Raw genomic sequence first — 57,671 nt, forward strand, 5'->3', positions numbered from 1 at the left:
CATACCACCGAAATACAAACAGGCTTTAATAACGCAACCTTCTACTTTCAGCGTCAATTAAAAATGGGTGTATTACCGTTGGTATTCTGTGTGCAGAGTCGCTAAGGAATGCTGCAATTTTCGATTCTTCACTAAAGAAATTGGCGCGGGAAAACCCAGAGCTACTCGGAAAAATTAACGAGTCTGTAGTGGTGCAAGCATGGTCCGTTACAGAATATAGAAACAAACTTATTGCACATCACGATTTTTGTCGAAGCTATGGTTTCAAATCCAGCCAAGATGGTTGCCGAATGTGCCCAAGGGGACCTGGAGTTTTTCCACATCTGACAGCAGACCATGTGGCTGACACGGAACGCCTTTGGGGAATGTACGCGGCAAGTACCACCAATCCGAATGAAGTTAACATTCATGAAAAACGAAGCCTCCTTTTTCATACCATTCCCGTCATACGGCACGGCAGCTTTAATCAAGATCGCAGAGAGATAGATGCTTTGGTAGAAAAATATGGAATCGATTCTGCAACGTTGCCTGAAATAGGAAATGCCATACGCTCTTTTACGCTTGCAATGGCTTCTGTCCTATGAAAGCCGGAGTTTACTTACCTAAAATATCTTAAGGCCGCGTTAGCGGCCAGGTAGTTGGTATATCTGCAAGATAGACTGCTTTATCTGTCATCACGGTTGCCCGGCGATAGTTTGCAGCATTGGCCGCCGGATACGGCTTATTGCTCTGTCTTGTCTTTAAACTCGCATAAATCTTCAATAATACAGCTGCCACAGCGCGGTTTACGTGCAACGCAGGTATAGCGGCCGTGCAGTATCAGCCAGTGGTGTACGTCGAGTTTAAATTCGGCGGGCACCACTTTAAGGAGTTTGTGCTCGACCTCGTCGACATTTTTACCTGGCGCCAGCTTGGTGCGGTTAGATACGCGAAAGATATGCGTGTCTACCGCTATGGTAGGCCATTTAAATGCGGTATTCAGTACCACGTTAGCGGTTTTGCGGCCCACGCCGGGCAGGGCTTCGAGTGCTTCGCGGTTCTCCGGCACGATGCCACCGTGTTGCTCGACCAGAATACGGCAGGTTTTAATCACGTTTTCGGCTTTGGTATTAAACAGGCCGATGGTTTTAATGTAGTGCTTAACGCCGTCGACGCCTAAATCCAGCATGGCTTGCGGTGTGCGCGCTACCGGAAACAAATGTTTGGTGGCTTTATTAACACCAACATCAGTGGCCTGGGCCGATAACAGCACGGCAATTAATAACTCAAATGGTGAGCTGTATTCCAGCTCGGTGGTCGGCTCTGGGTTAGCCGCGCGCAAGCGGCTGAGCATTTCAATGCGTTTTTGTTTATTCATCTTTTATCCGGCGGTTTATTGCACTGTGCCGGTAACCCGGGCGCGGGCAATACTGCCTTTTTCTATTGCCTGATTCTGTTTAAGTTTGTTGTCGACGGTGTTTTTCAGCGCGATAAGCAGGCCCATGGCAAAAAAAGCACCTGGCGGCAGCATCGCCAGCAAAAAGTGGCTGTCTACATGGAACAGCTCAATTCTGAGCCCCTTAGCCCAATCGCCCAGCAGTAAGTCTGCGCCGTCAAATAGCGTACCCTGGCCGAGGATCTCCCGCATGGCGCCAAGCACCAGCAGCACCAGCATAAAGCCTAGGCCCATCATAATGGCGTCGATAGCCGAGGGCAGAACGGCATTTTTTGAGGCAAAGGCTTCAGCGCGGCCGATAATGGCGCAATTGGTAACGATAAGCGGAATAAAAATTCCCAGCGACTGATACAGGCCAAAGGTATAGGCGTTCATTAACAGCTGTACCATGGTGACCAGGCTGGCAATAATCAGGACAAACACCGGAATACGGATTTCGCTGGCGACATGGTTGCGCACCACTGATACCGCAATATTAGAGCCCAGCAGCACCATCAGGGTAGCAACGCCCAACCCCAATGCATTGGTAACCGTGGCGGTAACGGCCAGCAATGGACACAGGCCAAGCAATTGCACCAGACCCGGGTTGTTTTTCCACAATCCTTGGATGGATAACTCTTTAAATTGGCTCATTAGCGGGTTTTACCTTATTGATCCATGCAGTTAGCAGGCAATGTAGCCAGCTGCGGATGCTGCTGAACATAGAGTACGGCATTGCGTACAGCATTAACTACCGCCCGTGGTGTAATAGTAGCACCGGTAAATTGATCAAAGTCGCCGCCATCTTTACGTACTGCCCATTTAGCGGCATTGTCGGCGGTTACCACTTTACCGCTAAAGCTATAAATCCACTCAGAACGGCGGGTTTCAACTTTATCGCCCAGCCCCGGTGTTTCTTTATGCTCCAGCACCCGGCTACCTAACACCGTGCCATCGGTTGTCATGGCCACGATTAAATCAATATTGCCGCTGTAGCCGTCTGGTGCTGTGGTCTCGATAATATAGGCACTGAGCACACCCTGGTTACGCCAGCGATATAAGGTTTGTGGTGTGCTGCGGCCCAGCAGTTGTTCATCGGTTACCTGTAAACAATCATCAAGTAAGGCCTGGCTTGCTCCTACTTCAGGTAGTACTTCCGCTAACACGGCAAGCTTAGCCGCCAGACGCTGTTCGTTAATGCGCGGTGCGGTTTGCTGATTTACCAGGCCCAAGACAGCAACACAAATTGCGGCGGCCAGCCCCAGTGCCAGTGCGTTTTTACTGATGACGCGGATCATTTTAATTCGCTCCGGGTGCGGTGGCCATAAGTGCGTGGCCTCGTGTAATAGTCAATCAGTGGCACTGTCATATTGGCTAACAACACAGCAAAGGCAATGGCATCAGGATAACCACCAAAACTACGGATTAAAAATATCAGCACACCAATTAACGAACCGTACAGCAAGCGGCCTTTGTCAGTGGTAGAGGCCGATACCGGATCGGTAGCAATAAAAAATGCCGCCAGCATAGTGCCGCCACTAAACAAATGAAATAGCGGGCCGGCCAGGCTATCCGGGGCAACCAGGCTGGCTATGGCAAATAATACAAACATGCTGGCAATAACGGCCACAGGAATGCGCCAGCTAATGATGTTTTGTTGGATCAGCAATAAGCCACCGGCCAGATAAGCCAGATTGACCCATAACCAGCCGCTACCGGCAAAGGCATAAAACACCGGGCTGTGCATGTTTTCAGTCAACGTGAAGCCCCGGCTTAGGCCGGTACGCAGTGTATCCAGCGGGGTTGCCATCGTTGTGCCGTCGACGCCGCTTTGCAGTTGCGACAGGCTAAAACCACTGCAACTGTATTGGCTGAATATACTGCACAGTGCATCGAAAGGGGTCAGAGTAACCAGTTGTAACGACGCCGGCGGCAGCCACTGCGTCATTTGCAGTGGAAAAGACACCAACAGCAGCACATAGGCCGCCATTGCCGGGTTAAACAGATTATTACCCAGGCCACCATACAGCTGCTTCACCATGATAATGGCAAAAGCGGTGCCGATAACAATCAGCCACCAGGGCGCATAGGGTGGAATAGCCACAGCGAGCAATACCGCAGTCAGTAGGGCACTGTTGTCTTTTAGCCGCGGCAGCACGGGTCTGTTGCGCAACGTTAATATGGCCGCTTCGCTGAGCCAGGCGGTAACAATGGCCAGCAGCAGCTGAATAAGTACGCCGTAGCCAAACATGACCGCTTGCATAACGATGCCAGGCAGACAGGCCAGCGTGACCATACGCATGATTTGCGCTGTGCTGCGCTGGTTATGCTGGTGTGGTGAACTGGCTATTCTAAAACTCATGAGTTCTCACTATCGGCTTGTTTACGTGCTTTAGCGCGGGCAATGGCAGCGGCAATGGCGGCTTTACGCGGATCTTCTGCCGGCGCAGAAGGTGCACTTTGCATTAGGGTATCGTCCGGCGCTGAGGTATCAGCTGGCGCTGGCGTGTCAGCCGTGCTGCTGTCGTTGTCGGTTTCACCCGCTGCTTGCTGTTTGGCTTTGGCGCGGGCAATCGCAGCGGCAATGGCGGCTTTACGTGGATCTGCCGCTGGCGCTGGCGTGTCAGCAGCACTGCTATCGTTGTCGGTACCATCCGCCGCGTGATGTTTGGCTTTAGCGCGGGCAATGGCAGCGGCAATGGCGGCTTTACGTGGATCTGCCGCCGGCGCTGAAGCTGCTGTCGCTACTTGCGCGGGGTCTGTCGCTGGCGCTGTTTGCTCTGGTTCAGCAGCTGGCGCTGCTTCGCTGCTCTGTGCTGCTTTTTTAGCTTTAGCGCGGGCAATGGCTGCGGCGACAGCGCTGGCTTTGCTTTCGGCAGCCGTGCTGGTTGATGTTTCTGCTGCAGCGGCGGCGTCAGTGCCGGTTTGCTGGGCGGCTTTTTGCTGTTGATATTCACGCGCCTGTTGTTTTTTTAACTCGCGCTCAGCCTGAATAGCGGCTTTATCGCTGTCGGCTGTAACGGTAGCGGCTTGGTCTTGTTTAGCTTTAATTCGCGCCAGGGCGTCGGCTACGGCAGTGTTAGCGCCACTGGCCAGTTGCTGCTGTTGTCGTGCTGCCGCCAGTTCCTGGTTACGTTGTTGCCGTTGTTGTTTTTCGCGCTCCAGCCGCTCATTACGCGCTTCAAAACGGGCTTTGGCTTGCTCGGCTTTTAGCGCTTCACGCTGCTGGTCGCGGATATCGGCTTTAGCCACGCGGTAATATTGCACCAGCGGTATTTCGCTTGGGCAGACATAGGCGCAAGCGCCACATTCGATGCAGTCAGCCAGGTTGTATTCGGCCAGTTTTTCACTGTCTTTTGCCTTGCTGTACCATAGCAGTTGCTGCGGTAATAAACTGGCCGGGCAGGCATCTGCACAGGCACTACAGCGGATACAATCGGTCTCGTTTGCTGCTGCCGGCAGCTCTTCAGCCGTAGGTGCCAGGATGCAGTTGGTGGTTTTTACCACCGGTACCGCTAAATCGGGCAAGGTAAAGCCCATCATGGGGCCACCCATAATAATGCGCTGGCTCGGCTGTGGCTGAAAACCACAGTGATTCAGCAGATCTGATACCGGGGTGCCAAGCAGTGCCAACACATTTTGCGGTTGGCTTAGCGTATCGCCCGCTACGGTAACAATGCGCGAAATCAGTGGCTGGTCGTCCAGAACGGCCTGGGCAACTGCAAAGGCGGTACCGACATTATGCATCACTATGCCAATATCGATTGGCCGGCGGCCATTTGGTACTTCTTTATTGGTAAGAAGCTGGATCAGTTGTTTCTCGCCGCCTGACGGGTACTTAGTCGGTACAGTGCGGACATAGTATTGTTCACGTTGGCTGCAGGCTGCCATCATCGCCGAAGCGGCTATAGGCTTGTCATCTTCAATGCCGATCAGTACCGCTTTGGGATTTAACAGCTGACACAGAATATCAATACCCTTGACGATCGTCGTGGCGGCTTCCTGCATCAACAGATCATCGGCACTGATATAGGGCTCGCACTCAACAGCATTAATAATTAAGTAATCTACCGGTTGTGACACGCCACTTTTTAAATGTGTCGGAAAACCGGCGCCACCCATACCGGCGATGCCACTGTCCTGGATCCGGTTTAGCAGTGTCATTTTATCGCAATTGGCCAGATGCAGTGGCTCGCGCTCTCGCCAGGTATCAAGACCGTCGGGTGCAAGCACCAGTGTAAGCTCTGGCAAGGCTGACGGATGCGCGCTGGTATGCGGACCTATGCTTAGCACAGTGCCGGATGTAGGCGCATGCACCGGTACCGCCATAGAGTTATCGGCACTGGTTAAGGCCTGGCCCTTTAAGACATGTTCACCCTGGCGCACCAAGAGTTGTCCGGCAACGCCGATATGCTGACGCAACGGAATATATAAGCGGTCGGGTAGTGGCAGTACCGCGATCGGTTTTTGACTGGTTTGCTGTTTGCGGCCAGGCGGGTGTACACCGCCGTGAAAATCCCACAACTTACCTGCCTGAATTTGTTGAAATAAACCTGGCATGGCGTTACTCCACCATCCGAACCGGTATCGCTGCCAAATCCCATTTCCAACGGTCGGGAGTGGTGGCAATCGCTACCATATCAATACAATCAACCGGGCAGGGTTCGACACAGAGATCACAGCCGGTACATTCATCTGTTATAACGGTATGCATCAGCTTAGAGGCGCCAACGATAGCGTCTACCGGACAGGCCTGAATACATTTAGTGCAGCCGATACATTCATCTTCACGGATATAGGCGACGCGCTTGACCGTTTCGGTCTGGGCCGCGTTGAGGGGTTTGGCTTCCACGCCCATTAAATCTGCCAGTTTACGAATAGTCGCTTCACCGCCGGGGGGGCATTTATTAATCTCATCGCCGTTGGCTATCGCCTCAGCGTAAGGCCGACAACCCGGGTAGCCGCACTGGCCGCACTGGGTTTGCGGCAGAATATCGTCAATTTGCTCGACCAAAGGGTCGCTTTCGACTTTAAACCGCACGGCGGCATAGCCCAGTACGGCACCAAAGATCAGGGCCAGGCTGCCCAGTGCAACAAGCGCTGTAAATAATGTCATCAGATTTTCACCAGGCCGGTAAAGCCCATAAAGGCCAATGACATTAAGCCGGCGGTAATCATCGCAATAGCGGCACCTTTAAACGGCACCGGCACATCCGCGGCGGCTAAACGCTCACGCATGGCGGCAAACAGGATCAGCACCAGCGAAAAACCTACCGCAGCACCAAAACCATAGATGACAGAATTAACAAAGTTGTGGCGTTCATTGACGTTTAACAGGGCTACACCCAGCACTGCACAGTTAGTGGTAATAAGTGGCAAAAATATTCCCAGCAGGCGGTACAGCGTCGGGCTGGTTTTATGCACGACCATTTCAGTAAATTGCACCACTACGGCAATGACCAGAATAAAACTGAGTGTGCGCAGATATAATAAGTCCAGCGGAGCCAGCAGATAATGATCAACCAGATAGCTGCACAACGAGGCCAGTGTCAGCACAAAAGTGGTTGCCAGCGACATACCAATAGCGGTTTCCAGCTTGCCAGACACCCCCATAAAGGGGCATAAGCCGAGAAATTTAACCAATACAAAGTTATTCACCAGTACGGTACTGATTAACAACAGTAAAAATTCAGTCATCGTGTCGCTCAGGGAAAATTGAGGGCCATATTATGCTATTAAGCGCAGTGTGACACAACCAGACAAGTGGTAGGGTTTTTGCCGGCAACAAGCTTGTTGCCGGCAGGCGTACTACATAGGTGCTGGTTTACCGACGTAATAGCCCTGATTACCATCAATAAACAAAGATTCCAGCATATGTTTTTCTTCCTGGGTTTCGACGCTTTCAGCAAACACGCCGACACCAATGCGGTGTGCCAGATCGATCATCAGCCGCATAAAGTACTGATTATTTTTATCTTCGTTGATATGGCGGGTGTAGCTGCCGTCCATTTTGACGTAATCCGGTTTCATATCGCGGAAAAACTTGAACGAGGTAATGCCAACACCAAACTTCTCTACCGTAATGCGGGCGCCGGCGCGATGGATCATATCGATAAAACGTTTGCTGGTTTTCAGGTTTTGCTGCAGGCCAAACTCGGTTACTTCAAATATCAGCTTGGCAGCAATATGAGCATCTTTTAGCAAACGTCGTTCCAGCCAGATAATAAATTGGTCATCATGCACACAACGGGCGGATAAATTAATGCCAAAATACTGATCTTGCAGATTTTTATTTTTAATGGTGGTGAGGGCGGTTTCAATAATCAAGCGGTCAACGGCAATAATGCGGTCAAGCTTTTCGGCCATGGCCAAAAACGACGCTGTCGGCAGGATCTGGCCTTCCTGGGTTTTAAAACGCACCAGCACTTCGGAGTACGCTTTGGCCGAGCGGTTTGACGGTTGGATCAGCTGTATTAGCAGACTTAACCGGTGGTTATTCAGCACATCGTCAATCACATTGCGCCAGTTTTGATTGCCATAACTGCCGGCCGCCATTTCCAGCCCGGCCGATTCTTTTTGCAGGTGCCAGGCGTTGGGCTGCTTTGTTTGCGCCAAACTGATAGACGTGTCGGCAATGGCTAACAGCTCGCCCAAAGCCTTGCCAGATTCGTAAGCCACCAAACCGGTATAGGCAACAGAATCGAGCTCGGCGTTTTTTTGATACTCATTAAAGCGGCTTTGCAGTTGTAAGGCAAAATTCTCGGCTTCTTTTGGTGTTACCCGCGGCAGCATAATGCCAAAATCTGAACTGTTTAAGCGAAAAATCCGGTGCTCTTTGTAGGTACCAGATAGCTTTTTAACGATGTCAGCGACTTCGCGGATGTAATTATCACCTTCCTGATAGCCACGGGTTTGGTTGAGTGTTTGTAATTCTGTGCAGCGGGTTATGGCAAAAACACCAAAGTCGCTTTGTTCACTCTGGCGAATGTTGTCTTCATAAAATTGCACAAAGCGGTTGCGGTTGGGTAAATCGGTAACCGGATCTTTATACGCTTCTTCAGCAATCTGGTGCGCGTTGGCGGCCATCTCGCTATATTGTGAACGGGTATAATTCGCCAGTTTTTGCAATGCGGTATTAATAGCGGAAAATTCCGCCGGAATTTTTTGCCAGTCAGGTTCGGCTTTTTGCGGATCTTTAATAAAGCGGTCGATCAATTCATTAATAGCGTCAGTGGTGCGGCGATAACTGCGACTGATGCTGCTTTTGCTCAATAATATCGGCACCCAGCCTAATAAAAATGGCAGTAAAAACAATAGCAATAACACAGATTGAAATTGCAGCAACCGCTCGGTGAAGTCGAGCTGGTAGCTTATCTGCATATTTTGTTCTTCGTTGCGGATAGTGCGCGGTTTAAATTCGCTACCAAAGGTTTGCAGCAGGGCCGTGGCTAAGGCCGCTTTATTGCCGCTGAGGTTTTGCTCATGCAATATGGTGCCGTCTAACTGGCTAATACGCAGACTGCGTAAGCTAAAGCTGCGATCGAGCTGGCGGCTTAATACCTTACCATCACCGGTCAGGTGATAACTGAGGATTTGTTCGATAGCGACGTTGGCATGTTTTTCAGCCGCTGAGAGTTGTTGTTGAGTGTAGATAACTAAAGTTACCAGAGCAGCAACAGCCAGAATCACCGCTGACAGCAGCTGGCTTACAAGCAAAGTACGCAATATTCTCATAAGCAATGACCACCAGGTTAACCAGTTTCCTTGTCCTAACGCTTAATATAGTTTTAGGCTCAAACAATAGAAAGCTAATTAAATCAAAAAAATACTGATAAATACACTAATTAAGTCAGAACTACGGAAAAACATTGCGAGAAGGTGGCTCCCCAGACTGGACTCGAACCAGTGACCTACGGATTAACAGTCCGCCGCTCTAACCAACTGAGCTACTAGGGAATTGTACTACTGATATTACAAGATGTTAGTTGCTGTTGGCTCCCCAGACTGGACTCGAACCAGTGACCTACGGATTAACAGTCCGCCGCTCTAACCAACTGAGCTACTAGGGAACAGCATTCAACGGGGCGCAATACTAATGCCAGCTCCAGACACTGTCAACACTTTGGTACAGGGATTTTCATCAATAATGTTTACTTGCGTATTGTTTAAACAAAGCGTTGTTTTATACGCCAGTTTTTGCCGGATTTTTACCATATTGCCGACAACCTGAAAGACCCGGCCGCAAAGTACTGATTAGCGTGGCTTGTATAGAGTTATTCACAGTTTCTGTGGATAACTCTGTGAGTTAGCGGGGTGTTAGCTGGGGGAAGGCTTATGGCTGCTGCATTTGCTGGCGGTCAAGCTAGTTGCGACGAAATTTATTTCACAATAAAAACAATGAGTTATGCTTTTATGCTGTATTTGGCTTTTGCTGATAGGGCAGCAAAAACTAAATACAGACAGAGCGGCGCTAATGTGAACTGTTTTTGTAACAACAACAGGGTTTTTCGTAAAATTTGCCGCAAAGTTCTGGCTTTGCGTATTTTTGCATGGTCGTACGGCAGGCTTTTCTTTACAATAACCCAACGCCGTATCCAGCCTGAGATTATGACAACTTCAACCAGTAAACCCAGTTTTTCGCTTACCAGCGATGATATCCGTGCCACGTTGATCAGAATGACGCTACCTATGTTAGCCGGCATGCTGACGTTAATGACGTTTAATCTGGTGGATACCTTTTTTATCAGTATGCTCGGTACCGAGCAGTTGGCAGCCATCAGTTTTACCTTTCCGGTATCATTCTCTTTAATAAGTCTGGCCATAGGCTTAAGTATCGGTACCTCAGCTGTTATTGCCAAAGCACTGGGGGCGGGCGAGCTTACTGCTGCCCGTACAGATGGCCAAATCGCGTTATGGCTGTCGGCACTTTTGGTGGGCCTGCTGGCGATAGCGGGCTTTATATTGTCAGACCCGCTGTTTAAAGCATTAGGTGCCGCTGGCGAAGTGCTAAATTATATTCACCTTTATATGGATATCTGGTTTGCCGGCGCGGTGCTGCTGGTATTGCCGATGATTGGCAATGCTATTTTGCGGGCCGCGGGGGACACCCGCACGCCGAGTATTATTATGGCCGGCTCTGGTTTGGTAAATGCCGTGCTGGACCCCATTTTAATTTTCGGCTTTGGCCCCATTCCGGCGCTTGGCATGCAAGGTGCGGCTATCGCTACAGTGCTGTCCTGGGTTGTCGGTTCTGTATTGCTGATCCGCCTGCTGGTTAAACGCGATTTAATTTCTGTCGCACCGGTTAGCCGCAGCCAGTTTTTTACTATCAGCCGTAAAATTTTGCGCATTGGCGCACCGGCTGCCGGTGCCAATATGCTAACGCCGCTGGCGATGGCCGTGCTAACCGCTATTATGGCCAGCTATGGTCCGCAAGCTGTAGCGGCTTATGGTGTAGGCGCCCGGCTGGAAAGCATTGCCTGTCTGGTGGTGTTAGCGTTATCGATGACTTTGCCGCCGGTTGTCAGCCAAAACTTTGGTGCCGGCTTATTAAACCGGGTGCAACTGGCTTACCATTTATCAGCACGTTTTGTTATGTTATGGCAGTTTGCGGTGTACCTGCTGCTGGCCGTGTTTGCTATACCGCTGGCGGGAATGTTCAGCGATGAGCCGGAAGTGATACGGATTATCTGTCTGTTTATCTGGATAGTGCCGCTAAGTTATGGCTTGCAGGGCATCATTATTTTGACGAATTCGTCGTTTAACGCCTTACATCGTCCGGCTAATGCGTTATGGCTGAGTATAGTGCGCTTATTTGTGTTCTATGTGCCGCTGGCCTGGGCCGGAGGTAAGTTGTACGGCGTTGGCGGATTGTTTGCCGGCTGCGTACTGGCTAATATTTTTACTACCCTTATCGCCTGGCGCTGGTTTAACCGGGCGGTACAAAACAGCGGGCAGGAGGGCGCGTGAGCAGAGACTTTGCACTGGTATCGGCGTATCAACCGGCGGGTGATCAGCCGCAGGCGATTGATAAACTGGTAGACGGCCTGGAATCCGGCCTGGCGCACCAAACCTTACTTGGCGTTACCGGTTCAGGTAAAACCTTTACCATGGCTAATGTTATTGCCCGGGTGAACCGGCCCACGCTGATCATGGCGCACAATAAAACCCTGGCTGCCCAGTTGTACGGCGAGATGAAAGAGTTTTTTCCGCATAATTCGGTAGAGTACTTTGTCTCATATTATGATTACTACCAGCCTGAAGCCTATGTACCCTCTACGGATACTTTTATCGAGAAAGACGCCTCTATTAATGAGCACATTGAACAGATGCGTTTGTCGGCCACCAAGGCGCTGATGGAGCGGCGCGATGTGGTTATTATCGCATCGGTATCGGCAATTTACGGTCTGGGCGATCCGCAGTCGTATATGAAGATGCTGCTGCATCTGAAAGTGGGCGATATTATTGATCAGCGCGCCATTTTACGGCGGCTGGCCGAACTGCAATACAGCCGCAACGACATCGATTTTTCCCGTGCGACCTACAGGGTACGCGGTGATGTCATCGATATCTTTCCGGCCGAGTCAGATGATATTGCGCTGCGGGTTGAATTATTCGATGAAGAAATCGAACGCTTAAGCCTGTTTGATCCGCTGACCGGCGTGGTAGAAAAAGTGCTGACCCGTTACACTATCTACCCGAAAACGCACTACGTTACACCACGCGAGAAAATTCTTGCTGCCACCGAGCATATTAAGCAGGAACTTAAACAACGCCGTGAAGACTTGCTCAGTGCCAATAAACTGGTAGAAGAGCAGCGCTTAAGCCAACGCACCTTGTTTGATATTGAAATGATGGTAGAGCTTGGCTACTGCTCGGGCATTGAAAACTACTCGCGTTATTTATCCGGCCGGGCCAATGGCGAGCCGCCGCCAACTTTGCTGGATTATTTTCCTTCTGATGGCCTGATGTTTATTGATGAATCCCATGTCACGATTTCGCAAATTGGTGCCATGTATAAGGGCGACCGGTCGCGCAAAGAGAACCTGGTGAACTATGGCTTTCGTTTACCCTCGGCGCTGGATAACCGGCCGCTGAAGTTTGACGAGTTTGAAGCTATAGCACCGCAGCGCATTTATGTGTCGGCTACCCCGGCTGCCTATGAACTGGAGCATTCTGCCGGCGAAGTGGTGGAGCAGGTAGTGCGTCCGACAGGGTTGGTTGATCCGGTAATTGAGATCCGGCCGGTAGTCAGCCAGGTTGATGATCTGATGTCGGAGGCCATGCAAAAAGCGCGGCTGGGAGAGCGGGTGCTGGTGACCACGCTCACCAAGAAAATGGCAGAAGATTTAAGTGAATACCTGAACGAACATGGCGTAAAGGTGCGTTATCTGCACTCCGACATCGACACCGTTGAGCGGATGGAAATTATCCGCGACCTGCGTTTGGGCGTATTTGATGTGCTGGTGGGCATTAACCTGCTGCGAGAAGGCCTGGATATTCCGGAAGTGTCGCTGGTGGCGATACTGGATGCCGACAAAGAGGGCTTTTTACGCTCAGAGCGCTCGTTGATCCAAACCATAGGCCGTGCTGCCCGTAACCTGAATGGCAAAGCCATCTTATATGCCGACCAGATCACTGGCTCGATGCGCAAGGCAATTGACGAAACAGAGCGCCGGCGCACTAAGCAGCAAGCCTTTAATACCTTGCATGGCATCTCACCGCAGGCGATTAAGAAAAAAATTGCTGATGTGATGGATCTGGGGCAGGACGCCAGCCCGGCCTTACCGATGGTGGCTGAGCGGGTACGGTTAATAAAAGGCAAAACCAGCTATCAGGTTGAAGCGGAAATACAGCAACTGGAGCAAAAAATGCTGCAACATGCCCGTGATTTGGAGTTTGAGCAGGCCGCTAAATTGCGCGATCAGGTGCATGCTTTAAAACAGGCACTATTGGAAATTTAATAAAAATCCACCGCTTGCGGTGGATTTTTGTCAGATGTCAGCAAAACTGACTGTCAGTAAGTTGGTTTTTAAGGTTAAATAGTTGCACTGGTCAGATGTGGCGCTACAGCCAAAATGCGCCTGTCTTTTACTGTTTCAGGATGATAGCTATGTCAGGTTTCCCTTCACGTTTTTTTATCTTCGCCACGGTATTGTGGCTTGCTGCGTGCTCTAAAGCCGAGCCGGAGCAACAGGTTCAGCCCGAGCGGCCGGTTAAGCTGCATCTTGTCAACGATAACAGTAGCGGAGCTGTAAGGCAGTTTCCGGCCGTCGTTGAACCAACAGAGCGCGCCAGCTTAACCTTTCGTGTCAGCGGCAAGCTGGTAAAATTGCAGGCCCGCCCCGGCCAGATGGTCGAAAAAGGTGATTTGCTGGCGGCGCTGGATGACACCGATTTTCGCCTGAAGCTGGATCAGGCCGCTGCCCGTTATGAACTGGCCCAAACCCAGTTTGTCCGTGCCGAGCAACTTATCGCGCAAAAGCTGGTATCGCAAGCCGCTTTTGATGAAGCTAAAGCGCAGTTGCAAGTGGCGCAGGCTGATCTCTCTACCGCCGAAACCGCGCTTAGTTATACCCAATTGCGGGCACCTTTTGCCGGCAATATTTCCCGTCTGCTGGTCGAAAACCACGAAAATATTGCCGCTCAGCAAGCCATTATGGAGCTGCAGGTACGTGATCAGGTGGATGTGGTGATCCAGGTGCCGGAGGATGTCATTTCCAATGTGCGCAAAGATTTTGATTACCAGCCTGAAGTGGTGTTTGACTCGCACCCGCAGTATCGTTACCGCGCCCGTATCCGCGAGTGGGATACCCGCGCCGATCCGGCCACCAACAGCTTTAAAGTGGTATTTAGCATGGCCACGCCGCAAGAGTTTAATGTACTGGCCGGTATGACCGCTAACGTCATAGCGGAAGTGAGTAAAATCAGTATGGTGTATGCAGAGGCGCTGTATATTCCGGCTTCTGCACTGTTTATGCCTGGCGAACAACCACTGGCCAGCCAGCAAAGTTATGTCTGGGTATATAGCCCCGATAGCGGTACTGTCAGCAAAAGAGCAATCCGTGTCAGCAGTTTAACCAGTGCCGGTGCCGCGGTAACGGACGGCCTGCAACCTGGCGAGCAAATTGTCAGCGCCGGTGTTCAGCAACTGACAGAAGGGCAGAAGGTCAGGCCCTGGGTGCGTGAGCGGGGGCTGTAAGCATGGATTTTGCCCGCTACTTTATTCAGTACCGCACCTCATCCTGGCTGTTTGCTGCCATCTTACTACTTGGTGGCGTGGTGTCATACCTGGGCCTGGGCCGGCTGGAAGATCCTCAGTTTACCCTGAAGCAGGCTTTGGTAATTACCCAATATCCGGGCGCATCGCCAACCCAGGTCGAAGAAGAAGTGACCTATCCGCTGGAAAATGTGATCCAGCAACTGCCTTATGTTAAGCATGTTACCTCGGTGTCTACCGCCGGCTTGTCGCAGCTGATGGTTGAGATGCACGATACCTATAGGGCGAAAGAGTTAAAGCAAATCTGGGATGAACTGCGGCATAAAATAACCGATTTACAGCCGCAATTACCGCCCGGTGTAAAAACGCCCCAGGTAAAAGACGATTTTGGTGATGTGTATGGCATCTTGTATGCGGTAACCGGTGACGGCTTCAGCGATGATGAGTTGCGCGATTATGTCGACTTTTTGCGCCGTGAACTGGTATTGGTGCCCAGTGTCGGCAAGGTTGCCGTCGGCGGGGTGCAGCAAGAGCAGGTCATAGTTGAAATTTCACGGCCGCGCTTAACCGCGCTGGGTATAGCCCCGCAAACACTGGCAGCCTTGTTGCAAAGCCAGAATATGGTCGCCAATGCCGGCTCAATTAAAGTCGGGCCGGATCGGCTGCGAATTTACCCCACCGGCGAGTTTCAGTCGGTGTCTGAACTGGAAAGCCTGATCATATCCAGCCCGGACTCTAAAGAATTGATTTACCTCGGTGATGTGGCGCGGGTTTATCGCGAAAATGCCGAGACACCGGCGCAGTTATTGCGTTTTGGCGGCGAAAACGCACTGACTCTGGGCGTGTCTTTTAGCCGTGGCGTTAACGTGGTTGAAGCCGGCGAACAAATTCGCCAGCGCCTGACAGAGTTGGAATACAACCGGCCACTGGGTATTGAATTGCATACGATTTACAACCAGCCGGATGAAGTGGCACAGTCGGTAAGCGGTTTTATTATTAATCTGGCCGAGGCGGTGCTGATTGTTATCGTGGTGCTGCTGATTTTTATGGGCTTGCGCAGTGGCGTTTTAATTGGCCTGATCCTGCTACTGACCGTGCTGGGCACCTTTATTTTTATGCACGCGATGCAAATAGAGCTGCAACGCGTTTCGCTTGGTGCATTAATTATTGCCCTGGGTATGCTGGTTGATAATGCCATTGTTATTACCGAGGGCATTTTAATTGGCATGCAGCGCCGGTTAAAACTGACCGATGCCGCCAGTTTAATTGTCAAACAAACGCAATGGCCGCTGCTTGGTGCAACGGTGATCGCCATTGCCGCCTTTGCGCCTATCGGCCTGTCCAGTGATGCCACCGGCGAGTTTGCCGGCAGTTTGTTCTGGGTATTGCTGGTATCTTTGCTGTTGAGTTGGGTAACCGCCATTACGTTAACGCCGTTTTTTGCCAGCATGTTGTTTAAAGACAGCAAACAAGATAACTCAGCGTCAGAACAAAACGACACGGCTTTATACCAGGGCGTAATTTTTACGCTATACCGCAAGTTGCTAACGGCAGCACTGCGTTATCGTGCGCTAACCTATGGCCTGACAGTCGTGCTGCTTGTTAGCGCGGTACTGGGGTTTAGCAAAGTAAAACAGGTGTTTTTCCCGCCATCTAATACGCCAATCTTTCTGGTCGATTTATGGCAGCCAGAAGGTACGGATATTCGCCAGTCGGCAGAAGATGCGGTACAGCTGATGAATTATCTGCTGGCACAGCCAGGTGTCAGCCATGTTACCAGCACCAGTGGCCGCGGCGCCGAGCGTTTTATGCTGACCTATCAGCCAGAGAAGAACTTTAGTGCCTACAGCCAGTTGATTGTGCGTGCCGACAGCCTGGCGCAACTGCCCGGTATTATGCAACAAACGCGCGACTATATTAGCGGCCAATTGCCCCGGTTACAGTACAAGCTGTTGCGGCTGGAAGTCGGGCCATCGACGCCGGCTAAAATTGAAGCCCGTTTTAGTGGCGCTGATCCGGATGTGCTGCGCAATCTGGCGGCGCAGGCCAAAGCCATATTACAGGCTGATGGCAGGGCAGTAAGCATTCGTGATAACTGGCGCGAGCGTACCAAGGTGATCCGGCCACACTTTAATGAAGCTATGGCACGGCGGGCGGGCATTAGTAAACAGGACATCGATGATGTGCTGTTAACGGCAATGGCTGGGCGCACCGTCGGTATTTACCGCGATGGTACCCATTTGCTGCCGATCGTGGCCCGCTCACCGCTGGCTGAGCGAGACAACCTGGATGCACTGTACGACTTACAGGTGTACAGCAATAAACTGCAGCGCTATGTGCCGATAACCCAGGTGGTCACCGGCTTTGATTTAGTATGGGAAGATGCGCAAATTCAGCGTCGCGACCGCAAACGTACCGTTACGGTAATGGCCGATCATGACAATTTAACTGATGACACCGCCGCAGCCTTATTAGCGCGGGTAAAGGTTGATATTGAAGCGATAAGCTTGCCTACCGGCTATTTTTTAAACTGGGGCGGCGAGTTTGAAGCGCAGCAAAAAGCCCAGAGCGCTTTGTTCAGCTCGTTGCCACTGGGTTATTTGTTCATGTTTATTATTACCGTCTTACTGTTTAACTCGCTGCGCAGTGCCTTAGTGATCTGGGCCTGTGTGCCACTGGCAATTATAGGCGTAAGCTTTGGTTTAGTGTTACTTGGCGCACCCTTTGGCTTTATTGCTTTGCTGGGCTTTTTAAGTTTGTCCGGCATGCTGGTGAAAAACTGCATAGTGCTGGTAGAGCAAATTAATCTTGAGCTGTCAGAAGGCAAGGCGGCCTTTAATGCCGTGTTTGACAGCGCCGTAAGCCGGGTAAGGCCGGTGTCGATGGCCGCTATTACCACTATATTGGGCATGATACCGCTGTTGGGGGATGTGTTTTTTGCCAGCCTGGCCGTGGTGATTATGTTTGGTTTGGGTTTTGCTACGGTACTGACTCTGGTGTTTATGCCGGTGCTGTATTGCAGTGTGTTTAATATTAAAACCATAACAACAAAGGACTAAACATGAAATCCTTGCGCAACGCCATGCTGCTTGGTAGCAGCTTGTGGCCTTTATTACTGGCTGCGAATGATCATCTGCCAGCTGTGCCGACTTGGCAGGGCAGCAGCGAAGCGCTGATGAAAAGCAAAGGCCAGCCCTGGGTTACACCAGCAGAGCTGACGGGGCTTAACGACAGCCCGGATTATGCCGCTACATTACACTATGTCAATCAGCTGGTTGATAGCTCGGAGCTGTTACAGCTTGAGCAGTTTGGTGTCAGCGCCCAGGGCCGGCCATTAATGGTGGTTAAGGCCAGCAAGGCGTTACACAAGATAGCGCAAAATCCGGCGCGGCCACTATTACTGGTGCAGGCCGGTATTCATAGTGGCGAAATAGACGGCAAAGATGCCGGTTTGATGTTGCTGCGGGATATTGCGCATGGCGATAAAGCCGCACTGCTGGCCAATGCCGACTTGCTGTTTATTCCGGTATTGTCGCCGGATGGCCATGAGCGACGCTCGCAGTTTAACCGCATGAACCAGCGCGGGCCGCTGCATCAGGGCTGGCGGGCCACGGCACAAAATCTGAATTTAAACCGCGATTACATTAAGGCTGATGCGCCGGAAATGCGTGCGTTATTAGCGCTGATTAACCGCTATCAGCCCGATTTATATATTGATGTCCACGTTACTGACGGTGAAGATTACCAGTACGATATTACCTATGGTTTTAATCAGCCGTTTGCTGCGGTCAGCGTTAACTCTGCCAGTTGGCTGAATAAACTGTATCGCCCGACCATAGATACAGCGTTAGAGCAGGCCGGTCATATTCCCGGGCCCTTGATATTTGGTGTCGACCGTCAGGATTTTAGCAAAGGCATCAGCGGCTGGACGGCCAGCCCGCGTTTTTCTAATGGCTATGGTGATGTACGGCATTTACCGACAATACTGGTCGAGAATCACAGCTTAAAACCTTACCGGCAACGCGTACTGGGCACCTATGTATTATTGCAGCACAGCCTTAAGTTACTGAACGAGCAGGGCAAGGCGTTGATCATGGCACGACAGGCCGACATGAACGCCAGGCCACAGCGCATGGTGCTGAGTTATAAAGCCAGCAGCAAGCCTGACTTTATTGATTTTAAAGGCATGGATTATCAGTTGCGCCAGTCAGATATAAGTGGCGAAACTTACCTGCACTGGACCGGCGAGGCCAAACTGTATCAGCAGTTGCCGCTGTATTGGGATAAGGTAGCCGATAAAGAGGTGGCGATCCCTCAGGCTTACTGGCTGGGGCCGGAGCAACAGGCGGCCATCGACCGGTTAACTGTGCACGGTATTGAATTTAGCGTACTGGATAAACCGCGAAAACTGAGCCTGCAGCAACTTAGCGTTACCAGCTATCAGTTTGCTACTAAACCCTTTGAAGGGCGTTTTATGCTGCAATCGGCCAGCTTTAACCGCAGTAATATCAGCCTGACGCTGCCTGCCGGCTCGGTTAGAGTCAGTACCGATCAGAGTTTGGGCCGTTTAGCCGTGGCCATGCTGGAGCCGACGGCACCAGACTCGTTATTTAGCTGGGGCTTTTTCCCGGGCATGTTTGAACGTACTGAGTATTTCGAACCCTATGCGATAGAGCCGTTAATTGCCACTATGCTGGCCGAGCAGCCAGAGCTGAAGCAACAATTTGAGCAGGCGCTGGCACAGGATGAAAAGCTGCGCGCTAACCCGCGTGAGCGTTACAATTGGTTTTACCGCCAAATGCCGTACTACGACCAACAATACCTGAAATATCCGGTACTGCTTGAACCTTAAGCTGCAACAGTAAAACCGTGTAGCAAGATATAAAAAAGCCCCGCTGGTTTGCACCGGCGGGGCTTTTTTTAAAGCGTTACTGCTTAGTTTTTAGCAGCAGCGGCTTTCTTTTCTTTCTCTTTTGCAATTACTGCATCAGCTACGTTAGTCGGGCACGGAGAGTAGTGTGAGAACTCCATAGAGAACTGACCACGGCCTGATGTCATAGTACGCAGAGTTGAAATGTAACCGAACATTTCTGACAGTGGTACGTCAGCTTTGATACGTACGCCAGTCACGCCCGCTTCCTGGCCAGAGATCATGCCACGACGACGGTTTAAGTCACCGATAACATCACCTACGTGATCTTCTGGTGTGAACACGTCAACTTTCATGATTGGCTCAAGCAGTTGTGCACCAGCTTTAGGAATTGACTGACGGAAAGCGCCTTTAGCAGCGATTTCGAACGCGATAGCTGATGAGTCAACTGCGTGGAAACCACCGTCGAATACTTCAACTTCTACGTCTAATACCGGGAAGCCAGCCAGAGTACCGGTTGACATCATAGACTCGAAACCTTTTTCGATAGCCGGCATAAACTCTTTTGGTACGCTACCACCAACAACGGTAGAAACGAACTTGAAGCCAGAGTTTTGCTCGCCCGGACGAATGCGGTAGTCGATCTTACCGTACTGACCCGAACCACCAGATTGTTTCTTGTGCGTGTAGCTATCTTCAACTTCACGGGTAATCGTTTCGCGGTAAGCAACCTGTGGCTGGCCTACAACTAACTCAACGCCGTAAGTACGCTTTAAGATGTCTACTTTGATATCCAGGTGTAATTCACCCATACCTTTAAGGATGGTTTCGCCTGAGTCTACGTCAGTTTCAACACGGAAGGTTGGATCTTCAGCAACCATCTTACCGATAGCGATACCCATCTTCTCAACAGAACCTTTATCTTTTGGTGTTACAGAGATAGAGATTACCGGCTCTGGGAATACCATTGGTTCCAGAGTACAAGGGTTTTTCGGATCACACAGGGTGTGACCAGTCTGGGTGTTGTTTTTCATACCTACCAGCGCGATGATGTCACCGGCCTGAGCAGTGGTCAGGTCAGTACGGTCATTCGCCTGCATTTCAACCATACGGCCGATACGCTCGGTTTTGCCAGTGAACGAGTTCAGGATGGTGTCACCCTTGTTCAGTACACCAGAGTATATACGTACGAAAGTCAGGGCGCCGAAACGGTCATCCATGATTTTGAACGCTAAAGCGCGGAATGGCTCATCTGGAGATACGATAGCTGATTGACCCGTTTCGTTACCTTCTTCGTCAGTCAGTGGCTGTGGCACAACTTCAGTAGGGCTTGGCAGGTAGTCAACAACAGCGTCTAACAATAACTGCATACCTTTGTTTTTAAAGGCAGAACCACAGTAAGTTGGGAAGAACGCCAGGTCGCGACAGCCTTTACGGATACAACGCTTGATGTCGTCGATTGAAGGCTCTTCACCTTCCATGTACGCCATTAACAGGTCGTCGTCCTGCTCAACAGCTGTTTCGATCAGTTGCTGACGGTACATTTCAACGTCATCAGCCATATCAGCTGGAATGTCAGTGACAGTGTAGTTTTCTGGCTGGCCGGTTTCATCCCACACGTAGGCTTTTTGCGTTAACAGATCAACCACACCAGAGAAGGTGTCTTCGCGGCCGATTGGTAAAGTCATGATCAGTGGGTTTGCGCCCAGAACTTTCTTCACCTGCTCAGTTACGCGGATAAAGTCTGCACCGATACGGTCCAGTTTGTTCACGAAGATCAGACGTGATACTTCAGCGTCGTTCGCATAGCGCCAGTTAGTTTCTGATTGCGGCTCAACACCACCAGAACCACAGAATACACCGATACCGCCATCTAATACTTTCAGTGAACGGTAAACTTCAACCGTGAAGTCAACGTGGCCCGGGGTATCGATAACGTTAAAACGGTAGCCTTTCCAGAAACAGCTAACAGCTGCTGACTGGATAGTAATACCGCGCTCTGCTTCCTGTTCCATGAAGTCAGTTGTTGATTCACCTTCGTGAACTTCACCTAACTTATGGATTTTACCGGTCAGTTTCAGGATACGTTCGGTTGTAGTGGTTTTACCGGCATCAACGTGCGCGAAGATACCAATGTTTCTGTATAAGGATAAATCTGCTGACATAGTAGTCTCTATAAGCTAGGGTTTGAAAATAGTGCCGTAATATACAGGATTTCAAAACGTTTTGCAGGAAAAAAATTTTGTCACCGGCTAATTTTTTATCCTTGCTGTCAAAGCAGAGTTACAACCAGCAGCAACAACTTGTCTGGCGCTGCTTTGCGTGGATATTAAGACGGCCATGAATGTGCCCCGTGGCATCGCATCAGCCGGTTATGTTCGCCATTACACAAGCTTAGTGCAGGTCTTATACCTTTATATAACTATATGTAGGATTACCCAGACGACCCAAATAATTTGTTTATGTGCAAAACGCTTTAGTAAGTCACAGCATGCGGCTAAATAGCGCAGCATAATTGGTGAAGATGCCAATTTTGATGCATACTTGTGCTTTACCTGATGTTCGAGGTTGATATGCGCACCACAGTCACGATTGACGATGAGTTATATCAGCAAGCGTTGGCGCTCTCAGAACCGGATATGGATAAAGCTGAGTTGTTTCGTGAAGCAATTAAAACCTATATCCGCGTCCAGGCTGCGCGCAGGCTGGCAGCACTTGGCGGCACCTTACCCGATATGCAACAACCTAAACGGCGGCGTGCAGAGCCTGCCGGGGCATGAGCGTATTGGTCGACACTTCTGTCTGGGTTAGTCATTTTCGACAGCACAATTTGGTGTTGGCAGAGTTGCTACAGGCTGATCTGGTTTTAACACACCCGCTGATTACATTGGAGCTCGCCTGTGGCACACCGCTGGCTCCTCGCCAGCGCACATTAGCAGCCTTGCGGTTGTTACGTCAGGCTCAGCAGCCGTCCTTGCAGGAAGTTGCTGATTTTATTGAACGTGAGAAACTCTTCAATCAGGGTTGCGGTTCGGTTGATATGATATTGCTTTGTGCCGCCTTATTGACTCCGGGTACAACACTTTGGACACAAGACAAAAGCCTGCAGCAATTAGCCAAGCGCTTTGGCATGGAGTTTAAACAACATGACTGACAATACCGTCCCGGTGCAACGCCAACTTGATGCCTATAACGCTAAAGATCTCGCCGCATTTATCGCTTGCTACCATGCGGATATTGCTATTTAACGTATGCTGGCAATAGCAGCTAACCCCGCAGCTTCTAGCTGTGCTAGCTGCCTCGTAGGCGTTACTTATTGCACCAACTATGTTCGCTTTGCTGTTGCAACGTTGTAGCTTGGTGATTACTCAACCACATTTCAGTTTTTGAATTAACCGGAAATTGTGACCCGGTACCGGGCCAATATAGTTGGCCGAATTCATCCAGGCATAAAGCGACAATCACCGGAGCCTGATCGATCAACGCTTCATCGTCTTTATCTGTAAGAACAACGTAGCTAATTTTAGCTGTATGTTTACCGCGGTATGTCGTCAGTACGTCGGCTATATATACATGCCTTGCGTACTCCTCCTGGGTTTTTGGATCTACAGCCAATTCTATTTCAACATTAACATGCTGAATTTTTGCCAGATAAGGTGTATGGACTGCCGCTTCGGCTAGGCCCATTACGGCATAGTCGGAGCTGGCATCAACCACGGGCTGTGCCTGACACGCTGCCATGCAAGTTGTCATTACCATGCCTAACAAAAGTCTCATCATGCCTCACTGCCTGCGTTATCAGCGCTACCGGTGTAAATTGGTAAGCTTGTGTTGTCGGTATTGTAACCTGCGGGTACAACGAAGTGATCCCAAACGTCTTTTTTATAACGTGAAATCTGCACACTGTTACCTTGGTTACCTCCAAGCATATATAAATGGTTGCCGTCAGCACTTTGGCCTACCACAAAGGCAACATGGCCACCGCCACTGCGTGATTTAATACCGATAGCGCCGCTAATCGGTGCGGTTAGCGCTTTACCAAAATTCACCCACTCTTTTGCTCTGAAAGCATTTTTAACCGGCTCAATACCATGCTGCTGCATTACCCAGGCAACAAAGCAACCGCACCACGCATTTTTACCACCACTGTCGTCAGTGCCCCAAAATTTAGTAGCGCTGAAATATTCAAGTATCCTTGGGTTTGCTGCGGCACCAGCAACTTCTTTTTGACCAATTTCTGCAGCCGCGGTTTTTAACCAGTATGCGGTAGTGGTTGGCAACACGATAGTTTTTGTTGCACTGGCAGCGTTGTTGGCCAGCAAGGTATTAATGCTACGTTGAGTGTTGCCATTGACATCAATCTTGCCATCGGGGTTAACCATGCCCAGCTGTTTTTTTTGAAATAATTTAATTGAACTTACAGTTTTTGATGTCTCAGGCTTACTGCCAAGGCGACCATCGACAGTGAGTTTTGGCATGGGTATAAGGAAATTATTTAGGGCATTTAAGGCCATCTGCACTGCTTTAACATCATTAACATTGTTCTGCGCTGCAATACCTACAGAACCCGTTATGCGTAAGCTCGTCATAGTTTGTCCTTTTTAAAACCAGTGGTGTAATGCATCCAAATGCGTGTATATCGCTATTAATGGTTAAATAAATGATATTGTCAAGTTAGCGATTGGCTGATGTATGATGGCTTACCGATAGGATTAACCAAGTGGTCTTTTATTGTCTTCAATCCCTTTTTCTGTGGTCAAAGCCCAGTTGTTTCGTGAGGCGATGAAAACCTATATTCGGGTGCAAGCCGAGCGCAGTCTGGCGGTACTTGGCGGCACAACACCAGAAATGCCACAACCCAAACGACGTTTTAACAGAGAGTTTAAACAACATGACTGATAATACCGCCCCGGTGCAACGCCAACTGGATGCCTATAACGCTAAAGATCTCGCTGCCTTTATAAGCTGTTATCACAGCGACATTGCCATTTACCGCATGCCAGCCACGGCGCCATCACTACAAGGCCGCGACGCCCTGGAAGCGTTTTATAAAACCGAGCGCTTTACCATAGCCGCGCTGCACGCCGACGTGCTACAGCGTATGGTGGTGGGTAATAAGGTTATCGACCATGAAAAGGTATACGGCATGGCCGAACAGCCCTATGAAGTGGTAGTAGTGTATGAAGTGCAAAACGGCTTAATTACCAACGCCTGGTTTTACCCGGTGGGATGAACCGCAACTATGTGTCAAAACGGAGATGGTAAACCGCATACAAGGGCTTGTTAGACGGACTAATCCGTGTTTATAGCCACCGCAAACACATGCTGTTCCTTTAACGTATTGTAAGTTTTAAAGAAGCGATGTAGTGTTCTGTACATTAAATTTACAAAGGCGGAAAAGTCCGTGTTTAAATACGGGTTTTTTCGCTGAATAAACTTTATGGCTAAACGAGAATTATGGAAACTATTACTTGCTATAGGCCTACGGGTCAAAAAGAGTTGGACTTGGTTGTGGAGTCAAACTATACAAAATGGCCGCCGAGATTGCCCGAGCAACCTATATTTTATCCAGTTACAAATGAGCAATACGCAATAGAACTGACTCAGTGGAACATAACCGATTTTGGAAAGGGTTACGTCACAAAATTCGAAGTTCGAAAAGAATTTATGGAACGATACCCAATTAAAAAGGTTGGTGGTGTCGGCCATACGGAGTGGTGGATACCAGCAGAGGATCTTGAAGAATTAAATGGCAATATCGTGGGTAAAATTGAAGTTATTGGTGAGTTCGGTGATCGGTGTTAACAAACACTTCATGCGCGAACTCCATTCCGCCGCCATATGCAGGCGCTAGCTATTTAAGGGAATTTACCATGAGATTTTGGATTATATTACTTGTTGGGTTACTGGCGAGTTGTACTACAACTCAGCAAGAATCACAGGCTAACAAAGAAACGAACCAAGAATTACCTGATTCAAAAAAAGTATATTTTTTTCAACATAGGCTTTTACCGGAGTGGACATTTACTTCAAATGGTAATTTTTTTAACGACCTTGTTCAGGGCGATCTAACTAAATTAAAAGCCGCTGCAACGGACATAATCTCTAAAGACTACGCGAACATGATAAAAACAGAGGTTGTTAATAATCAACATGCTGTTTTAATTGCATTTCCGCAGCCCAGAGGCATGGCAGATTGTTTTTACATTCTAATCGTGAAAAAGAATGATGATTTTGCGTTTTATACGTACGAAAAGACAATGAGCTTTGAACAAAACGACCCTGTTAGAGGTGTAGTTGGAATGTGGTCAAAAGAGGGGAGTCATGGAAATCTAGGCCCCAGGACATATACATCGGCTTCAGATTTTATCCAAGATGTTCTTAGCAACAATGGCTAACACAATGCGGTTGTCACCACTATCGTGGCAGGGGCGGCTTACGCCGCACTCTAATCTCGGCTAAACCTGACATTGCCCAGGTAGGGATACAGAGCATGAGTTACGATCTATTTATGAAGCCCCGAAATGGGGGTTTTTCGAAAAGGCAGTTTGATTCATATTTTCTGGGACGAAAAAATTACACCCTGGATGGCTCACAAGCTTGGTACCAAAACGAAGTGACTGGAGTCTATTTTGTTTTTGAATACCACGAGCAAGCAGATGATGATAACGAAGAATATTTCCCAATTGCGTTCAATATGAACTATTTCAGGCCAACTTTCTTCGTCAAAGAAGCGGAGCCTGAGGTGAGAGAGTTTATATTAGAGTTTGATTTGAAAGTAGATGATCCTCAAACCCACGGAATGGGGTCTGGAGATTTTAACTCAGAAAAATTTACCAGTGGCTGGCTTTACGGTAACGAGTTTGGCTATCAATCAATTCTGAAAGACCATCCAGAGGTTATCAGTTTGCCTACTGAACAGCTGGAAGCTGTTTGGTCGTGGAATATTCAGAAGGAAAGGCTTCAGGAAGAAGTTGAAGAAGATGTTTTTGTACCATCTATTATGTTGCTGAATTATAAAGGTAGAGCTGTCACGGCTTGTGTCTGGCCTGATGCTATTCCGGCAATAATACCTCCCGTTGATATACTTTTGATCGGCAGAAATGAATTGGCGCCTAGACGGCTTTTCAAAAAAGTTGAGGATGTGGCGATAAGCCCCTGGAGTGATATTCAACCACTTTTAGAACGACATAAAAGCAAGATGCAGGGGCAGGCTTACTATCTTTTTTACCAGTCGGTGCCAACAGAAATACGAAAGTGTGTTCAAAGCCTTAAGCCAGTCGATCGACAAACCTTAGCAAGGTTATCAATAGATCAGGTGTTAAATAGAGAGCTGGTTAAAAAGTATGTGGCTTAATATGTTGATTCAGTTCGTTTCGGGCCTGTGGCTCGTTCACTGGACGTACTAAAGTGCGCCGCTGATCAAAGCGTTTATTGCCTAAAGGGAAATTGAGTGACATTCGAAATTCGTACAAAAAATCAGGTCATCGGAATCACGGAGTTGGAAGGTGGAGATCCTCCTATGGGCTTCGCTTTTGGCAAAGTAGAACCAACGGATTTGTACGGAAAATGTTCTGCGTCTGTTGTGTATCGAATATACGACAGTAAAACTGGCGAAGAAGTCGCAAGTGAATTAGTTACAGTTGAAGATCATTCAACAATAGTGGGTCATCAGTGTATCGAAGTTACGATATTGATTAAGTCGTCAAAAGTTTATCGGAAGTTTTTCAAGCATCACGTAGAAGCATATGAAAAACAATTTAAGTAGCCTGAAGTTAATATGCAAAGGCAGCCGATGCATAAGGCGCAGCTGCTTTAAGCATTGAGCAGAGTTAGTTATGGAGTTATTTCTTCGATTATTCGCAACGTGTAATGATGACCCTACGTCGGAAAAGTTATTGGAACGTTTGTCTCATGAGATTTCAGTATTTTCGGAATCAATTCCATTAAACCAAGGCCGTTATTGGAAAATTCCTGAGTTGTATGAGTTTACTTTCCATTTAGTGCCAGCAAGAATTGACCTTTTCAATGAAATTATTGATGTTTCTTCAGATGGATGGGTTCATAGGGGAAATGGAAGTGAACGCTCATCTGTTTGGAATGTCGCTGATGGCGAGATCTTGTTTGTGCCGGAAGTTCAGTGGGCCGAGTTGCAGCTATATAAAAAATCTCGCTAGCAATCGCTGGCTCAATCGCGTCAGTTGGGAGAACCTCTCGCAACAAGTTGCTTGCGAGTGGAACGGGCGTTTATCAATAGACACCTTCTATCTATAGCTAGGTATAGTACCTGACACTGAGGTGCAAAATCGCCAGAAATTGAAATCTATCCGCATTGTCAGGTTGGGCCTTTGTATCTGGCATTGTTGTTTGTTGTGTGGTCACCAGGCCATCCTAACAGGGCAGTTGTGCAGTGTTGGAAGATAAATAACAGGCCGCAAGGGGCTGAAGCTTAGTATTGCCGGATTGCTGGCAAATCGTGAATATTAATGAACAATCGTATGGTGGCAGACAACAAAATGACATCAATGCTGACAATCACAGCTTTAAAGACCTGTAAATTAATTGTTCCCTAAAAAAACAAATTCCATTAGCATCAGTCATACCAAAAATTAAGCTAATCGGGCCTTTTAACAGGCGTTTAGCCGTCACTGAACCGCGTGCCGGATAAAACGCAAAACGTTAGCAACATTCTTAAATATTAAATTTAGTGGATAAGGAAAATCTAAAAATGGCACAAAATGAATCGTCTCAAGCTTTTCGTAAGTACTTTGTTTATGGTGCGGTGTTTGGTATCGCCGTTACTTTAATTGTTTGGTATTCAATCAAATTTTTTCAGTAATTAAGTTATTCTCTGTGCTAACAAATGCTAGCTCAACCCCTGTTCGGCTCCGACTCGCACCAAATTGCCAGCGTGTGTGGCGGGTGTTGAGGCTGTAGAAAAACCTCTTTTCAGCCGATCGAGTTTGTGATCAAATAGTGTTGTCTGATTAAAAAATGGACAGCGCCCAATGCCCAAATACATCCCTTACGATTACAACCAAAGCGCCATGGTGGTGATTAATTATCTCGACCAGCTGCAGCCAGGTACTTTTGAACACGCTATTCATTACCTGATTGATAACAAGCTGGACTTGTCGATATTTCACTGCAAATACCAAAATGAGGATAATGGCCGACCGGCCTATGACCCGGCTGTGCTGCTTAAAGTCATTTTGTTTGCCTACTCCAAAGGCATCACCTCCAGCCGTGAAATCCAGTGGTGCTGTGAAACCAATATCATCTTTAAAGCACTGTCGTGCGATACCGTGCCGCACTTTACGACGATAGCCGCTTTTGTTAGTGGCTCGTCGGTGCAAATTGCTCAGCTGTTTGAGCAGGTGTTGTTGGTGTGCCACCAGCAAGGGTTGTTGGGCAATGAACTGTTCGCGATAGACGGCTGCAAAATGTCCTCGAATGCTGCCAAAGAGTGGTCTGGCACCTTTAAAGAGTTGGCGGCGAAGCGGGATAAACTGAAGCGACAAATCCGCTACCACCTGGAGCAACATAAAAAGCTGGATGAGCAGGCCAATGCCGATGAGGCGCGTAAAGCCCGGCACCAGCAAAGTATCGACACGCTGAATAAAGCGCATGACAAAATCACTGACTTTTTAAAGATCGCCAGTCCACGGATGGGCCAAGGCAAACGCAGCAAGGAAGTGAAAAGTAACATCACCGATAATGAGTCGGCCAAGATGACCACCAGCAAAGGTACGATCCAGGGCTACAACGGTGTGGCAGCGGTGGATAAGAAGCATCAGATAATAGTGGACGCGCAAGCTTTCGGCGAAGGGCAAGAGCACCACACCTTAGTGCCGGTGCTGGAAAAGATAAAACAGCGTTATAAACGTATGGGGATTAGCGACAATATCTTCGCCAATAACACCATTGTCACGGCCGATACCGGCTTTGCTAATGAAGCCAACAATAGCTATTTGTATCAGCACAACATAAACGGCTACGTACCGGATAACCAGTTTAGAAAACGTGACCCGAAATTCAGTGAGCAAAAACAAAAGTACGGCAAGCGCCATCAGGACAAGGCAAAGGGACAAAAGCCCATCTTCCCGTCTACCTCCTTTGCATTTGACCCTATAGCCATGACCTGTATTTGCCCGGCGGGTAAATCGTTACCCTGTCGGGGCACCAGGCCAGAGCCGGATGGCCAACAACGCGCCTTGTTTGGCGGCAGACTGTTGCAATGCAGGCACTGTGATTTAAAAGAGCAATGCATGCTCACGCCCGAGTCAGCCAATCACCGAAATGGTAACGGCCGGCAGGTATCGTTTTTACTCAAAGCCAACGCACCGCCGAATTACACCGATTGGATGAAACAGCGGGTAGACAGCGACGCCGGTAAACAAATATACAGCCACCGAATGTCAGTAGTAGAGCCGGTGTTTGGCAATATCGGCACGAACAAAGGTCTTAACCGCTTTAGTTTACGTGGCAAGACCAAGGTACAGGGCCAATGGCAGTTGTTTTGTATGGTGCATAATCTGGAGAAGGTAAGCCGGTACGGTAAGTTAGGGTAAACAGTCTGTCGATTGCGCCCAATAACGCCTGTTATAGCAGTCGTTTAAGTGAAGTCTTAACAAGTAATTCTTGTCTTGAAATTCCTACCAAAAGCATGCAAAGTCGCTAACAAATAATAAACAGAATGGCCTAAGGAGAAATACTGTGCACTCTGCAGGTTTTTCTACAGGCTCGTTAGGCCCTACTTATGACTATCAGGAAAGCCACCCGCGCAGACATTGACGCCATGCACCGCGTTCGCCTTGCGGTTCGAGAAAATGTACTGTCCTCTGCGACGCGCATTTCAGCTATTGACTACGTCGAAGCAATCGAAGTTACTGGCAACGGCTGGGTTGCTGAGTGCGATGGGTTTGTTGTTGCTTTCGCCGTGGGTAATGCCGTCGATGGCAACATCTGGGCGCTGTTTGTTGAACCGTCATACGAAGGCCGGGGATTTGGCAGGACACTTCACGACGAGATGGTGGCATGGCTCCGGCTGCAAGGGTTGCAGCAGCTCTGGCTGACAACCGATCCGGGTAGTCGGGCTGCAGATTTTTACACCGCAGCCGGTTGGCGAGAGGTTGGCAAGACTGCTTGTGGCGAGCTCCGATTCGAGCTCGATGTGGTCTAATCAATTGCTCCAGCGGACGTATGGGCCGCTTAATTCCGGCGTTGTGTGATGATGTCGCAGTCATGTCGCACCCGTGTCGGTGCCTTGTCGTAACGGGGTAGTGCAGTACGGTAGCATAATAGCGGCCATCAGAGACTTTGTGGAGAAACGATAGTTATGTACGTGAATAGCACACGCCTTAAAGAGTTGCGGTTAGCCCGGCAATGGTCGCAGGAACAGTTGGCTGCCCTGAGTGGTTTGAACCTGCGTACCATTCAGCGTCTCGAATCTGGCGCGAAAATTTCGACTGAATCTTTACGCGCACTCGCCTCTGTGCTTGAAGTGCCGGCAGAGAGCTTGTTGGTCGGCGAGCCGACGCCCAGCCAGGCAGCCCTAACGGCTATGCGCCAGGGTGTGATGTCTGGCCTGGAATTTACCGGCACCACCTCGCGAGCGGATTTTTGGTGGTTTGTGCTCGGTATGGTATTGCTGTTAGCCTTTGCAAAGTTGCTCGGTGAAGTGCTCGGTTCACTGCCACTGCTGCTGGCTTCATTGCTTGTATTGCTACCGTGGATTGCGGCCTGCACCCGGCGCCTGCGCGACGCCGGACTCAGTCCTTGGTGGCAACTTATCAGCTTGGTGCCAGTGGCGGGGTTGCTTGTACTGCTATATCTACTTGCACAGCCAACTAAAGCCGCGACTACTGTTGATGTGACACCACATTAAAGCCGCTGCTGCAAAAAAGGGCGTAGCTAATAATTGCTTTAATTAGGCAACTCTTTGAAAATAAATATTTTTCATGTCATAAGTAATAGTGCTTTGCTACGCAAGGCTGGCTAATAAACATGCTCCGGTATCAGACAGCTGACTTAGCCCCTACATCACCTTATTCAGACTGCGGCACCAGAACGCTCAACCCATGCTCTATGCTAAGAAATGCCTCTATTCCTTGCGCAAGTTGCTCCAGAATCGCGTAATGTTGCTCGATCACTGTTGGAGGTACACAGGAACTGGTTAAATGAAAACTGTCAGTTGGTGTCAGAGCTACCAGTGCAACAACTTGATCTTTTGCAGATACCCGCAATGTATCGCTACTGATATTATCGCCAAATCGGGTTTTACGGTTAGTAAAAACAGATTGGTAGCTGTAACGGTTATGGTCCGGATGGGAAATTACCAGCACTTCAGTATCTGGCATATTATCTATTTCAATTAGCGTGGTAAGCTCATCAGGCACGGTTTGCGAAAATAGCACTGAGCTAAATCCGGTGTTTAAGTCATCATTTGCCGGTATTTTTCGGTATTCATTGTCAGACAGTTGCTCAAAGCCTGCAGGGATATGCCAGTTACAGCCAATAAAATTATGGCTGGTAGCATCACTACTACACGCCGTGAGCAACAGTATAACGCTGACTAATCTTTTCATAGTTTAATAACCTTTTGCAGCTTTTTGTCAGAGAAATGGATGCTTTCAATACGGCAATCAGTTTTACAATCCCACCAGATTGTTGCACCAATGGGGTTAAAACCTGCCACGGCTGTAGGCCCCAAAATCTTTGCCACCATGCCAACTGCACCGGAAACATTGCCGGAGATAATTATCGGCGTTTCAGCTTGGATCAGGTCATCGCGTAATAACTTAAGTGCGATACTTTTTATTGCTGATATTTCAGATCGCAAATACACGGCCATCCAGTCATTTGAAAATTTAGTTGTATTAAATCCCTGAAGTCTCAGCATTTGTCTAAACTCTGCAACGCTCATTCGTTCGAGTATTTGAGCTTCAGATATTAATGCATCACGCATCTTGGCGGCCAGAATACGATCGATAGTAACTCTTTTATCTTGAACGGATTTTTCCGCAATTTCCTTCTTTTTCTTCATTTGATTGCTAACGCTGGGAGCTAGTGCTGTACCACCGATTAAAAGTTGAATAATTGCCATGCCCAATCCCTTGCTAAAAAACAAAACGTAAACTTTACACTAATATAACCATTGATCAATGTTGCTTGTTCGTAAAGCTTGGCATTCCCCACTAACAAAACAAACTAGCCCGTGTAGTTGAACGTTTTCCCGTAGCCGGTTATTTGCATGTGCACTTGGCGTTCTAACAGCACTGCCTGAAAGCACTTTGTATTGTTGTGCTACTGTTATTACAGCCAATATCTGTTAACGAGAGCAGACTGATGGACGATAAAAGTGCTGTAGTTGCCGAAATAGAACGTGAAATAAAAGCCCGCTATCGCTATTCCAAGTTCGATTTTATTCTTAATCATTTGCTGTTATTTCTGGTGGTTATTGCCAGCAGTTACCCGGCTTTTGCGCAGATATTTGGTGATGGCCAGACCAAGCTCTCGGCTGGTATTGCTGCTATTCCGGCCTTTGTTTTATTGTTTCAGCGTACATTTAAGTGGGAACAGCGTGGTGAATGGCATTGGGACTACCGGCGCAGGTTGACGGCAATACTGCGTGAAGTGCGGGATCAGGGCTTAACTGACGAAGATGCCAGTAAAAAGCTAAACAAGCTTGAGGAGGAGCTGGCGGGTAGTTTTCCTGGTATCAATTATCCCGCCAGCAAAGAAAAGTAATAGATTAACTTCTTTGCCTGTTTCTCCGCCATAGCCATCGGTTTAGCTGCAGCCTATGGCTATTACTGACTCTACTGCATTTTTGATAACAGCCTGGTATTGATCACAAGGTTTCTTACGCCGTGCGCATGATTTTCATTGAAAACATTATCTTTGCACCATGCCCCGACAGTTTCGATGTTCACTTTGGCGACTTTAGGGCGAACACTCCAGGTTACCTGAAAAGGCGAGCCGGTTTCATTGTAAGCCGGCCCTGTTGTGGAGCCGGCATACTGAATGGCTTTGCCGGTATTAGCGGGAATATTCAGCGCTTGATGCCAGCCGTTTTTTATACCTGGTTTGGTTAATTCGATGAAGTTCAGCGCGTTGTTGTCGTTAACTAGCACATACACCTGGGCTTCAACGCGCAATTGCGGGTTTTTAATTGAATCATGCAGGCAAGCCGCTAAAGTGGGACCTGGGCTAACCTGGGCGCTGGAATGCACATAATGCAGCTCTATAGTGTCGCCAGGCTGAAGCTGACCATGTTCGCCTGGGCATATTGCACTGGCGACAGGTGTTAGCTCTGCTTCGGTTAGTTTGCCGGAGTAAATGTAGCCACTTTGCCCGCCATGGCCATCACCATTGCCGGCGTACTTTGTAAACTCACCACCTTTGTGTTCAGCGTTTTTATGAAAATGAATATTGCACAAATTCATTTTTTCAAATGCAGGGGCCGGGCTGAAAATAACCGGGTTGTCTCCGGCCTTGGATGTTATATCACGTGGCGATTGCGGGCCAAACCCCTGGTTTTCAGTATTCTTTGCCAACATGCCACGTTGCTGCGTGAGCACTTGATCGGCAACCTGCGATTGCTGGGTTGAGTGATTATCTTTGGCACTGGCGTAAAAGGCGGCCAGTAATAGGGGGATGACTACCGCAAGTTGCTTTATTTTCATAGGGTGCTCTGGCGATGTAGTTGCTGGAGTGGAAATATTAGGACAAGTTTTTATATTGCGCGAACGCCAACCGCAGGCCGTGGATGACGTTTGTGTGCTCAGGCTTGGTGTTATTTCAGTGTCCGGATACACAAACGGCAATAAAAATTGGCAAAATATGCTAATTTTGCGCTCTGCAAAAAGTAACGGGCACGCTATGGCGAATTCTGCAGCAATAGGTATTTTTGACTCTGGTATAGGTGGGCTGTCGGTTGCCCGGGCGGTGCGTGAGCTGCTGCCAAACGAGCGGCTGATTTACGTTGCCGATACTGGCCATGCGCCCTATGGCGAAAAAACGGATGCGTATATTTACCAGCGCATGCAACTGATTAGCCATCATCTGCAGCAACAGGGCGTTAAGGCTTTAGTCGTGGCCTGCAATACCGCTACTACGGCGGCTATTGCGACATTAAGAGCACAGTGTTCGCTGCCGGTTATCGGGGTGGAGCCGGGCGTGAAGCCGGCGGTGCTGGCCAGTAAAAGCCGGGTAGTGGGGGTGTTAGCTACGCCGCGTACTTTGCAGACTCCGGCCTTCGCTAATTTGGCGCAGCGCTTTGCCGGCCAGGCCCGCATTGAACTGCAGCCTTGCCCGCAATTGGTACAGCTGATAGAAAGCCTGGATTTTAGCGGCACCGCTATGCTGGCGTTGCTGAAAAGTTATATTAACCCCTTGCTGGAAAAAGGCGCCGATACGCTGGTGCTGGGCTGCACTCACTACAATTTTGTGGCTGACGCTATAGCTGCCATCGCAGGGCCGGCAGTGACTATTATCCGCACTGAAACTGCCGTGGCCAAACAGTTGCAGCAGCGCTTACTGCAGGCGCAGTTATTGGCCGATGCCGGTAACAACGCCAGCGACATATTTTATAGCAGCGGCAGCCTTGAACGGTTTAGCCGGCAGTTGCAGCTGATATGGCCAGGCGCCGATAACCCGTTGCCGTTGTAAACCAACAACAGGCAGCGCGGCATCTTATGGTATTAAAGCACTTTGTCAGTCGCCCGATATTAGGGTAACGTGGAGCTTTCTCTGATGTTGGCTGCCTTGCTGCTTAACCTCAGCACCATGTTGCTCGGATATTTGCTGGCCAAGTGGCTGCAGCACGAGGATCAGGCGCGCACTATTTGTCTGGAAGTAGGCCTGCAAAACGGTACTTTGGCGCTACTTATTACCACAGGCATTTTACAAAATTCGGCCATGTCGATAGCGCCCAGCGTGTACAGTTTATTGATGTTCGCCAGCGCCTCGTTATTTGCGCTCTGGGCCAGGCGCAGTCGCCCGGGCTAAAGTGCAGTGTTTAGCATAAAATTGCAGATAGAAGCGGTTATCGTCGATGCTTCCATGTAGAATGCGCGTTTAAAAGCTGGTTCAGCTTTGGCACCTCTGTAGGAATTTTGATGAAAAAGACAATAGCACTAACGCACCCGAAGCTGGTACCTGCCCGGTTGGTCGACTCCATTAAGTATGATATTAAAAAATACTTAAACCGCGAGCGGCGTAAAACCTTACCGCAAGACCAAGATTATTGGACATTTGATTGCCGCTTTGGCGCAACTGAAGAGGTAGCAGCAACAATTTTTACCTCGGAAATCAATAAGCATATTGATGCCGCTGTAGCGCAGGAGCTGCCGTCGTTCTACATTGAAATTCTGGCCCGTGCCTGCAAGCATAAGCCGCGTCCGGCAGCAGCCGAAGCTGATGCCGCTGACGACGACGGTGAGTAACGCTGCGTTTTTTGTCGCAAGGGCAGCGTTGCCCTTGCTATGTTGCGCCAGAGCAATAACGGATTAAATGCCGTTAAAAACAAACAAAGCTCTGCTACAGCGCTAAAATACTGTATATTCTGCCCTCATTTTTTTACTGTAGCTAATCTACAGAGGAACTCTTATGCAATTTTCATCTTTAGATTTGGCACCCGACTTACAACGCGGCCTGGTTGCCTGTGGCTACAGTAACATGACACCCGTACAACAGCAGGCCATAGTGCCGGCACGGCGCGGTAAAGACTTACAGGTAACGGCACAAACCGGTACCGGTAAAACCGCCGCTTTTGCGATACCACTATTACAACGCATGCTGGACAAGCCAAAAGCCAGCGTTGAGCGCCGGCCACGCGCGCTGATCCTTACCCCCACCCGGGAACTGGCAGAACAAATAGCCGCGGCTATCAGTGGCTATGCGCAGTTTGTGCCAATTAGTGTTACCGCTTTATACGGTGGCGTTAAAATGGGCGGTCAGGCCAGTAAACTGATCGCCGGTGTCGACATGGTGATCAGCACGCCGGGGCGGTTGTTAGAGCATATCGCGCTGGGCAATGTGATATTAAGCGATGTGGAATTTGTGGTGCTGGACGAGGCCGATCGTATGTTAGATATGGGCTTTAGCACTGACGTACTAAACCTGTTGCAACTGACTTCTGCTGCGCGGCAAACGCTGTTGTTTTCTGCCACCACTTCGGCGGCTGTGAACGAACTGTCGCATAAAATTTTGCGTAATCACCAGCAAATCCGGGTAACCAAAGCCAACAGCACTGCTGATACAGTAAACCATGTGGTGTATCCGGTAGAAGAGAACCGCAAAATTGAATTATTTGCACAACTTTTAGCTGAGCAAAACTGGTTTCAGGTGCTGGTATTTACCAGTACCAAAGAGCAGGCTGACCGGCTGTTAGCTGGCTTACAACAGCTTAAAATCGACGCCGCGGTATGTCATGGTGATAAAAGCCAGGGCGCGCGGCGCCGGGCGATAGCGGATTTTAAATCGGCAAAGTTACAGGTACTTATTGCAACTGAAGTAGCCGCCCGTGGCCTGGATATTCAGGGTCTGGATTATGTCGTTAATTTTAACCTGCCGTATTTACCGGAAGACTATGTACATCGTATTGGTCGCACCGGGCGGGCAGGGGCTGCGGGCAGTGCTATCTCGTTTGTCAGCCGTGAAGAAGAGCAAACGTTAGAGCGCATTCAAAAGCTGATTGGTAGCGATATCAAACGTATTATTAAGCCGGGTTTTGAAGTGAGTAACCGTGATTCACTGCTGAAAAGTATTTCGCGCAAGGTGTTGTCAGGCCGCTCGAATAAAGCCAGTGCAACAGTAATAGCGCCGCAAAGCGCAAACAAAGCCAAGCCAAAAGCTAAACTGCGCAGTACTAAAAAAGCTTAGAACAAACTCAACACAGTGCCGCCATTGGCGGCACTGTGCACGAGTAGCTGATTAAAGTTCGATATATTGAGGCCAGCCCAGCAAGGGGTTATCCAGGCCTTGCTTGCCTTCAAAAGCATCCAATTTTTCTGGTGTGGCGTCCTTAAGCTGCAGCGTCTGGTAGTCTTTAACAAAAAACAATGTACGCAACAGAGAAGGCACAAAGTGTTGGCCTAAGTCAGCACGAATGGCGTCAGCATTGGCAGGAGGTAATTCTGCCAGCGTGGCTTCGGTTTGCATGGCAAAAAAGCTGTCGTTAAACCAGTGCGGTTGCAAGCTGATGTTGCGCAGGCGATGTTTTAAATCCTGCCGTACTTTGTCACCACCGGTAAGGGCGCGGTAAAATACGACCTCGGCTAATACTTCTTCTAAGCTGAAATGCTCAAATTCATCAAAGTGTGTGCGGGCGTAAAACTGTTGTTGCAGCAAGTGCATCGACTGACTGCGGCGGTGTTCGGTTAGCGCCAGTTGGTATTGCTGGTAGCCGTCCCAGTCTTCTGCGTCTGGTGGGGTAGAGATACTTTGCAGCAACTGCTCGGCAACGTCACCGTACAGAGAAGCCTTACCGGTTTTTTTGCTGACAGCCGCCAGCATAGTCCAGCCTTTTTGAAACGGCTTTACCAGACCTTCCGGTGCCAGTAACAGATTGAGTGCCTGTTGCTGGTCGTCCTGTGCCAGTTCCTGCAAGCCCAAACTGACAATGCCAATCACGTCGTAGGCGGCCTGCTCCAGCAAGTGCATTTTGTACTTGTTGTAAAACTTGTCGGCAAATTTCAGGCTCATCAGCACAGCTTTGCTTTTAATTTGCTGTAATTCTGCTGCCGTCAGGCTGTCATCGGCGACAGCCTTGCTGATCACCCGGCTTAAAAACGGCCCTGTGCTGCCATCGCGTAGCATTAACTGCATGGTGCTATCCTTTTCCGTCACTGCTTAATCGAGGAAACTGAACATCTCGTCAACTTCGCTGTACTCGTCATTGCTCTGGCTGTTTTTCTCTTTCGCCTGTAATACCAGCTCTGAGGCAAACTTGCTAATAATGCCTTCCCAGGCTGAGTTTTCGTTTCGGATCAAAGCTTTAATTGAGTTCTCAACCTCGGGCGTTAACTGGCGGATCAGAGCCAGTAAGCTGCGTGGATCATCAAAACCGAGGTTGTGGGCATCTTCAGTCTGGCTGCGCTCGGTGTAGGCTTCGGCTTCTTCTAAATGCTCTTCATCTTCGTAAAGCTTATCTTCCCAGTAGTTTTCGTACTCAAGAATTTCGCCACGGTACAGCTCGATAAACGGAATAGACAAATAAAATAAGCCAGCCGGATCTTCAGCAATACACTCTAATACTTCGGCCTGCTTGTCTTCACTATCCTGAGTGCGAATTAAATAGGTTAAAAAGTCAAAGGTATGCTGTTGTAGTTCCTCAGCATTATTTTTAATTTTCTCTTCCCAGTACAAGGGTTGCTGGCAAACGATATCGCGGATGCGCTCCGGGCTCATCAACTCAGACATAATGGACGGAAAGGAGATATCGTGCTCGCTGTTGATTTGTGTCAGCGTAACGATGTCAATTTGCTCAATGACTTCAACCAACTGTTCGTCGCTCATGGTGTTGGCTATCAGCTCAAACTTTTTACTGGCTTGTTTGGGTTCAACTACGGCCAGCTGTTTAATTTCGGCAACAGCAATTTCAATTAAACTGGTACTCATTAAACTTATTCTCCTTTAAAGCGGATCTCATCGTATTGATCGTCATAGCCTTCTTCGTCGCTATCGTCATCGCTGTCAGCATAGTCGCTGTCGTAGTCGCTGTGATAACTGTCGCTGTCATCGTCATGCTCAGCTGCGATGTCACCCTCTTCCTGATAGGTTTCACTGCCATTACGCCGTTTAGCACTAATGTTGCCACTGCCATCGAGTAAAAACAGCACGGCACAGGCTTCAATTAGCTGTGATTCTGAGTAGGCCCGTATGGCTTTTACCAATTCCAGGTCGGCATTGTTAAACGCCACTGAGGTTTTAAACTGATCCCAGCTGGGAGCTGTGGCCTTATCTAACCATTGTTGCCATTGCGCTTTTGCTGCCGGCGGAAATTTTACCCGGCCATATAATGCCATCGGCAGATACTCGGGCACAGAATCCAGCATATCCGGGCTGGCCAGCAAAATGGCTTTCATTTTGGCGGTGAATTGCTCCAGCGCTTTGGGTGTATCAGGATCCATATAGGATTCAATGTTTTCCAGTGCGTCAGTTTGCAGCGCGCGAATACGCGCCAAATTTAGTTTCTGTGCCATAACCTGCTCTTAAAAGCTTGTATCTATAGTGTGATATTACGAATAGTGTACTAGTTATCAATAGTACTGGTCCCACAGCTCCTGCATGGCAGTGGCGGGGTCGGTAACTATGACGTTGTTGAAGTCTTTAATATAGGCCGCGCGCTGCTTTGGATCAGACAGTAGCTCGTAGGCGGCTTTTACCCGTTGCAATTGAGCTGCGGCAGCGTCTTTTTCATCGTCGCTCAGGCCGTGTAGTTTGTCTGGGTGAAACTTATTTGCCAGGCGTTTATAGGCTTTTTTAATGTCGTCTTCGCTGGCATTGGTTTTCACACCCAGTACGCGAAAATGGTTAATCATAGGGTTTCCTGCGTAAACAAAGCGGTATCAGCCGGTGCTGTGCCAGGGCTCTGGCAAACAGCCGGTAATGATAGCAGAACGACAGCACTTCACCTAGCGCAGCTTAGTGACTGCCTTCAATAAACCAGCGCGGGTTTACCGGCAGGCTAAACAACAGTGGCGCAAACTTGTTAAAATGCGCGGCATTGGCCGGGCACCGGATGTTATCCGGGTAGTGTTTTTTCCAGGCATCATTTACCAGATAGACGCTATCACCATGCACTGCCACACCTTCAATTGCCGTTTGCACCATGGCTTCGTACGCCGGGCAGTTGTTGTCGGCTGGTGTTGGCGCATAAAAGGTTATATTTTGCACAAAGGGCGGTTGTTGCCGGCTTAAATCGATGATCCACAGCTGATCATCATTGCGTGCGGCGGCCACTAAATAGCCAGGATGGCCGTGTTTTTTCGCCGGCAGATAATCCAGGCCGTTAATCGGGTGATCTTTTTCGTCCGGCACGGGTAATACCAGGCCGCTGTCCTGTAGCTTGACATAACCGTCCTGCTGCCAGAAATCTGCTGAGTAAGGCGTGACAAAAATCATCGGCGCATTGGCAGCATTTTGCTCCAGTGCTAAATATAAATTGCCCGATTTATCAAAAGTTAAGCCTTCAATGCCGTCATTGGGAAAGTTACCCACTTTTGCACTTTGGGGAAACTGTACCGGCCTTACCGCGGTAATTTCGGCCCGGCTTAGTTTGGTGTCGGTTTCAATCTTTACCAGTAAGGTAGGGAAGTCGGTAGAGTAACTGTCAGCATAACGCTGCTGACATTCAGGGCTCAGGCTAACGAAAGATGAATCTTCGGTGACAGAGATAAGCACGCTGTCGTCAACTTTGTCCCAGGTCAGGGATTCAAAATCCGGATAGCTGGCAAAGAGCGCGCCAAAACAGCCGTTTAACACCTTTGCTGATACACTGATGTTAAGCGGTGCAGCGTTAAGTTGTGCCGTATGCGGGTTTATCCGCATCAGTTTATTGCGCATATGCTCGGCGGCGCTATTGTCACCAATATGAATAAGTTCGCCATGGCGGTAAGTTAAGCCCGAGCTTTGCGGATCGGTTAAGCTTTGCCCTTGCAAATCGGTGATCCAGTTGCCGGCTAGCGGCAGGGAGGCGAAGCTGGCGCTGCTGAACAACAGCAGCGCCAGGGCATTAAAGTGCTTTATCATAGGATCTTCAACTGACAGAAATGAAGTGGCTTTATTCTGCCAGTCTGGCGTGACAAATTAAAGCCGTATCTGCTGAAGTGTCATGCAGGCCCGATGTAAGTGTGGTTAACACTCAATAATATTCACCGCCAACCCCCCGCGTGAGGTTTCTTTGTATTTGGTTTGCATATCTTTACCGGTATCCCACATGGTTTTTATCACTTTATCCAGCGACACCTTTTGATCGCCGCTGCCACGTAGCGCCAGGCGTGAAGCATTAATGGCTTTAATTGAGCCCATGGCGTTACGCTCTATGCAGGGCACCTGTACCAAACCGCCTACCGGATCACAGGTTAGGCCGAGGTTATGTTCCATGCCAATTTCTGCGGCGTTTTCGACATGTAAAGGCGTGCCGCCCTGTATTTCAGTGAGTGCGGCCGCCGCCATAGAGCACGCCACGCCGACTTCTCCCTGACAGCCAACTTCAGCACCGGAAATAGAGGCGTTTTTCTTATATAAAATGCCGATAGCCGCTGCGGTGAGCAGGTATTGCACGGCAATATCCGGCGTAACCGGCTGAATAAATTTGTCGTAGTACATTAATACCGCCGGAATTATGCCGGCAGCGCCGTTTGTCGGGGCGGTAACCACGCGGCCACCGGCAGCGTTTTCTTCGTTAACGGCCAGCGCAAACAGGTTTACCCAGTCCATGACCTGCAGTGGGTCGCTGCTTTTTTCGGCCATTAATTTTTTATACAACGCCGGCGCGCGACGTTTTACTTTTAAACCGCCTGGCAGTATGCCTTCGGTTTTAATACCGCGCTCAATACAAGCACGCATGGTTAACCAGATATTGTTCAGCTCGTCAGTAATTTGAGCCGGGCTGCGTAGTACTTTTTCGTTTTCCAGCATCAGGCCGGCAATCGATAAGCCATGCTCTTTACACAGTGCCAGCAGCTCAGCGCCAGATTCAAACGGAAACGGCGGCGGGTTGTCGGCAGCAAACTGGCTGGCCGCTTCTTTTTCTTTGGCAAAATCTTCGGCTTTAACAATAAAACCGCCACCGATAGAGAAGTACACATCGCGTAGCACGATGTTTTTCTCTTTGTCGTAGGCAATTAACTCCATACCATTGGAGTGCTCTTTTAAGGTTTTACGCCGGTGAAATACGATGGCACCTTCGCGCGGAAAATTAACCGGCTGCAGCTTGGCGAGGCGGATTTGCTGTTCGTCATTCACTTGCTTTAACAAGCCGGGTACCGCATCCGGATCTACCGTCTCAGGTAAATAGCCGGCTAAACCTAAAATGACCGCTTTACCGGTGCCGTGGCCAATACCGGTTTGGCCCAAAGAACCAAACAGTTCTACCTTGACGGCAGTGACGCTATCAAGCAGGTTGTTGTTGGTTAAATCGTCGGTAAATTTTTTCGCTGCCCGCATCGGGCCTACAGTATGCGAGCTGGACGGCCCTATGCCGATGCTAAACATGTCAAAAGCGCTGATAATCATAATTAATTCTGTTTGGTCGTTATCAAAGTTGCACCATTGTAGCCCAAGCCGCGCTGTTCTGTAAGTCAGTTGGTAACTGGTCGGTGCATATTACAGATGAGAAAAACTAATAGATAACAAAAGCCCGCTACTGTATGCGCGGGCTTTTTCACAACACGCTTTGCCATGTTAATGGTTTAGTTAATCACCCTAATAGTCTTGTTACCTTTGTTGTCTTCAAGCGTCAGGGTAACCCGCAGCAAATTTTGCGGGTTGTCAGCCAATGACAGCAAAATACTGAAGAAGCACAGCAGCGTTTTGTCTATGCCGCCAACCAGCCAATCCATCAGCCAGCCACTGACTTTAGCCCACTGTGCAAGCGCATCGCCAAGGCGTCCATTTATAGCTATCAGCTCGCTGCTGATGCGCTGCTCAAGTGCCGCAGGGGCCAGGCCTTGCGATTTCAAATCATTGATAAGCTTTAAGCTTGATTGCAGGATAATAATAATGTCTTTTATCGCATAAGCTTTCTCGTAAGTGCGTTCTACATCCTCTAAGTAGAGCTTGAATCCCTTTCCTCCCGCTCTTTTAATTTCATCGCCAGACCGTTTATTGCGCTTCAAAACCTTAAGGATCCTATCAGGGTTCATCCTTATATCTTTGCCTAACATCTGCAAACTCTGACCAAGGCTCATATCCGGGTCTATCACCTCGCGATAGGCTTGTGCAATATCAACTACTTTGCGTCGATGCTCGGTGGTGGCTAATTCGAGTAAGCGATCGGTGGCCAGTTCAAAGGCAAAATCGGCATCAGCATTTAGTAAGGTACGCACCAATTTGTTGCTGTCACCAATGAAGATATCAACGGTGCTGGTGACTATTTTTTCAGTTAACAGCTGTGACTGATACCAGCTGAGGTGCGACGCAATGGCGTCCGGGGCAATAATGTCCGGCATGGCGGTTTTATTGATAGCAACTTCACCGTCCGGCAAATTCATCGATTGCAAAATGTCGTGCATTTCCTTACTTGTATGTTTTTTAATATCTTTATTCGTATAGTGAATGGCAAAAGCAGCGAATTGGTTTTCATCAATAAGTGCATTGGCTAAATCGTAAGACAGCGCCATAGAGGCTTGGCGGGTTTCAGCAAACTGTTTTGATATGGTCGTTGCACTAGCAGAGCCACTAATGGCAAGGTTACCGAGGTTATCAACCAGGATGCTAAGGTCGGTATTAATGTTTTTGCTGTAGGATATTGTGCTGTCAGACAAATCGAGGTTGAAAGACAAGGATTTTTCAGTGCGGTAATGTGCACTGATAGACTCTTGCGGCACATTAACCAGCCCTGCGCGCTCGGCCTGCGCCAGTAAACGCACAAACTGCTTGTTGTTGCCGAGGATAAGCGCCTGATACAAACTTTGACTAAGTGCGTGTTGGCTGTCAATAAAATCAATAACAAGGGTGTGATTGCGTGCAATGGCTGATGTTTTCTGCAGCGCCAGCGCCAAACCAATTTGAATATTGGCCGATTTCTCTAATGCTGCCAGCACCTTTTCTTTAAAGCCCTGATACTGACCGACGGCATATTTAATTTTGTCGATGACGAAGGCATCGGTCTGGTTCTGCAGTGACTGCACCTTTACACCCAATTGTTCTAACGGTGCCAACGCTTCGGTGATGCGCCCTTGCTGCGCTTGCATAAATTGCGTGATTTCGTCAGTTAACGCCGTTTTCCATTCAGTAAATTTAGTGGCCAGCTGGTTAGATAAATCTGCGGCAATAATAGCCGTTTGCTCGTTGCTGCTATCAAGGTCAAAGGTTTGCAACAGTTTATCGACCGCCATTTTTGCCAGCGTAGTGGCATCGGCAGCGGGATCCTGAGCATAGCGGTTAACAATAGTCGTTAATTCTGTGGCAATAAGTTGGTTATACACCTCGTTGCTGCCGGCAACGCCAAAAACTAATTGCACTAAGGGGGCATACCATTCATCGGCCGTAGTGGCTGCAATGCCGTCGATCAGTTTGTCGGCCGGGCTGCTCCAGGCTTCTAGTTTGCTGACTAATTCATCGGCATCGTTAAACAGCGGTACTATGTATTTTTTCGCAACTGCATCTAAACCTGTTATTTCTGCGTTGGCATTGATATTAAATGACAAGCCTTCCTGGTTTGCATCGGTGAGTTCAACCTCGGCGCGAAGTTGCGGTACACCTTTGATGCTAACCTTTGGCGCCGACAGCCGGATATGAATGCCGCCTTTGTGCTCGAAGGTTTTGCTTAAGCCAGCTTTTAAATTAAGTGAAGCGCTCAGGTCGGAAAAATTGCCATCGGCTTTTTTGCTCCAGGCGCGGCCAAAACCAAGCGAGGCATTAAACGCAAAGCTGCCTTTGGTGCGCAACGACAGCTCGCGCAGGCCGTGGCAATTGATGCCGTTGACACAAGGCGACAGGCTTTTTACAACCTGGTTTAAACTCCAGATAATCAAGCTGGCTGAGAAACTGTTAAGTGCCACCTGGTAGGCGGGTGTATTTGCCGGATACTGAAAATAGCGGTCGAATTCTATTTCTTTGGCATGGTCAATGCCAATGGACGCCGTAGCGTAACCTGACGATAAGGCTGATGCACCTGAGGCTGAGTAACCACCGGTAACTTCATGATTGACAATAACATCAGCGTCGCTAATGGCAATGTCCTGCTGTGCCGCGCGCGCTTTATTCCAGACCTCGACGCTGGTGTCTGCTCTGGCCGACATTTTTAATTTAATATCCTCGTTGCCGGCTACAACAGTACTGGTGTCCCAATCTACCGACCAGTCTTTCAACTCTGTCATAGCGCTAACAGGATTTGTTAATCTTTGCCAATGCTCATAAATGCGTTGTACATCAGTTAAAGCGCTATTGATGCCAAGATCTTTAAAAATAGCCTGGGCGTCGAGGCCCTGGCCATGAAAGAATTGCTGCAGTGCTGCAAAATCTGTGTTGCTAAGGTCAGCATTTAAAAATACCTGTAGCTTGCTAATCGCATCTCCAATATCAGTATCGGTTTTAGCAGATAGCAGTGCTACAAGCAGGCGAATATAAGCGGGGCTGGCCTGGTTGATATCGTTCAATGTCAACATAATAGTCGTCCTTTTCTATTTGCAGTTACGCAGTGTTGTTAAGCGGGGTTAATCTAAAGTTGCTCTAGTAATAGCAGAAGATAGATATTTATCCATCTTGCTGTACGTCTTAATTGAAATTGAAAGCTGGCGTATTGCCGCTTTCAGTATTGTTGCGAAGCGGTGCAAAGAGGAGGGCTATCAGGCCTGAGGTTGATACAACAACTTAACGGTTAGGCTAATTGCAGGCACAACTTATGTAAAATAGCTGCGGTAGCGCCCCAGATAAACTTATCCTGATACGGCATGGCATGTAGCTGTTGTACCTTACCGCGCAGCGGTAGGCTGAATTGATGGCGGTTTTCCTGCTGCAAAAAATGCGTTAGCGGCACTTCAAAAATACCGGCGACTTCATCGGCCTGCAGTATCCAGCTTTGTTGTGGCGAGAGTAAGCCAACCCAGGGTTGGATAGTAAAACCGGTACTGGTGCTTTGCAGTGGTAAAGTGCCGAGAATGTCTACGGCGGAAGGGGCCAAGCCAATTTCTTCCTGAGCTTCACGCAGTGCCGCAGCATGGCTTTGTTCGCCAGGCTCTATGCGGCCACCGGGAAAACTGATTTGCCCCGGATGATGGCGCAAATGCAGCGCACGTTGGGTAAATAACAGCTGCAGCTTAGTGCCGTAATCAATGACTGGCACTAACACCGCAGCCTGGTGTTTATCGCTGGCCGCTATGGCACCGGCTTTGGCGGCCGTTTGCAATAAAAAACGCTGACGAAACTCTGCGGCAAGCACCCTTAATGCCCCTTAGCTGCCAGCACAGGCAGAATTTTATTCACTTTATCTAAAGTTTCCTGATATTCGCTGTCAACTTCAGAGTCGGCCACTATGCCGCCGCCGGCCTGACAGTAAATTTGCCCTTCGCTGCAAATCAGCGTGCGAATGGCAATGTTGGTATCCATATCGCCATTACTGTTAATGTAGCCAATGGCGCCACAATATACGGAGCGCCGCTGCGGCTCTAACTGCTCAATAATCTGCATTGCCCGCACCTTGGGCGCGCCGGTGATAGAGCCACCGGGAAAGGCACCACGCAGTAAGTCACTGGCGCTGTACTCTGGTGCCAGAGTACCGGTTACCGTACTAACCAGATGATGCACCGCCGGAAAGCTTTCAATGGCAAACAGCTGCGGTACCGCGACAGAGCCCGGCAGACAGACTTTGCCCAAGTCGTTACGCAGCAAATCCACTATCATCACGTTTTCGGCGCGATCTTTTAGCGAATTACGTAAAGTGTCGGCTTCAACGGCATCCGCCATTGGGCAAATACCGCGCGGCCGGGTGCCTTTAATCGGTTTGGTTTCTACTTTATTGCCGTGCAATTGCAAAAAGCGCTCGGGGGAGATACTCAGCACTGCGCCCTGCGGCAAGCGGATAAAGGCCGAAAAGGGCGCAGCATTTTTATCACGTAATTGCAAATATGCCTGCCATTCATCGCCCTGATAAGGTGCCGAAAAACGCTGGGTCAGGTTTATCTGGTAGCAATCGCCACTAAGCAAATAGTCCTGCACCTGATTAAAACGCGCGACGTACCCGGCCTTGTCCATATTAGCTCGCCAGCTGCCGCTTAGGCTAAATGCGGCAGATTGTGGTAATGCATGTTGCAACCTGGCATGCAGTTTTAGCCAGCCTGCTTCTGCTGCGCCATGGTAATCGACATACCATAACTGCTGGTGCAGTTTATCCAGAATCAGTGCCCAGTGATAAATGCCCACTGCCATATCGGGTAGCTGAATATCGGCCGTGGCTGTTGCCGGTAGTGTTTCGACATAACGGCCTAAATCGTAAGCAAAATAGCCCAGGGCGCCGCCAACAAAAGGCAGGTCGCTGCTCACCTGCTGCGGGTAATAACGTTTAAGTGCGCATTTTAATACGGTAAAAGGGTCTTCATTGTAGCTATGGGCACCGTTCTCGTCGGTTAACACGCTGCAACCGGATTTGGCTTCTAAAGTCGCCAGTGGCTCGGCCACCATAATGTCAAAACGACTGTTTACGTGATGTGGTGCGGCAGAGTCGAGTAATATTGCCCAGGGCTGCTGCGCAAAGTGGGCAAAGTATGCCAGTAAATGATCCGGCGTGTCGCCATAAATTTCCGGTGGAATAAGGTACTGCTGCATGAATGGGGCTAGCCGCTGTTTCTGATGCGCGCTATCATACCAGCACCCGCTAAAATAGTTAAACATGGCGCTGCCAGAGGCGTCAGAGGACAAGTAACATGACGGTTATTCGCCAGCAAGACTTTATCGACAGCATCGAAGATGCATTGCAATACATCTCTTACTATCACCCGCTGGATTTTATCAAAGCATTGGAAGTTGCGTACCACAAAGAGCAAAACCAGGCTGCGAAAGATGCCATAGCGCAAATTTTAATTAACTCGCGTATGTCGGCCGAAGGCCACAGACCCATTTGTCAGGACACCGGCATCGTTACCTGCTTTGTTAAAATTGGTATGGATGTAAAGTGGGATAAAACCGATATGACGGTGCAGCAGATGGTGGACGAAGGTACCCGTCGTGCTTATTTAAACCCGGATAACCCATTGCGCGCTTCTATCGTGGCTGACCCTGCCGGCGGTCGCAAAAACACTAAAGACAATACGCCTTCAGTCGTGCATATCGATTTAGTTGCCGGCCACCATGTGGAAGTGATGATTGCTGCCAAAGGCGGTGGTTCAGAAAACAAAACCAAGATGGCAATGCTCAATCCTTCTGATTCAATAGTTGATTGGGTACTGGAAACCCTACCAAAAATGGGTGCCGGCTGGTGTCCGCCGGGTATGCTGGGTATAGGCATCGGTGGTACAGCCGAAAAAGCGGCAGTGCTGGCTAAAGAAGCGCTGATGGAGCCGGTCGATATTCAGGAGTTAATTGCCAAAGGCGCTGAAACTGCAGACGAAAAACTGCGTTTAGAGCTGTACGAAAAAGTTAACAAACTGGGTATAGGTGCCCAGGGCTTAGGCGGTTTAACGACAGTAGTAGATGTAAAAATTAACAGCGTACCAACGCATGCAGCCAGTTTACCGGTAGTGATGATCCCTAACTGTGCAGCCACGCGCCATGTGCATTTTCATTTAGATGGCACAGGGCCTGCTGATATTACCCCGCCAAAACTGGAAGACTGGCCACAGGTAACCTGGGAGCTGGGCGCCAATGTACGCCGGGTAAACCTGGATACCGTAACGCCAGCAGACGTACAAAGCTGGCAAGCCGGTGAAACGGTGCTGCTAAGTGGCAAAATGCTGACCGGCCGCGATGCCGCGCATAAACGCATTGCCGATATGTTAAACCGTGGCGAAGCGCTGCCCGATGGCGTTGATTTTAAAAACCGCTTTATTTATTACGTTGGCCCGGTCGATGCGGTAGGCGATGAAGTGGTCGGCCCGGCCGGCCCGACAACGGCAACCCGGATGGATAAATTTACCGATATGATGCTGTCGCAAACCGGACTGCTCGGCATGATTGGTAAATCTGAACGCGGTGATAAAACCGTCGCCAGCATCAAGCAGCACAAAGCGGTGTATTTAATGGCCGTGGGCGGTGCAGCTTATCTGGTATCCAAAGCGATTAAAAAATCCCGCGTGGTGGCTTTTGCCGATTTGGGTATGGAAGCCATTTACGAATTCGACGTACAGGATATGCCGGTAACAGTAGCGGTAGATTCCAATGGTAATAATGTGCACCAGCAGGGGCCAGCCATCTGGAAAGTGAATATTGAAAAGATGGACACGACGGCTAAGGCCTGATCCAGCACAAGGCTGCAGTAATACTGTGGCCTTTGTTTTTTCAGCTTATAACAACAAAAATCAAGGGATACGCATGAAAAAGACCTTACTTACGCTGGCGCTGTTGGCAACAGGCAGTGCTCTGGCCAAAGCTCCGCTTACGGTTGAGCATTTAAACCGCTTTAATAAACTGCATGATGTGGTGTTATCACCAGATGGTCGTTATGTCGCCTATGGCCAGACTAACACTGGCTTTAGCCCGGCAGATCACAGCAGCGATCTGTATCTGATGGATTTATCCAACTTAAATAAAGTCAGCCGTTTAACCCAGAGTATGGGCCGTGAAAGCCAGCTACAGTGGGCGAATGACGGCCAGAGTATCTATTTTATTGCCAACCGCAGCGGCACGAGCCAGGTATGGCAGTTACCGTTGTACGGTGGTGAAGCGCTACAAGTTACCGATCTGCCGTTAGCGGTAGAGGGCTTTAAAGTTTCCTCAGACGGTAAGCAACTTGCACTGGCGTTATCAGTTAAACCCGGTTGCCAAAGCCTACAATGTACACTGGAGGCTAAAGCTGCCGATGCGGCGAAAAAAGACAGCGCTATGGCTTATGATCAGCTTATGGTGCGGCACTGGGATCATTGGTTAACGCCGTATCGCAACCACTTGCATGTAGCCGCATTGGGGCAGGGCGTGGTGAAAGATGCCACTAACCTGATGAGTGACTGGAATACCAACATCGCTGGCATGAACGAAGTGGCATTTACACCGGATAGTCAGCGTTTGGTGTTTAGCGCAAAAATTCCGGCAGCCGATCAGGCCTGGCACACCAATTACGACATCTTTATGGTGCCGGTAGCTGGCGGTGAAAAACAAAATTTAACCGCCGCTAACCCAGCCTGGGACGCACAGCCGTCGTTTTCTAATGATGGCCGCTTTATGGCATACAAAGCCATGAGCAAGCCACAGGCTGAAGCCGATAAGTTTAGCCTGGTGCTGCTGGATATGGTGACCGGGCAGCGTAAAGAGCTGGCGGCTGAGTTTGACCGTTCAGTAAGTGACTATAAATTTGGTGCAGATAACCGCACCATCTATGTAACTGCCCAGGATCTGGGCCAGTATGCTATTTATGCAATTAACACCGGCTTTGGTGACGTACGCAAAGTGTATGCAGATGGCTATGCCGGCGCGCTGAATGTAGCGGCAGATAAAATTGTATTTACTAACCACAAACTGGATACGCCGCCAGAGGTGTTTCAGCTTAACACTGACGGTAGTAACCTGACACAATTGACCGATATTAACGCCGACTGGCACAAAGAAGTGCAGTTTGGCGATTACGAGCAATTTAGCTTTAAGGGTGCCAACGACGATACCGTGTACGGCTATTTGGTAAAGCCGTGGGACTTTGATGCGGCGAAAAAATATCCGCTGGCGTTTTTAGTACACGGTGGTCCGCAAGGCAGCTTCGGCAATATGTTTAACGAGCGCTGGAACGCGCAAATGTATGCCGCTAAAGGCTATGCGGTAGTGATGGTCGATTTTCATGGCTCTACCGGTTATGGCCAGGCTTTTACCGATTCTATCAGCCGTGACTGGGGCGGCAAGCCGTTGGAAGATTTAAAGAAAGGTTTTGAATATATCGTTAAAGCCCAACCCTGGATTGACGGCGACCGCGCCTGTGCGCTGGGTGCATCGTACGGCGGTTACATGATGAACTGGATAGCCGGTAACTGGCCAACCGGTTTTAAATGTCTGGTAAACCACGCTGGTTTATATGACATGCCGTCATTTTATGGCAGCACCGAAGAGTTGTGGTTTCCGGAATTTGACTTAGGTGGACCAGCCTGGAAGCCGGAGTCTGATTACCAGAAATTTAACCCGGCAGCGCTGGCGGATAAATGGCAAACGCCAATGCTGGTTATTCACGGTTTAAAAGATTACCGCGTACCTTATGCCCAGGGGTTAGGTGCTTTTACTAACCTGCAGCGCAAGGGTATCGATTCGCGTTTAGTGATATTCCCGGACGAAAACCACTGGATCTTGAATAAAGATAACCGCGTACGCTGGTACAACGAAGTGTTCCAGTGGCTGGATAAATACACCAAGCCGTAATGTAGCCCCGCTCATTCCATTAAAATGCAACCCCGCTTTAACGCGGGGTTTTTATTTTATAAAAAAATATGTCGCAATGTTTCTGTTTAAGGTTAAAGGTTGCAGCTATATTGATATTCGGATCATCAGATAGCTTTTTGCATCACAGTGGTGCAATGGCAGCCGGGAGACCGCTATGGGGTTTATCAGTAAAGTTAGATTAATCAGCTTATTAATCGTGTTATTACCGCTGGTTATTGCCACTGTGGTAATAACTTACATGGCCCGGCACGAATTAGAGCAACATGCCCAGGCGCAGTTGTTGGCCGTAAGAGAAATTAAGCAGCGTCAGGTTACGCAAATGCTGCAAGACTTTAATGGTGGCTTAAGTGCCGTGGCCGCCGTCGTAGCTGGTGCCACTGACGTACAGCAGTTGGACACCCTATATCCGGTATTACAGCAGTTAAACCAGCAGCTGGGTTTTTACGACATCTTCGTTATTGATAGTAATGGTACTGTGGTGTTTACCGTCGCGCGCGAGGCCGATTATGCCACTAATTTGCAGCATGGCCCCTATCGCGACTCTGGCCTTGGCCGTTTGTATCAGCGCTTAAAAAGCAGTACAGTCGATACTCTGATGGAAGATTTTTCGCCTTATGCGCCGTCTAATAACGATGCGGCGGCCTTTTTGGCCAAACCTGTGCAACTGGCGCGACAACAAGTGTATGTCGCGGTGCAGCTGTCTATCGAAAAAATTAATCAGGTGATGCAAATTCGCGAAGGCATGGGGCAGACAGGTGAAACCTATCTGGTTGGCGCCGATAATCGTATGCGCTCCGATTCTTATCTGGATGCAACAAACCGCACTGTGCAGGCGTCTTTTGCCGGTACCGTTGCACGTAACGGTGTTGACACTGCCGCCAGCAAGGCCGCTTTGGCTGGCCAGAGCGGCATCAGCAGTATTATCGACTACAACGGCAACCCAGTGTTGTCGGCTTTTGCGCCGCTGAGTGTGTTTGGAGTGCAATGGGCCTTACTGGCGGAAATAGATATCGCAGAAGTGATGGCGCCAGCCTACCGGATGGGCAATATTGGTATTGGCATCGCCTTGATTGCCATACTACTGGCGTTGTTGGCGGCTAAGCTGGTCAGTAATTTTGTGTTGCGGCCCTTAGGCGGTGAACCCGATATCATGTGCCAGCTAACCAGCCGGATTGCCAGTGGCGATCTGACTTTGGATATGCAGGTAGATAACAACGCCGGCCACTTAATGAGTTGGTTGGCCCGGATGCAAAACCGCTTGCGCCAGCTTATTTCGCAGCTCATTGGCGTAGGTCAACAGCTGGAACAAGCCGCCGAACAAAACTCTGCCGCCATCACCCAGGCAGATGGCAGTATTCAGCTGCAGGCGCGTGAGACCGATCAACTGGCCACCGCCATCGAGCAAATGAGTTACGCCGCGGCAGAAATTGGCCAAAATACTATTGCTGCCGCTACTGAAGTTAATGCCAGCCAAAAGCTAGGCCAGCAGTTAACTGAAAGACTGGATGTTAGCAGCCAATCATTAGAGCGCAGTATGGTGAGCTTTAATGCCATTGAGCAACAGGTGCAGGGGCTGGCGCAGGATAGCAAACGTATTGGTAGCGTACTGGCGGTCATTAACAGCATTGCCGAGCAAACCAATTTGTTAGCGTTAAACGCCGCCATAGAAGCGGCCCGGGCCGGAGAGCATGGTCGCGGTTTTGCCGTAGTGGCCGATGAAGTGCGTCAGTTGGCTACCAAGGTGCAGGAAGCGATACAGGATATTTCAGCCGTGTTAAGCGGAATAGGCCGCCAGTCAGACGCCCTGGTGCACCATAGTTCGGTATGCTCTACCGAGGCGGCGCAATCAGTGGCAGATGCTGGCGCTATGCAGCAGGCCGTGCAAGACATACAACAGCGTTTAAGCAAACTTAGTGCTCTGATGTCGCAAACCGCCAGTGCCGCTGAAGAGCAAACTCAGGTCAGCGCTACGTTGGCGCAAGGCATTGCCAGCCTGAGTGCTGCGGCAGAGGAAAACAGTACGGCAATATCTCAGGTAGCACAAAGTACCCATCATTTGTTAGGCTTGGCGAATCAGTTGAGCACCTCTGCGGCTCAGTTTAGGGTGTAACGGAGATTAAACTGCTATGGACTTTCAACAATGCCGGGACCATTGCCTGATGCAACTGCAAAGCATCGAGGACTTCCCGTTTGGTCCGGATATCTACGTGTACAAAGTAGGCAAAATCTTCGCTATTTTAAGTGAGCAGGATGGTCTTGCCAGAGTTAATTTAAAATGCGACCCGGCTGAAGCCATGATGCTGCGTGATATTTTTCCGGCCATTACGCCTGGTTACCATATGAACAAACAGCATTGGAACACCGTGTTGCTGGATGGCAGTGTGCCGGCCAACGAAATAAAGCGCCAGATTGAAAACTCGTATCAGTTAGTGGTTAAAAGCCTGCCGAAAGCGAAAAGGCCAGCGCTAAACTCAAACTAAGTCACTTGTATAGTCGGTCTTGCTCTACCTTGACAAGATTGCAGTGCACTACCAAAATACATACATAATTGTGTGTACAAAGAGGTGGCTATGTCTGCGGTAAGTCGTGTGTTTATGAATGGTAACAGTCAGGCTGTGCGGATCCCTCAGGAATTTCGCTTGGATACTAACACCGTTGAGATAAGCCGTAATGAGCAGGGTGATTTAGTGATCCATCCTTTACCAGAAAAACGTGGTGAGGCTTTAATGGCAGCATTGGATGGATTCGATGCTGATTTTATTGCAGAACTCGAAGCAGAATATCGTGCTCAGCCATTGATGCAAGACAGGGAGGAATTGTGATCTATTTGCTGGATACAAATATTCTTATTTATCTGTTAAAAAATAATCCTCCTTCAGTTGCTGCACATATCGACACTTTGCCAGCCGATACACCATTACGAATGTCATTTTTTACCTATGCCGAGCTACTTAAAGGGGCACAGAACAGTAACAAAACTGCTGAAGTTATGCGAAAGCTGGCAATGTTGACCAGGCAAATTCCGGTTCTATATCAATCTTCTCCTTCACTTTGTCTTCATTACGCAGAGCAATTTAATCGCTTAAAATCAGCAGGCACACCTATAGGGGCAAATGATTTATGGATAGCCAGCCATGCACTGGCGGAAGACGCGATACTGGTGACCAACAATGCGCGGGAGTTTAATCGCGTGACGGGGTTGAGGGTGGAAAATTGGGTATGACCGGAATGAACTTAACGGACATTGTAATTTTAGCCGGTGCCCGCACGGCCATTGGTAGTTTTGGCGGTAGTTTAGCAGGCTTAAGTCCGGCGCAGCTGGGTACAGCAGTGGCTAAGGCAGTCATTAGCCGCTCTGGTGTAGCAGCAACCGATGTCGACCATGCGGTATTTGGCCATATTATTACCACAGGTGCAGAAGATGCCTATTTAGCCAGGCATATCGCATTGAACGCCGGTATGGCCGCCAGCTCTGCCGCCTTTAATGTCAACCGCTTATGCGGCTCGGCACTACAGTCGGTAATATCGGCGGCGCAGCTTATTCAGCTGGGGCACAGCACTATTGCCCTGGCCGGCGGCGCCGAGAGTATGAGTAACGGCGCTTATTTACTGCCAAAGGTGCGGCGTGGTTTAAAAATGGGCCACGGTGCAGTAACAGATTTAACCCTGGGCATTTTGACCGACCCTTTTGGCAGCGGTCATATGGGCATTACCGCGGAAACTATCGCCGGCCAATATGGCTTTAGCCGCACCGACTTAGATGCCTTTGCGCTAATAAGCCAGCAGCGTGCTGCCACAGCGCAGCGGCTGGGCTATTTTGACGCTCAGATCGTACCGCTAACCGTTCAGGTTGGCCGCAATGAAGTGCAATTTGACCGCGATGAGCATATCCGCGCCGATACCACAGCAGAGAGTTTGGCTAAGCTTAAACCGGCGTTTAAAGCTGATGGCCTCGTTACTGCCGGAAATGCCTCGGGCTTAAATGATGGTGCTGCCGCCATGCTGCTAACCAGCCGGTTTGAGGCGGAAAAACGCGGCCTTAGGCCACAGGCGCGTCTGCTTGGTTATGCTTTTGCCGGCGTCGAACCAGGTGTGATGGGATTAGGGCCAATACCGGCGGTACAGCAGGTGCTGGCACAAGCCGGTTTAACGGTGGCTGATATCGATGTGATTGAATCAAATGAGGCTTTTGCTGCTCAGGCTATGGCGGTAAGCCAAACGCTGGGCTTTGACAGCGCAAAAGTAAACCCTAACGGCGGCGCTATCGCGCTGGGGCATCCGGTCGGTGCTACGGGTTCTATCTTAATCATTAAATTATTGGCCGAGCTTAAGCGTAGAGGCGGTCGGTATGGCTTGGTAACCATGTGCATTGGCGGTGGCCAGGGCATTGCCTTATTGCTGGAATCTTTAGCATAAACGAAGGAACTTTATCGCTGCAGGTGCGCCTTATGCCTGAGTTTAATGGCGTTGCAAGGAGCAATTTATGCCGCCTTTCCTGTTATCCCGCTTAGTAAGCCCTGCATTGGCATTAGTGTTGTGTTTATTACCTCAGTACAGTTTGGCAGAGACGTTCAGCGATAAATTGGTGACTGCGGCGCTGGAGCGCACTCAGCAGCAGGTGCGTTACGATGGTCGTTATTTGCGTATTGCCTACCCAAATGGCGATGTACCGGCAGATATTGGCGTCTGTACTGATGTGGTGATCCGCAGTTATCGTGCTTTAGGTATCGATTTACAGCAGTTAGTGCATGAGGATATGCGTGCTGATTTCGAGCTTTACCCGTCAAAGCGGATTTGGGGCTTAACCAGGCCGGATAGCAATATTGATCATCGCCGCGTCCCCAATCTGCAAACCTTTTTCAGCCGTCATGGTACACGTTTGGCGATAAGCCGGCAGGGTAGTGCCTACCAGCCGGGCGATCTGGTAACCTGGATGCTGCCGGGCAATTTGCCGCATATCGGCATAGTCGTAAATAAACGTTCAGACGACGGCCAGCGGCCATTGATAGTACACAATATCGGTGCCGGACCGGTGTTGGCCGATATGCTGTTTGATTACAACATTACCGGCCATTATCGCTTTCATCCCGGCGCTAACGCTCAGTAGTTGTTTATGCCATTTCGTTGGCAATTTGCTGCAGGCTGGCAGCCAGTTGGGCGGGTTCCTGTGCGCCGGAGATCAGGTAGCGGTTATTGATTATAAAGGCCGGTACCGATGAAATGCCGGCTTGCTGATATTTTGCGATATCTTCTTTAACGATACTGCTGAAATCATCGCTGGCTAAAATACGCTGAGCTTCGGTTTTATCAAGGCCGGCTTGCTCGGCGCAGTTTGCCAAAATGGCAGCATCAGATACATCTTTGGCTTCACCAAAATAGGCCGCAAATAACGCCAGCTTCATTGCAGTGGCTTTGTCGTGCGTGGCGGCCCATTTTACCAGGCGGTGAGCGTCAAAGGTATTGCAGGTAAAGCGCTGCTGCATTTTGCTAAAGTTAAGCTCCAAATCGGCAGCTATTTGCATCATATTGGCCTGAGCTGCGCGCATGTCGTCTTCGCTGCGACCATATTTACGGCTCAGTGCCGGCAAAATTGGCTCTTGCGGCGCGTTTTTATCCGGGTTTAGCTCAAACGCATGCCATTCCAATTCTGTTTGCAACTCAGGCAGGCTGCTAAGCGCTTGCTGCAATCTTGCATAGCCAATAGCACACCAGGGGCAGGCAATATCGGAAACCAAATCGATTTTCAGCGTCTTCATTTTGCCGCCACCTGTTGATCTAAGCTGAGCAAATAATTAACCAGCTCATTAAACTGCTGCTGTGATGATACAGCACGGATGTTAACCAAATATTTGTTGTTTACTACAAAGCTTGGCACAGAACGGATATCGGCAGCACTAACGGCAGCATCGTACTCAGCAATCATGCTGTTG

The 57,671-nt window shown here is 49.3% G+C and carries 56 protein-coding genes and 2 tRNA genes (1 of these 58 running past the window's edge); 31 read left to right on the forward strand and 27 right to left on the reverse strand.

Annotation, left to right across the window (positions count from 1 at the left end; all coding sequences use genetic code 11):
* The first annotated feature begins 338 nt into the window (after positions 1–338).
* Positions 339–584, forward strand: a complete 246-nt coding sequence (locus MN202_RS13215) for a hypothetical protein (protein WP_335736600.1) — start codon at positions 339–341, stop codon at positions 582–584.
* A 137-nt stretch (positions 585–721) separates the two neighbouring features.
* On the opposite strand, the gene nth is transcribed toward MN202_RS13215, so the two are convergent.
* From nth to MN202_RS13265, 10 genes are all read right to left on the reverse strand, one after another.
* A complete protein-coding gene (nth, locus tag MN202_RS13220; RefSeq protein ID WP_335736601.1) occupies positions 722–1,357 on the reverse strand; it encodes an endonuclease III in 636 nt (211 codons plus the stop codon).
* Between the two features lie 15 nt (positions 1,358–1,372).
* The gene (locus MN202_RS13225; RefSeq protein WP_335736602.1) at positions 1,373–2,068 is read right to left on the reverse strand and encodes an electron transport complex subunit E; all 696 of its coding nucleotides are present in this window, start codon (positions 2,066–2,068) and stop codon (positions 1,373–1,375) included.
* 14 nt (positions 2,069–2,082) lie between these two features.
* Entirely contained in the window at positions 2,083–2,712 is a 630-nt protein-coding gene (rsxG, locus tag MN202_RS13230; protein ID WP_335736603.1) for an electron transport complex subunit RsxG, read from the reverse strand.
* Positions 2,709–3,776 carry an electron transport complex subunit RsxD gene (gene rsxD, locus MN202_RS13235; protein WP_335736604.1) on the reverse strand — a complete coding sequence of 356 codons (1,068 nt, stop codon included), beginning with the start codon at positions 3,774–3,776 and terminating at the stop codon, positions 2,709–2,711. Before rsxD ends, rsxG begins: the two co-directional genes overlap by 4 nt.
* Entirely contained in the window at positions 3,773–5,974 is a 2,202-nt protein-coding gene (gene rsxC, locus MN202_RS13240; protein WP_335736605.1) for an electron transport complex subunit RsxC, read from the reverse strand. The genes rsxD and rsxC overlap by 4 nt, the downstream gene beginning before the upstream one ends.
* A gap of 4 nt (positions 5,975–5,978) precedes the next feature.
* Positions 5,979–6,530 (reverse strand): electron transport complex subunit RsxB, encoded by a 552-nt coding sequence (rsxB, locus tag MN202_RS13245; RefSeq protein WP_335736606.1) that lies wholly within the window; start codon positions 6,528–6,530, stop codon positions 5,979–5,981.
* Complete coding sequence (rsxA, locus tag MN202_RS13250; RefSeq protein WP_335736607.1) at positions 6,530–7,111, reverse strand: electron transport complex subunit RsxA; 582 nt, start codon at positions 7,109–7,111, stop codon at positions 6,530–6,532. Before rsxA ends, rsxB begins: the two co-directional genes overlap by 1 nt.
* 111 nt (positions 7,112–7,222) lie before the next feature.
* A complete protein-coding gene (locus MN202_RS13255; RefSeq protein ID WP_335736608.1) occupies positions 7,223–9,148 on the reverse strand; it encodes an EAL domain-containing protein in 1,926 nt (641 codons plus the stop codon).
* 145 nt (positions 9,149–9,293) lie between these two features.
* Positions 9,294–9,370 (reverse strand) — tRNA-Asn (locus MN202_RS13260).
* 36 nt (positions 9,371–9,406) lie between these two features.
* Positions 9,407–9,483, reverse strand: a tRNA-Asn gene (locus MN202_RS13265).
* 538 nt (positions 9,484–10,021) lie between these two features.
* On the opposite strand from MN202_RS13265, the gene MN202_RS13270 reads away from it, so the two are divergent.
* From MN202_RS13270 to MN202_RS13290, 5 genes are all read left to right on the forward strand, one after another.
* Positions 10,022–11,383: an MATE family efflux transporter gene (locus MN202_RS13270; RefSeq protein ID WP_335736609.1), complete on the forward strand. Its 1,362-nt coding sequence runs from the start codon at positions 10,022–10,024 to the stop codon at positions 11,381–11,383.
* On the forward strand, positions 11,380–13,377 hold the full coding sequence (uvrB, locus tag MN202_RS13275) for an excinuclease ABC subunit UvrB (protein ID WP_335736610.1): 1,998 nt from the start codon (positions 11,380–11,382) through the stop codon (positions 13,375–13,377). Before MN202_RS13270 ends, uvrB begins: the two co-directional genes overlap by 4 nt.
* A gap of 149 nt (positions 13,378–13,526) precedes the next feature.
* Positions 13,527–14,615 (forward strand): efflux RND transporter periplasmic adaptor subunit, encoded by a 1,089-nt coding sequence (locus MN202_RS13280; protein WP_335736611.1) that lies wholly within the window; start codon positions 13,527–13,529, stop codon positions 14,613–14,615.
* A 2-nt stretch (positions 14,616–14,617) separates the two neighbouring features.
* Positions 14,618–17,692: an efflux RND transporter permease subunit gene (locus tag MN202_RS13285; protein WP_335736612.1), complete on the forward strand. Its 3,075-nt coding sequence runs from the start codon at positions 14,618–14,620 to the stop codon at positions 17,690–17,692.
* A 2-nt stretch (positions 17,693–17,694) separates the two neighbouring features.
* On the forward strand, positions 17,695–19,485 hold the full coding sequence (locus MN202_RS13290; protein WP_335736613.1) for a M14 family metallopeptidase: 1,791 nt from the start codon (positions 17,695–17,697) through the stop codon (positions 19,483–19,485).
* A gap of 83 nt (positions 19,486–19,568) precedes the next feature.
* Here MN202_RS13290 and fusA read toward each other — a convergent pair whose 3' ends face one another.
* On the reverse strand, positions 19,569–21,668 hold the full coding sequence (gene fusA / locus MN202_RS13295; RefSeq protein ID WP_335736614.1) for an elongation factor G: 2,100 nt from the start codon (positions 21,666–21,668) through the stop codon (positions 19,569–19,571).
* A gap of 408 nt (positions 21,669–22,076) precedes the next feature.
* Between fusA and MN202_RS13300 the strand changes: the two genes are divergently transcribed.
* Both MN202_RS13300 and MN202_RS13305 read left to right on the forward strand, forming a co-directional pair.
* Positions 22,077–22,283, forward strand: coding sequence for a type II toxin-antitoxin system VapB family antitoxin (locus tag MN202_RS13300; protein WP_335736615.1), 207 nt, complete (start codon positions 22,077–22,079; stop codon positions 22,281–22,283).
* Complete coding sequence (locus MN202_RS13305; protein ID WP_335736616.1) at positions 22,280–22,657, forward strand: type II toxin-antitoxin system VapC family toxin; 378 nt, start codon at positions 22,280–22,282, stop codon at positions 22,655–22,657. The genes MN202_RS13300 and MN202_RS13305 overlap by 4 nt, the downstream gene beginning before the upstream one ends.
* Before the next feature lie 155 nt (positions 22,658–22,812).
* Here the strand turns inward: MN202_RS13305 and MN202_RS13310 are convergent, their stop codons facing one another.
* Positions 22,813–23,283 (reverse strand): hypothetical protein, encoded by a 471-nt coding sequence (locus tag MN202_RS13310; protein ID WP_335736617.1) that lies wholly within the window; start codon positions 23,281–23,283, stop codon positions 22,813–22,815.
* Positions 23,280–24,092 carry a TIGR02594 family protein gene (locus tag MN202_RS13315; RefSeq protein WP_335736618.1) on the reverse strand — a complete coding sequence of 271 codons (813 nt, stop codon included), beginning with the start codon at positions 24,090–24,092 and terminating at the stop codon, positions 23,280–23,282. The genes MN202_RS13310 and MN202_RS13315 overlap by 4 nt, the downstream gene beginning before the upstream one ends.
* Before the next feature lie 142 nt (positions 24,093–24,234).
* On the opposite strand from MN202_RS13315, the gene MN202_RS13320 reads away from it, so the two are divergent.
* From MN202_RS13320 to MN202_RS13365, 10 genes are all read left to right on the forward strand, one after another.
* The gene (locus MN202_RS13320; protein WP_335736619.1) at positions 24,235–24,402 is read left to right on the forward strand and encodes a hypothetical protein; all 168 of its coding nucleotides are present in this window, start codon (positions 24,235–24,237) and stop codon (positions 24,400–24,402) included.
* A complete protein-coding gene (locus MN202_RS13325) occupies positions 24,395–24,736 on the forward strand; it encodes a nuclear transport factor 2 family protein (RefSeq protein ID WP_335736620.1) in 342 nt (113 codons plus the stop codon). Before MN202_RS13320 ends, MN202_RS13325 begins: the two co-directional genes overlap by 8 nt.
* 224 nt (positions 24,737–24,960) lie before the next feature.
* Positions 24,961–25,308, forward strand: coding sequence for a hypothetical protein (locus MN202_RS13330; RefSeq protein WP_335736621.1), 348 nt, complete (start codon positions 24,961–24,963; stop codon positions 25,306–25,308).
* A 68-nt stretch (positions 25,309–25,376) separates the two neighbouring features.
* Complete coding sequence (locus MN202_RS13335; RefSeq protein ID WP_335736622.1) at positions 25,377–25,901, forward strand: hypothetical protein; 525 nt, start codon at positions 25,377–25,379, stop codon at positions 25,899–25,901.
* A gap of 95 nt (positions 25,902–25,996) precedes the next feature.
* On the forward strand, positions 25,997–26,860 hold the full coding sequence (locus tag MN202_RS13340) for a hypothetical protein (protein ID WP_335736623.1): 864 nt from the start codon (positions 25,997–25,999) through the stop codon (positions 26,858–26,860).
* 96 nt (positions 26,861–26,956) lie between these two features.
* Positions 26,957–27,271, forward strand: a complete 315-nt coding sequence (locus MN202_RS13345) for a hypothetical protein (RefSeq protein WP_335736624.1) — start codon at positions 26,957–26,959, stop codon at positions 27,269–27,271.
* 70 nt (positions 27,272–27,341) lie between these two features.
* The gene (locus MN202_RS13350) at positions 27,342–27,680 is read left to right on the forward strand and encodes a hypothetical protein (RefSeq protein WP_335736625.1); all 339 of its coding nucleotides are present in this window, start codon (positions 27,342–27,344) and stop codon (positions 27,678–27,680) included.
* Between the two features lie 831 nt (positions 27,681–28,511).
* Positions 28,512–30,074 carry a transposase gene (locus MN202_RS13355; protein WP_335736626.1) on the forward strand — a complete coding sequence of 521 codons (1,563 nt, stop codon included), beginning with the start codon at positions 28,512–28,514 and terminating at the stop codon, positions 30,072–30,074.
* Positions 30,075–30,262: 188 nt separating this feature from the next.
* On the forward strand, positions 30,263–30,685 hold the full coding sequence (locus tag MN202_RS13360) for a GNAT family N-acetyltransferase (protein ID WP_335736627.1): 423 nt from the start codon (positions 30,263–30,265) through the stop codon (positions 30,683–30,685).
* A 156-nt stretch (positions 30,686–30,841) separates the two neighbouring features.
* Positions 30,842–31,390: a DUF805 domain-containing protein gene (locus MN202_RS13365; protein ID WP_335736628.1), complete on the forward strand. Its 549-nt coding sequence runs from the start codon at positions 30,842–30,844 to the stop codon at positions 31,388–31,390.
* A 160-nt stretch (positions 31,391–31,550) separates the two neighbouring features.
* Here MN202_RS13365 and MN202_RS13370 read toward each other — a convergent pair whose 3' ends face one another.
* Complete coding sequence (locus tag MN202_RS13370) at positions 31,551–32,090, reverse strand: hypothetical protein (protein ID WP_335736629.1); 540 nt, start codon at positions 32,088–32,090, stop codon at positions 31,551–31,553.
* A complete protein-coding gene (locus tag MN202_RS13375; RefSeq protein WP_335736630.1) occupies positions 32,087–32,608 on the reverse strand; it encodes a hypothetical protein in 522 nt (173 codons plus the stop codon). Before MN202_RS13375 ends, MN202_RS13370 begins: the two co-directional genes overlap by 4 nt.
* 242 nt (positions 32,609–32,850) lie before the next feature.
* Here MN202_RS13375 and MN202_RS13380 point away from each other — a divergent pair, with 242 nt between their 5' ends.
* On the forward strand, positions 32,851–33,252 hold the full coding sequence (locus MN202_RS13380; protein WP_335736631.1) for a hypothetical protein: 402 nt from the start codon (positions 32,851–32,853) through the stop codon (positions 33,250–33,252).
* Positions 33,253–33,323: 71 nt separating this feature from the next.
* Here MN202_RS13380 and MN202_RS13385 read toward each other — a convergent pair whose 3' ends face one another.
* A complete protein-coding gene (locus MN202_RS13385) occupies positions 33,324–34,190 on the reverse strand; it encodes a delta-class carbonic anhydrase (protein ID WP_335736632.1) in 867 nt (288 codons plus the stop codon).
* A gap of 196 nt (positions 34,191–34,386) precedes the next feature.
* Here MN202_RS13385 and murI point away from each other — a divergent pair, with 196 nt between their 5' ends.
* From murI to MN202_RS13405, 4 genes are all read left to right on the forward strand, one after another.
* Positions 34,387–35,175 carry a glutamate racemase gene (gene murI / locus MN202_RS13390; protein ID WP_335736633.1) on the forward strand — a complete coding sequence of 263 codons (789 nt, stop codon included), beginning with the start codon at positions 34,387–34,389 and terminating at the stop codon, positions 35,173–35,175.
* 84 nt (positions 35,176–35,259) lie between these two features.
* Positions 35,260–35,514, forward strand: a complete 255-nt coding sequence (locus MN202_RS13395; RefSeq protein WP_335736634.1) for a hypothetical protein — start codon at positions 35,260–35,262, stop codon at positions 35,512–35,514.
* 110 nt (positions 35,515–35,624) lie between these two features.
* The gene (locus MN202_RS13400) at positions 35,625–35,951 is read left to right on the forward strand and encodes a DUF6172 family protein (protein ID WP_335736635.1); all 327 of its coding nucleotides are present in this window, start codon (positions 35,625–35,627) and stop codon (positions 35,949–35,951) included.
* 163 nt (positions 35,952–36,114) lie between these two features.
* Positions 36,115–37,389 carry a DEAD/DEAH box helicase gene (locus MN202_RS13405; RefSeq protein WP_335736636.1) on the forward strand — a complete coding sequence of 425 codons (1,275 nt, stop codon included), beginning with the start codon at positions 36,115–36,117 and terminating at the stop codon, positions 37,387–37,389.
* 51 nt (positions 37,390–37,440) lie between these two features.
* On the opposite strand, the gene atcC is transcribed toward MN202_RS13405, so the two are convergent.
* The 9 genes from atcC to pabB all read right to left on the reverse strand — a co-directional run bounded on the left by atcC (position 37,441) and on the right by pabB (position 47,997).
* The gene (gene atcC, locus MN202_RS13410) at positions 37,441–38,334 is read right to left on the reverse strand and encodes a cold adaptation protein AtcC (RefSeq protein WP_335736637.1); all 894 of its coding nucleotides are present in this window, start codon (positions 38,332–38,334) and stop codon (positions 37,441–37,443) included.
* A 24-nt stretch (positions 38,335–38,358) separates the two neighbouring features.
* Positions 38,359–39,126, reverse strand: coding sequence for a cold adaptation protein AtcB (atcB, locus tag MN202_RS13415; RefSeq protein WP_335736638.1), 768 nt, complete (start codon positions 39,124–39,126; stop codon positions 38,359–38,361).
* Positions 39,127–39,131: 5 nt separating this feature from the next.
* Positions 39,132–39,710, reverse strand: a complete 579-nt coding sequence (gene atcA, locus MN202_RS13420; protein ID WP_335736639.1) for a cold adaptation protein AtcA — start codon at positions 39,708–39,710, stop codon at positions 39,132–39,134.
* Between the two features lie 57 nt (positions 39,711–39,767).
* A complete protein-coding gene (gene atcJ / locus MN202_RS13425) occupies positions 39,768–40,049 on the reverse strand; it encodes a cold adaptation protein ActJcold adaptation protein ActJ (protein WP_335736640.1) in 282 nt (93 codons plus the stop codon).
* Between the two features lie 103 nt (positions 40,050–40,152).
* On the reverse strand, positions 40,153–41,259 hold the full coding sequence (locus tag MN202_RS13430) for a hypothetical protein (RefSeq protein ID WP_335736641.1): 1,107 nt from the start codon (positions 41,257–41,259) through the stop codon (positions 40,153–40,155).
* A 105-nt stretch (positions 41,260–41,364) separates the two neighbouring features.
* On the reverse strand, positions 41,365–42,747 hold the full coding sequence (locus MN202_RS13435; protein WP_335736642.1) for an L-serine ammonia-lyase: 1,383 nt from the start codon (positions 42,745–42,747) through the stop codon (positions 41,365–41,367).
* Positions 42,748–42,923: 176 nt separating this feature from the next.
* A complete protein-coding gene (locus tag MN202_RS13440) occupies positions 42,924–45,842 on the reverse strand; it encodes a hypothetical protein (RefSeq protein WP_335736643.1) in 2,919 nt (972 codons plus the stop codon).
* Positions 45,843–46,054: 212 nt separating this feature from the next.
* The gene (locus MN202_RS13445; protein ID WP_335736644.1) at positions 46,055–46,615 is read right to left on the reverse strand and encodes a CoA pyrophosphatase; all 561 of its coding nucleotides are present in this window, start codon (positions 46,613–46,615) and stop codon (positions 46,055–46,057) included.
* A gap of 2 nt (positions 46,616–46,617) precedes the next feature.
* Positions 46,618–47,997, reverse strand: a complete 1,380-nt coding sequence (pabB, locus tag MN202_RS13450; RefSeq protein WP_335736645.1) for an aminodeoxychorismate synthase component I — start codon at positions 47,995–47,997, stop codon at positions 46,618–46,620.
* 98 nt (positions 47,998–48,095) lie between these two features.
* Here pabB and MN202_RS13455 point away from each other — a divergent pair, with 98 nt between their 5' ends.
* From MN202_RS13455 to MN202_RS13490, 8 genes are all read left to right on the forward strand, one after another.
* Positions 48,096–49,625 (forward strand): fumarate hydratase, encoded by a 1,530-nt coding sequence (locus MN202_RS13455; RefSeq protein WP_335736646.1) that lies wholly within the window; start codon positions 48,096–48,098, stop codon positions 49,623–49,625.
* 73 nt (positions 49,626–49,698) lie between these two features.
* Positions 49,699–51,720 (forward strand): S9 family peptidase, encoded by a 2,022-nt coding sequence (locus tag MN202_RS13460; protein ID WP_335736647.1) that lies wholly within the window; start codon positions 49,699–49,701, stop codon positions 51,718–51,720.
* Positions 51,721–51,895: 175 nt separating this feature from the next.
* A complete protein-coding gene (locus MN202_RS13465; protein ID WP_335736648.1) occupies positions 51,896–53,851 on the forward strand; it encodes a methyl-accepting chemotaxis protein in 1,956 nt (651 codons plus the stop codon).
* A 16-nt stretch (positions 53,852–53,867) separates the two neighbouring features.
* The gene (locus MN202_RS13470) at positions 53,868–54,221 is read left to right on the forward strand and encodes an MmcQ/YjbR family DNA-binding protein (RefSeq protein WP_335736649.1); all 354 of its coding nucleotides are present in this window, start codon (positions 53,868–53,870) and stop codon (positions 54,219–54,221) included.
* A 90-nt stretch (positions 54,222–54,311) separates the two neighbouring features.
* The gene (locus tag MN202_RS13475; protein WP_335736650.1) at positions 54,312–54,563 is read left to right on the forward strand and encodes an antitoxin; all 252 of its coding nucleotides are present in this window, start codon (positions 54,312–54,314) and stop codon (positions 54,561–54,563) included.
* Positions 54,560–54,964 (forward strand): type II toxin-antitoxin system VapC family toxin, encoded by a 405-nt coding sequence (locus tag MN202_RS13480; RefSeq protein ID WP_335736651.1) that lies wholly within the window; start codon positions 54,560–54,562, stop codon positions 54,962–54,964. Before MN202_RS13475 ends, MN202_RS13480 begins: the two co-directional genes overlap by 4 nt.
* A complete protein-coding gene (gene bktB, locus MN202_RS13485; RefSeq protein ID WP_335736652.1) occupies positions 54,961–56,157 on the forward strand; it encodes a beta-ketothiolase BktB in 1,197 nt (398 codons plus the stop codon). Before MN202_RS13480 ends, bktB begins: the two co-directional genes overlap by 4 nt.
* Before the next feature lie 67 nt (positions 56,158–56,224).
* The gene (locus MN202_RS13490) at positions 56,225–56,848 is read left to right on the forward strand and encodes a DUF1287 domain-containing protein (RefSeq protein ID WP_335736653.1); all 624 of its coding nucleotides are present in this window, start codon (positions 56,225–56,227) and stop codon (positions 56,846–56,848) included.
* Positions 56,849–56,852: 4 nt separating this feature from the next.
* Here MN202_RS13490 and MN202_RS13495 read toward each other — a convergent pair whose 3' ends face one another.
* Positions 56,853–57,497: a DsbA family oxidoreductase gene (locus MN202_RS13495; RefSeq protein WP_335736654.1), complete on the reverse strand. Its 645-nt coding sequence runs from the start codon at positions 57,495–57,497 to the stop codon at positions 56,853–56,855.
* Positions 57,494–57,671, reverse strand: the final stretch of a protein-coding gene (locus MN202_RS13500; protein WP_335736655.1) for a thiol:disulfide interchange protein DsbA/DsbL. The gene runs 443 nt beyond the window's last position; the window shows 178 of its 621 coding nt (coding positions 444–621); the start codon falls outside the window, past its right edge — the gene reads right to left on this strand; it ends in the stop codon at positions 57,494–57,496. The genes MN202_RS13495 and MN202_RS13500 overlap by 4 nt, the downstream gene beginning before the upstream one ends.

The organism is Rheinheimera muenzenbergensis, assembly GCF_036984005.1.
Taxonomy (GTDB): domain Bacteria; phylum Pseudomonadota; class Gammaproteobacteria; order Enterobacterales; family Alteromonadaceae; genus Alishewanella; species Alishewanella muenzenbergensis.

Bases quoted from the DNA above. Each gene is read 5' to 3' on its own strand.
- nth (WP_335736601.1), bottom strand. From the start codon at position 1,357: ATGAATAAACAAAAACGCATTGAAATGCTCAGCCGCTTGCGCGCGGCT.
- MN202_RS13225 (WP_335736602.1), bottom strand. From the start codon at position 2,068: ATGAGCCAATTTAAAGAGTTATCCATCCAAGGATTGTGGAAAAACAAC.
- rsxG (WP_335736603.1), bottom strand. From the start codon at position 2,712: ATGATCCGCGTCATCAGTAAAAACGCACTGGCACTGGGGCTGGCCGCC.
- rsxD (WP_335736604.1), bottom strand. From the start codon at position 3,776: ATGAGTTTTAGAATAGCCAGTTCACCACACCAGCATAACCAGCGCAGC.
- rsxC (WP_335736605.1), bottom strand. From the start codon at position 5,974: ATGCCAGGTTTATTTCAACAAATTCAGGCAGGTAAGTTGTGGGATTTT.
- rsxB (WP_335736606.1), bottom strand. From the start codon at position 6,530: ATGACATTATTTACAGCGCTTGTTGCACTGGGCAGCCTGGCCCTGATC.
- rsxA (WP_335736607.1), bottom strand. From the start codon at position 7,111: ATGACTGAATTTTTACTGTTGTTAATCAGTACCGTACTGGTGAATAAC.
- MN202_RS13255 (WP_335736608.1), bottom strand. From the start codon at position 9,148: ATGAGAATATTGCGTACTTTGCTTGTAAGCCAGCTGCTGTCAGCGGTG.
- MN202_RS13270 (WP_335736609.1), top strand. From the start codon at position 10,022: ATGACAACTTCAACCAGTAAACCCAGTTTTTCGCTTACCAGCGATGAT.
- MN202_RS13280 (WP_335736611.1), top strand. From the start codon at position 13,527: ATGTCAGGTTTCCCTTCACGTTTTTTTATCTTCGCCACGGTATTGTGG.
- MN202_RS13285 (WP_335736612.1), top strand. From the start codon at position 14,618: ATGGATTTTGCCCGCTACTTTATTCAGTACCGCACCTCATCCTGGCTG.
- MN202_RS13290 (WP_335736613.1), top strand. From the start codon at position 17,695: ATGAAATCCTTGCGCAACGCCATGCTGCTTGGTAGCAGCTTGTGGCCT.
- fusA (WP_335736614.1), bottom strand. From the start codon at position 21,668: ATGTCAGCAGATTTATCCTTATACAGAAACATTGGTATCTTCGCGCAC.
- MN202_RS13300 (WP_335736615.1), top strand. From the start codon at position 22,077: ATGCGCACCACAGTCACGATTGACGATGAGTTATATCAGCAAGCGTTG.
- MN202_RS13305 (WP_335736616.1), top strand. From the start codon at position 22,280: ATGAGCGTATTGGTCGACACTTCTGTCTGGGTTAGTCATTTTCGACAG.
- MN202_RS13310 (WP_335736617.1), bottom strand. From the start codon at position 23,283: ATGATGAGACTTTTGTTAGGCATGGTAATGACAACTTGCATGGCAGCG.
- MN202_RS13315 (WP_335736618.1), bottom strand. From the start codon at position 24,092: ATGACGAGCTTACGCATAACGGGTTCTGTAGGTATTGCAGCGCAGAAC.
- MN202_RS13325 (WP_335736620.1), top strand. From the start codon at position 24,395: ATGACTGATAATACCGCCCCGGTGCAACGCCAACTGGATGCCTATAAC.
- MN202_RS13330 (WP_335736621.1), top strand. From the start codon at position 24,961: ATGGAAACTATTACTTGCTATAGGCCTACGGGTCAAAAAGAGTTGGAC.
- MN202_RS13335 (WP_335736622.1), top strand. From the start codon at position 25,377: ATGAGATTTTGGATTATATTACTTGTTGGGTTACTGGCGAGTTGTACT.
- MN202_RS13340 (WP_335736623.1), top strand. From the start codon at position 25,997: ATGAGTTACGATCTATTTATGAAGCCCCGAAATGGGGGTTTTTCGAAA.
- MN202_RS13350 (WP_335736625.1), top strand. From the start codon at position 27,342: ATGGAGTTATTTCTTCGATTATTCGCAACGTGTAATGATGACCCTACG.
- MN202_RS13355 (WP_335736626.1), top strand. From the start codon at position 28,512: ATGCCCAAATACATCCCTTACGATTACAACCAAAGCGCCATGGTGGTG.
- MN202_RS13360 (WP_335736627.1), top strand. From the start codon at position 30,263: ATGACTATCAGGAAAGCCACCCGCGCAGACATTGACGCCATGCACCGC.
- MN202_RS13365 (WP_335736628.1), top strand. From the start codon at position 30,842: ATGTACGTGAATAGCACACGCCTTAAAGAGTTGCGGTTAGCCCGGCAA.
- MN202_RS13370 (WP_335736629.1), bottom strand. From the start codon at position 32,090: ATGAAAAGATTAGTCAGCGTTATACTGTTGCTCACGGCGTGTAGTAGT.
- MN202_RS13375 (WP_335736630.1), bottom strand. From the start codon at position 32,608: ATGGCAATTATTCAACTTTTAATCGGTGGTACAGCACTAGCTCCCAGC.
- MN202_RS13380 (WP_335736631.1), top strand. From the start codon at position 32,851: ATGGACGATAAAAGTGCTGTAGTTGCCGAAATAGAACGTGAAATAAAA.
- MN202_RS13385 (WP_335736632.1), bottom strand. From the start codon at position 34,190: ATGAAAATAAAGCAACTTGCGGTAGTCATCCCCCTATTACTGGCCGCC.
- murI (WP_335736633.1), top strand. From the start codon at position 34,387: ATGGCGAATTCTGCAGCAATAGGTATTTTTGACTCTGGTATAGGTGGG.
- MN202_RS13395 (WP_335736634.1), top strand. From the start codon at position 35,260: ATGTTGGCTGCCTTGCTGCTTAACCTCAGCACCATGTTGCTCGGATAT.
- MN202_RS13400 (WP_335736635.1), top strand. From the start codon at position 35,625: ATGAAAAAGACAATAGCACTAACGCACCCGAAGCTGGTACCTGCCCGG.
- MN202_RS13405 (WP_335736636.1), top strand. From the start codon at position 36,115: ATGCAATTTTCATCTTTAGATTTGGCACCCGACTTACAACGCGGCCTG.
- atcC (WP_335736637.1), bottom strand. From the start codon at position 38,334: ATGCAGTTAATGCTACGCGATGGCAGCACAGGGCCGTTTTTAAGCCGG.
- atcB (WP_335736638.1), bottom strand. From the start codon at position 39,126: ATGAGTACCAGTTTAATTGAAATTGCTGTTGCCGAAATTAAACAGCTG.
- atcA (WP_335736639.1), bottom strand. From the start codon at position 39,710: ATGGCACAGAAACTAAATTTGGCGCGTATTCGCGCGCTGCAAACTGAC.
- atcJ (WP_335736640.1), bottom strand. From the start codon at position 40,049: ATGATTAACCATTTTCGCGTACTGGGTGTGAAAACCAATGCCAGCGAA.
- MN202_RS13430 (WP_335736641.1), bottom strand. From the start codon at position 41,259: ATGATAAAGCACTTTAATGCCCTGGCGCTGCTGTTGTTCAGCAGCGCC.
- MN202_RS13435 (WP_335736642.1), bottom strand. From the start codon at position 42,747: ATGATTATCAGCGCTTTTGACATGTTTAGCATCGGCATAGGGCCGTCC.
- MN202_RS13440 (WP_335736643.1), bottom strand. From the start codon at position 45,842: ATGTTGACATTGAACGATATCAACCAGGCCAGCCCCGCTTATATTCGC.
- pabB (WP_335736645.1), bottom strand. From the start codon at position 47,997: ATGCAGCAGTACCTTATTCCACCGGAAATTTATGGCGACACGCCGGAT.
- MN202_RS13455 (WP_335736646.1), top strand. From the start codon at position 48,096: ATGACGGTTATTCGCCAGCAAGACTTTATCGACAGCATCGAAGATGCA.
- MN202_RS13460 (WP_335736647.1), top strand. From the start codon at position 49,699: ATGAAAAAGACCTTACTTACGCTGGCGCTGTTGGCAACAGGCAGTGCT.
- MN202_RS13465 (WP_335736648.1), top strand. From the start codon at position 51,896: ATGGGGTTTATCAGTAAAGTTAGATTAATCAGCTTATTAATCGTGTTA.
- MN202_RS13470 (WP_335736649.1), top strand. From the start codon at position 53,868: ATGGACTTTCAACAATGCCGGGACCATTGCCTGATGCAACTGCAAAGC.
- MN202_RS13475 (WP_335736650.1), top strand. From the start codon at position 54,312: ATGTCTGCGGTAAGTCGTGTGTTTATGAATGGTAACAGTCAGGCTGTG.
- bktB (WP_335736652.1), top strand. From the start codon at position 54,961: ATGACCGGAATGAACTTAACGGACATTGTAATTTTAGCCGGTGCCCGC.
- MN202_RS13490 (WP_335736653.1), top strand. From the start codon at position 56,225: ATGCCGCCTTTCCTGTTATCCCGCTTAGTAAGCCCTGCATTGGCATTA.
- MN202_RS13495 (WP_335736654.1), bottom strand. From the start codon at position 57,497: ATGAAGACGCTGAAAATCGATTTGGTTTCCGATATTGCCTGCCCCTGG.